Annotated in this window: 50 protein-coding genes (1 of these 50 only partly in view); 24 read left to right on the top strand and 26 right to left on the bottom strand. The window is 71.6% G+C overall.

Annotation, left to right across the window (positions count from 1 at the left end; all coding sequences use genetic code 11):
* Positions 1-1,658 carry the 3' portion of a 4Fe-4S dicluster domain-containing protein gene (locus tag NJ376_RS13800; protein ID WP_252953853.1) on the top strand. The gene continues 382 nt to the left of window position 1, outside the view, so 1,658 of the gene's 2,040 nt are visible here — the last part of the coding sequence; the start codon falls outside the window, past its left edge; the stop codon is at positions 1,656-1,658.
* On the top strand, positions 1,655-2,395 hold the full coding sequence (locus NJ376_RS13795; protein ID WP_252953852.1) for a hypothetical protein: 741 nt from the start codon (positions 1,655-1,657) through the stop codon (positions 2,393-2,395). The genes NJ376_RS13800 and NJ376_RS13795 overlap by 4 nt, the downstream gene beginning before the upstream one ends.
* 150 nt (positions 2,396-2,545) lie before the next feature.
* Here NJ376_RS13795 and NJ376_RS13790 read toward each other — a convergent pair whose 3' ends face one another.
* The 6 genes from NJ376_RS13790 to NJ376_RS13765 form a co-directional block, all read right to left on the bottom strand.
* Positions 2,546-2,974: a GFA family protein gene (locus NJ376_RS13790; RefSeq protein WP_252953851.1), complete on the bottom strand. Its 429-nt coding sequence runs from the start codon at positions 2,972-2,974 to the stop codon at positions 2,546-2,548.
* 99 nt (positions 2,975-3,073) lie between these two features.
* Positions 3,074-3,682, bottom strand: a complete 609-nt coding sequence (locus NJ376_RS13785) for a histidine phosphatase family protein (RefSeq protein ID WP_252953850.1) — start codon at positions 3,680-3,682, stop codon at positions 3,074-3,076.
* Between the two features lie 10 nt (positions 3,683-3,692).
* The gene (locus NJ376_RS13780) at positions 3,693-5,009 is read right to left on the bottom strand and encodes a dihydroorotase (protein ID WP_252953849.1); all 1,317 of its coding nucleotides are present in this window, start codon (positions 5,007-5,009) and stop codon (positions 3,693-3,695) included.
* 121 nt (positions 5,010-5,130) lie between these two features.
* A complete protein-coding gene (locus NJ376_RS13775; RefSeq protein ID WP_252953848.1) occupies positions 5,131-6,471 on the bottom strand; it encodes a sensor histidine kinase in 1,341 nt (446 codons plus the stop codon).
* Positions 6,472-6,477: 6 nt separating this feature from the next.
* Entirely contained in the window at positions 6,478-7,140 is a 663-nt protein-coding gene (locus NJ376_RS13770) for a response regulator transcription factor (protein ID WP_252953847.1), read from the bottom strand.
* On the bottom strand, positions 7,140-7,457 hold the full coding sequence (locus tag NJ376_RS13765) for a PepSY domain-containing protein (RefSeq protein ID WP_252953846.1): 318 nt from the start codon (positions 7,455-7,457) through the stop codon (positions 7,140-7,142). Before NJ376_RS13765 ends, NJ376_RS13770 begins: the two co-directional genes overlap by 1 nt.
* Positions 7,458-7,580: 123 nt before the next feature.
* Here NJ376_RS13765 and NJ376_RS13760 point away from each other — a divergent pair, with 123 nt between their 5' ends.
* Positions 7,581-7,814, top strand: coding sequence for a hypothetical protein (locus NJ376_RS13760; RefSeq protein WP_252953845.1), 234 nt, complete (start codon positions 7,581-7,583; stop codon positions 7,812-7,814).
* Positions 7,815-7,932: 118 nt separating this feature from the next.
* Here NJ376_RS13760 and NJ376_RS13755 read toward each other — a convergent pair whose 3' ends face one another.
* From NJ376_RS13755 to NJ376_RS13730, 6 genes are all read right to left on the bottom strand, one after another.
* Positions 7,933-8,895 (bottom strand): Bug family tripartite tricarboxylate transporter substrate binding protein, encoded by a 963-nt coding sequence (locus tag NJ376_RS13755; protein WP_252953844.1) that lies wholly within the window; start codon positions 8,893-8,895, stop codon positions 7,933-7,935.
* A 77-nt stretch (positions 8,896-8,972) separates the two neighbouring features.
* Positions 8,973-9,233, bottom strand: a complete 261-nt coding sequence (locus tag NJ376_RS13750; RefSeq protein ID WP_252953843.1) for a hypothetical protein — start codon at positions 9,231-9,233, stop codon at positions 8,973-8,975.
* Between the two features lie 439 nt (positions 9,234-9,672).
* On the bottom strand, positions 9,673-11,433 hold the full coding sequence (gene asnB / locus NJ376_RS13745) for an asparagine synthase (glutamine-hydrolyzing) (protein WP_252953842.1): 1,761 nt from the start codon (positions 11,431-11,433) through the stop codon (positions 9,673-9,675).
* A complete protein-coding gene (locus NJ376_RS13740; protein ID WP_252953886.1) occupies positions 11,433-12,458 on the bottom strand; it encodes a glycosyltransferase in 1,026 nt (341 codons plus the stop codon). Before NJ376_RS13740 ends, asnB begins: the two co-directional genes overlap by 1 nt.
* Before the next feature lie 65 nt (positions 12,459-12,523).
* Positions 12,524-13,348, bottom strand: a complete 825-nt coding sequence (locus NJ376_RS13735; RefSeq protein ID WP_252953841.1) for a glycosyltransferase family 2 protein — start codon at positions 13,346-13,348, stop codon at positions 12,524-12,526.
* A gap of 131 nt (positions 13,349-13,479) precedes the next feature.
* Entirely contained in the window at positions 13,480-14,400 is a 921-nt protein-coding gene (locus NJ376_RS13730) for a glycosyltransferase family 9 protein (protein ID WP_252953840.1), read from the bottom strand.
* A 97-nt stretch (positions 14,401-14,497) separates the two neighbouring features.
* On the opposite strand from NJ376_RS13730, the gene ygfZ reads away from it, so the two are divergent.
* Both ygfZ and NJ376_RS13720 read left to right on the top strand, forming a co-directional pair.
* Entirely contained in the window at positions 14,498-15,322 is an 825-nt protein-coding gene (ygfZ, locus tag NJ376_RS13725; protein WP_252953839.1) for a CAF17-like 4Fe-4S cluster assembly/insertion protein YgfZ, read from the top strand.
* Between the two features lie 230 nt (positions 15,323-15,552).
* Entirely contained in the window at positions 15,553-16,965 is a 1,413-nt protein-coding gene (locus NJ376_RS13720; RefSeq protein WP_252953838.1) for a hypothetical protein, read from the top strand.
* Positions 16,966-17,175: 210 nt separating this feature from the next.
* On the opposite strand, the gene NJ376_RS13715 is transcribed toward NJ376_RS13720, so the two are convergent.
* Positions 17,176-18,045, bottom strand: a complete 870-nt coding sequence (locus NJ376_RS13715) for an SDR family oxidoreductase (protein ID WP_252953837.1) — start codon at positions 18,043-18,045, stop codon at positions 17,176-17,178.
* Between the two features lie 235 nt (positions 18,046-18,280).
* Here NJ376_RS13715 and NJ376_RS13710 point away from each other — a divergent pair, with 235 nt between their 5' ends.
* The gene (locus NJ376_RS13710; protein ID WP_252953836.1) at positions 18,281-19,459 is read left to right on the top strand and encodes a DUF3734 domain-containing protein; all 1,179 of its coding nucleotides are present in this window, start codon (positions 18,281-18,283) and stop codon (positions 19,457-19,459) included.
* 130 nt (positions 19,460-19,589) lie between these two features.
* Here the strand turns inward: NJ376_RS13710 and NJ376_RS13705 are convergent, their stop codons facing one another.
* Positions 19,590-20,066, bottom strand: a complete 477-nt coding sequence (locus NJ376_RS13705; protein WP_252953835.1) for a Fur family transcriptional regulator — start codon at positions 20,064-20,066, stop codon at positions 19,590-19,592.
* A 40-nt stretch (positions 20,067-20,106) separates the two neighbouring features.
* On the opposite strand from NJ376_RS13705, the gene hisI reads away from it, so the two are divergent.
* Both hisI and NJ376_RS13695 read left to right on the top strand, forming a co-directional pair.
* Positions 20,107-20,547 carry a phosphoribosyl-AMP cyclohydrolase gene (gene hisI / locus NJ376_RS13700; protein ID WP_252953834.1) on the top strand — a complete coding sequence of 147 codons (441 nt, stop codon included), beginning with the start codon at positions 20,107-20,109 and terminating at the stop codon, positions 20,545-20,547.
* The gene (locus NJ376_RS13695) at positions 20,544-21,665 is read left to right on the top strand and encodes a CobW family GTP-binding protein (RefSeq protein ID WP_252953833.1); all 1,122 of its coding nucleotides are present in this window, start codon (positions 20,544-20,546) and stop codon (positions 21,663-21,665) included. Before hisI ends, NJ376_RS13695 begins: the two co-directional genes overlap by 4 nt.
* A gap of 104 nt (positions 21,666-21,769) precedes the next feature.
* Here NJ376_RS13695 and NJ376_RS13690 read toward each other — a convergent pair whose 3' ends face one another.
* Positions 21,770-23,302: a M81 family metallopeptidase gene (locus NJ376_RS13690; RefSeq protein WP_252953832.1), complete on the bottom strand. Its 1,533-nt coding sequence runs from the start codon at positions 23,300-23,302 to the stop codon at positions 21,770-21,772.
* 245 nt (positions 23,303-23,547) lie between these two features.
* On the opposite strand from NJ376_RS13690, the gene argE reads away from it, so the two are divergent.
* Both argE and NJ376_RS13680 read left to right on the top strand, forming a co-directional pair.
* On the top strand, positions 23,548-24,720 hold the full coding sequence (gene argE, locus NJ376_RS13685; protein WP_252953831.1) for an acetylornithine deacetylase: 1,173 nt from the start codon (positions 23,548-23,550) through the stop codon (positions 24,718-24,720).
* Positions 24,721-24,722: 2 nt separating this feature from the next.
* Entirely contained in the window at positions 24,723-25,739 is a 1,017-nt protein-coding gene (locus NJ376_RS13680) for a M14 family metallopeptidase (RefSeq protein ID WP_252953830.1), read from the top strand.
* A 203-nt stretch (positions 25,740-25,942) separates the two neighbouring features.
* Here the strand turns inward: NJ376_RS13680 and NJ376_RS13675 are convergent, their stop codons facing one another.
* From NJ376_RS13675 to NJ376_RS13660, 4 genes are all read right to left on the bottom strand, one after another.
* On the bottom strand, positions 25,943-26,728 hold the full coding sequence (locus NJ376_RS13675) for a competence/damage-inducible protein A (protein WP_252953829.1): 786 nt from the start codon (positions 26,726-26,728) through the stop codon (positions 25,943-25,945).
* Positions 26,729-26,947: 219 nt separating this feature from the next.
* On the bottom strand, positions 26,948-27,931 hold the full coding sequence (gene mutT / locus NJ376_RS13670) for an 8-oxo-dGTP diphosphatase MutT (RefSeq protein WP_252953828.1): 984 nt from the start codon (positions 27,929-27,931) through the stop codon (positions 26,948-26,950).
* Between the two features lie 89 nt (positions 27,932-28,020).
* Positions 28,021-28,965 carry a class I SAM-dependent methyltransferase gene (locus NJ376_RS13665; RefSeq protein ID WP_252953827.1) on the bottom strand — a complete coding sequence of 315 codons (945 nt, stop codon included), beginning with the start codon at positions 28,963-28,965 and terminating at the stop codon, positions 28,021-28,023.
* Positions 28,958-30,118, bottom strand: a complete 1,161-nt coding sequence (locus NJ376_RS13660) for a glycosyltransferase (protein WP_252953826.1) — start codon at positions 30,116-30,118, stop codon at positions 28,958-28,960. The genes NJ376_RS13665 and NJ376_RS13660 overlap by 8 nt, the downstream gene beginning before the upstream one ends.
* Before the next feature lie 192 nt (positions 30,119-30,310).
* Here NJ376_RS13660 and NJ376_RS13655 point away from each other — a divergent pair, with 192 nt between their 5' ends.
* Entirely contained in the window at positions 30,311-30,613 is a 303-nt protein-coding gene (locus NJ376_RS13655) for a hypothetical protein (protein WP_252953825.1), read from the top strand.
* Between the two features lie 46 nt (positions 30,614-30,659).
* Here NJ376_RS13655 and argJ read toward each other — a convergent pair whose 3' ends face one another.
* The 4 genes from argJ to NJ376_RS13635 form a co-directional block, all read right to left on the bottom strand.
* Positions 30,660-31,898: a bifunctional glutamate N-acetyltransferase/amino-acid acetyltransferase ArgJ gene (gene argJ, locus NJ376_RS13650; RefSeq protein ID WP_252953824.1), complete on the bottom strand. Its 1,239-nt coding sequence runs from the start codon at positions 31,896-31,898 to the stop codon at positions 30,660-30,662.
* 75 nt (positions 31,899-31,973) lie between these two features.
* A complete protein-coding gene (locus NJ376_RS13645) occupies positions 31,974-32,912 on the bottom strand; it encodes a tripartite tricarboxylate transporter substrate binding protein (RefSeq protein WP_252953823.1) in 939 nt (312 codons plus the stop codon).
* A gap of 168 nt (positions 32,913-33,080) precedes the next feature.
* Positions 33,081-33,968, bottom strand: a complete 888-nt coding sequence (locus NJ376_RS13640; RefSeq protein ID WP_252953822.1) for a peptidylprolyl isomerase — start codon at positions 33,966-33,968, stop codon at positions 33,081-33,083.
* A 154-nt stretch (positions 33,969-34,122) separates the two neighbouring features.
* The gene (locus NJ376_RS13635; RefSeq protein ID WP_252953821.1) at positions 34,123-34,779 is read right to left on the bottom strand and encodes a glutathione S-transferase family protein; all 657 of its coding nucleotides are present in this window, start codon (positions 34,777-34,779) and stop codon (positions 34,123-34,125) included.
* 196 nt (positions 34,780-34,975) lie between these two features.
* Between NJ376_RS13635 and secA the strand changes: the two genes are divergently transcribed.
* The 4 genes from secA to NJ376_RS13615 all read left to right on the top strand — a co-directional run bounded on the left by secA (position 34,976) and on the right by NJ376_RS13615 (position 38,727).
* Positions 34,976-37,711: a preprotein translocase subunit SecA gene (secA, locus tag NJ376_RS13630; RefSeq protein ID WP_252953820.1), complete on the top strand. Its 2,736-nt coding sequence runs from the start codon at positions 34,976-34,978 to the stop codon at positions 37,709-37,711.
* 317 nt (positions 37,712-38,028) lie between these two features.
* Positions 38,029-38,193: a hypothetical protein gene (locus tag NJ376_RS13625; RefSeq protein WP_252953819.1), complete on the top strand. Its 165-nt coding sequence runs from the start codon at positions 38,029-38,031 to the stop codon at positions 38,191-38,193.
* A gap of 129 nt (positions 38,194-38,322) precedes the next feature.
* Complete coding sequence (locus tag NJ376_RS13620; protein WP_252953818.1) at positions 38,323-38,514, top strand: hypothetical protein; 192 nt, start codon at positions 38,323-38,325, stop codon at positions 38,512-38,514.
* A gap of 15 nt (positions 38,515-38,529) precedes the next feature.
* On the top strand, positions 38,530-38,727 hold the full coding sequence (locus NJ376_RS13615; protein ID WP_252953817.1) for a hypothetical protein: 198 nt from the start codon (positions 38,530-38,532) through the stop codon (positions 38,725-38,727).
* A gap of 200 nt (positions 38,728-38,927) precedes the next feature.
* Here the strand turns inward: NJ376_RS13615 and NJ376_RS13610 are convergent, their stop codons facing one another.
* From NJ376_RS13610 to NJ376_RS13600, 3 genes are all read right to left on the bottom strand, one after another.
* Entirely contained in the window at positions 38,928-39,368 is a 441-nt protein-coding gene (locus NJ376_RS13610; protein WP_252953816.1) for a PaaI family thioesterase, read from the bottom strand.
* Positions 39,365-40,987: a flavin-containing monooxygenase gene (locus tag NJ376_RS13605; protein WP_252953815.1), complete on the bottom strand. Its 1,623-nt coding sequence runs from the start codon at positions 40,985-40,987 to the stop codon at positions 39,365-39,367. The genes NJ376_RS13610 and NJ376_RS13605 overlap by 4 nt, the downstream gene beginning before the upstream one ends.
* A gap of 195 nt (positions 40,988-41,182) precedes the next feature.
* The gene (locus tag NJ376_RS13600) at positions 41,183-44,350 is read right to left on the bottom strand and encodes a calcium-binding protein (protein ID WP_252953814.1); all 3,168 of its coding nucleotides are present in this window, start codon (positions 44,348-44,350) and stop codon (positions 41,183-41,185) included.
* Between the two features lie 415 nt (positions 44,351-44,765).
* Between NJ376_RS13600 and NJ376_RS13595 the strand changes: the two genes are divergently transcribed.
* The 9 genes from NJ376_RS13595 to NJ376_RS13555 all read left to right on the top strand — a co-directional run.
* On the top strand, positions 44,766-45,491 hold the full coding sequence (locus NJ376_RS13595; protein WP_252953813.1) for a calcium-binding protein: 726 nt from the start codon (positions 44,766-44,768) through the stop codon (positions 45,489-45,491).
* A 190-nt stretch (positions 45,492-45,681) separates the two neighbouring features.
* On the top strand, positions 45,682-47,847 hold the full coding sequence (locus tag NJ376_RS13590) for a glycosyltransferase (RefSeq protein WP_252953812.1): 2,166 nt from the start codon (positions 45,682-45,684) through the stop codon (positions 47,845-47,847).
* Positions 47,844-49,088, top strand: a complete 1,245-nt coding sequence (locus NJ376_RS13585; RefSeq protein WP_252953811.1) for a glycosyltransferase family 4 protein — start codon at positions 47,844-47,846, stop codon at positions 49,086-49,088. The genes NJ376_RS13590 and NJ376_RS13585 overlap by 4 nt, the downstream gene beginning before the upstream one ends.
* 229 nt (positions 49,089-49,317) lie before the next feature.
* On the top strand, positions 49,318-50,052 hold the full coding sequence (locus tag NJ376_RS13580; protein ID WP_252953810.1) for a hypothetical protein: 735 nt from the start codon (positions 49,318-49,320) through the stop codon (positions 50,050-50,052).
* A gap of 5 nt (positions 50,053-50,057) precedes the next feature.
* Complete coding sequence (locus NJ376_RS13575) at positions 50,058-51,797, top strand: ATP-binding cassette domain-containing protein (RefSeq protein ID WP_252953809.1); 1,740 nt, start codon at positions 50,058-50,060, stop codon at positions 51,795-51,797.
* A complete protein-coding gene (locus NJ376_RS13570) occupies positions 51,794-53,533 on the top strand; it encodes an ATP-binding cassette domain-containing protein (protein WP_252953808.1) in 1,740 nt (579 codons plus the stop codon). Before NJ376_RS13575 ends, NJ376_RS13570 begins: the two co-directional genes overlap by 4 nt.
* Positions 53,517-54,920 carry an HlyD family type I secretion periplasmic adaptor subunit gene (locus tag NJ376_RS13565; protein ID WP_252953807.1) on the top strand — a complete coding sequence of 468 codons (1,404 nt, stop codon included), beginning with the start codon at positions 53,517-53,519 and terminating at the stop codon, positions 54,918-54,920. Before NJ376_RS13570 ends, NJ376_RS13565 begins: the two co-directional genes overlap by 17 nt.
* 118 nt (positions 54,921-55,038) lie before the next feature.
* The gene (gene ppa / locus NJ376_RS13560; RefSeq protein WP_252953806.1) at positions 55,039-55,572 is read left to right on the top strand and encodes an inorganic diphosphatase; all 534 of its coding nucleotides are present in this window, start codon (positions 55,039-55,041) and stop codon (positions 55,570-55,572) included.
* Positions 55,573-55,957: 385 nt separating this feature from the next.
* Positions 55,958-56,442: DUF445 family protein (locus NJ376_RS13555; RefSeq protein WP_252953805.1), on the top strand; the 485-nt coding region annotated here is incomplete at its 3' end.

The following is a 56,442-nucleotide window of genomic DNA, read 5'->3' as shown; positions in this document are numbered from 1 at the left end:
CGCTGGTGCTGGGGCGTGACGCGGTGGCCATCGAGGCCGCGCGGCGCCTGGCGGATACGCTGGACCTGACGGTGCTGCTGACCGGGGCCGAGCCGGTGACGCCGCCGCGCAGCGCCGAATTCCCCGTCCTGCGCGGCCGAGCCCGCGGCGCCACGGGCTGGCTCGGCACCTTCGAGGTGCTGGTGGATGGCTATGCCGCCCCCTCCCCCGCCTCCCGCGATCGCTATGTCTGGGGCGCCGGCAAGGACGGGGCAAGGAGCCGCTGCGACCTGATCCTCGACCTCACCGGCGGGCCGCCGCTGCTGCCGGCGACCCGCATCGGCTATCTGCGCGCCGCGCCGGAGGATGCGGCCGCGGTGGAGAGGCTCATCGCCGAGGCCCGCACCCTGGTCGGCGAGTTCGACAAGCCGCGCTTTGTGCAATTCGAGGCCGGGCTCTGCGCCCATAGCCGCAACCGCCGCACCGGCTGCACCCGCTGCCTCGATCTCTGCCCGACCGGCGCGATCACCCCCGGGGTGGCGCCGCCCGGCGCCCGCGGGGCGGAGCATGTGGCGCTCAGCGCCGAGATCTGCGCCGGTTGCGGCGCCTGCGCAGCGGTCTGCCCGACCGGGGCCATCACCTATGCGCTGCCGCCGCCCGCCACGCTGCTGGCCCAGGCCCGCGCCCTGCTGCTGGGCTTCGCCGAGGCGGGCGGGCGCGACCCGGTGCTGCTGCTGCATGGCGGCGAGCAGGGGGAGGCGCTGATCGACGCCCTCGCCCGGCATGGCGAGGGGCTGCCGGCGCGGGTGCTGCCGCTGCGGCTGAACGAGCCGACGCAGCTGGATCTCGCCCTGCTCGCCGCCGCCTTCGCCTGGGGCGCGGCTTCGGTGCGGGTGCTGCTGCCCGGCCACCGGCCGCATGGCGCGGAGGGGCTGTTCCGCAACCTGGATTACCTGGGCGCCGCGCTGACCGGCCTTGGGCTGGAGGCCGCGCCGCCCCGTGCCGCGGCGATCGAGACCGACGACCCCTTCACCCTGGCGGAGGCGCTTTCGCCCGCCCTCGCGCTGCGCACCCCCCGCCCGGCCGCCAGCTTCCTCGCCCTGGGCGCGCCGCGGGAGGTGCTGCGCCAGGCGCTGGCGGCGCTGCATGGCGGCGCGGGACCGGCGGTGGTGCAGCTGCCGGAGCAGGCACCCTTCGGCCTGGCGCTTGTGGCGGCGGAGGGCTGCACCCTCTGCCTCGCCTGCACCATGGTCTGCCCGACCCAGGCCTTCACCGCCAACCCGGACCGGCCGGAGCTGAGCTTCCTCGAGACCGCCTGCGTGCAATGCGGGCTCTGCGCGGCGACCTGCCCGGAGAAGGTCATCACCCTGGAGCCGCGGCTGAACTTCGCCGAGGCAGCCGCAAGGCCGGTGGTGGTGAAGGCGGAGGCGCCGGCGCTCTGCACCCGCTGCGCCAGGCCCTTTGGCACCGCCAGCAGCCTGGCCCGGGTGAAGGCGAAGCTGCAGGCGAGCGGGCATTGGATGTTCCAGGACCTGGCCCGGCTGGCGGTGCTGGAGATGTGCGAGGATTGCCGCGCCATCGTGGCGGCGGAGGCCGCGCTGGACCCCTATGCCGGCCCGGCGCGGCCGGTGACGCGCACGACCGAGGACTGGCTGCGGGAGAGGGATCAGGAGGCATGACGCGCGAGGAGGCTCTGGCCCTTTACGACCCGATCCGCGCCGGCATCCAGCGCATCCTGCGCCTGGCCCCGCAGGCCTGCAGCAAGGCGGATCTCAGCCGGGCGGTGAAGCAGATCCTGTCCGGCGCCGAGGCGGTGCCGGATGACGACCAGGTGCTCGCCATGTTGATGGACATCGCGCTGTTCGAGCCGAACCAGCGCGGCCGGCGCGCCTATGACGGCTTCCTGGCCAAGGGCGCCGCGGCGCTGCCGCCGCCGGACCGGGCATTGGCCGAGGCGATGGCAGGGGCGCGCTTCTCCCTGTTCCGCGCCGCCGGGCGGCACGAGACGGCGGGGCTCTGGGTGGAGGACCTGCTGGCCGCCGATGCGCGGCTGTGGCTGCTGGACAAGAGCCTGGAAGCCTCGGCACCGGAGGGGCTGGCCTTCGGCCTGCGGCTGTTCGATGCCGGCCCCTTCCATGCCGGGTTCGGCATCATCGTGCCGGTGGACGAGGAGACCCTGGCCTTCGCCCGGGAGGCGGCAGCGCGGGGCGGCAGGCTGCCCTTCCGCCACTCCCTCGCCGCGACCCTCTATGGCGATGTGCTGCGGGAGCGTTTCCCCTCGCCGGCGGATGAGGCGCTGATGGAGATGCTCGGGAGCCTTCTCGAGGGCTCCGCCAAAGGAGAAGGGCGGGAGCCGGCCGGAGGCGGGACGCGCCAGCCCCCTGCCCCGTCCGCGTCGCGGCGGCGCCGCAAGTAGGCGGCTGCCTGGCGGGTTGCGCAGCGCAGCTTTCGCAGCGGCAATATTCCTCTCCGGAGAGCTGTCCACGGGCGCCGCGGGGATGCATTCGCCCGGTTTCGCGCGTGCCGTCCCGGCCAGTCGCCGGCGTGCAGCTCAGGCGATGAGGCCCTACTCCGCCACCATCTCCCCGCTGCCGCCGAACTCCTTCGGGAAGTCCTTCAGCTTCGGCAGCCCGTCCTTCATCGGCAGCACCGTCTCGGCATAGTTCACATGCACAGCCGGGTGGAAAGGCAGGTCCGGCAAGGTGGCGGAGAAGACGTCCACCATGCCGAGCGGCGGGTGCCGGGTCAGCAGATGGCCGCCGCAGAGGCGGCAATATTGCCGGTGGCTCATCTCCGTCTTGGCGAAGGTGGCGATGTGCTCCTCGCCCTGCGTCACCTTCACCGCCTCCGGCGCCCAGAGGCTGAAGGCGTTCACCGGCCCGCCGGACCAGGAGCGGCAGGAGCGGCAATGGCAATAGCCCATGGCCTCGGGCTCGCCGCTCGCCTCGATCGCCACCGCGCCACAGAAGCAGGCGCCCTTGTAGGATCCGGCCATATCGCTCCCCTCCCCTTCGGTTGGGGCGAGGATGGCTCGGAATCTGCGCCGGCGTCCGTGCCGGATGTCACGCCATCGGTGCCTTGCCCCGCGCTGGGATCAGCCGGCCGGGACGCCCTCCTCCCCCAGCGCTTCGAGGCTGCGCCAGCCGGCGAGCAGCGCGCGGGACGCGGCCTCGAAGCTGAAGGCCTGGCCACCCCCCTCGCCGGGCTGGTCCTCCGCCCGGCTGATCGGCACGCGCTTCAGGTGGCAGAGCAGCAGTGCCCCGACGGCGCCATGGGCGAGGATGGCGACCGCCCCCGTCCCCCCGGCCACCTGCGCCAGCACCGCCTCCACCGCCGCCAGGATGCGTCGCTGCGCGTCCGCGGCACGCTCCCAGCCGCGCACGCTCTGCATCGGCTGCGCGAAGAAGGCGTCCGCCACCGTCTCGAACTCCGTCCGCGGCAGATAGCCGGTGGCGGAGCGGTCATTCTCGCCCAGCCCGGGCAGGATGATGGGGGCGAGGCCGAGCGGCGCGGCCAGCAGCCCCGCCGCGTCGCGCGCCTTCCGCTCGGCACTACAGAAGATGGCGCCGAGGCCCCGCGCCCAGGGGCGGCTTGCCAGGCGCTGCATGCGGGCGATGCCGCGGGCGGAGAGCGGCCAGTCGGTCACCGGCACCGCCGGGTCGATCACCACCTCCGGATGGGTGATGAAATGGACCGGCCGCATGCCGGGTCGCTCAGCGGAAGGCGACGGGCTTGCCGCGCGGCGCGCCCAGCACCTCATCCTCGCGCATCGCCGCCTGGCCGCGGATGATGGTGGCCACCGGCCAGCCGGTGCAGCTTTGGCCCGCGAAGGGCGTCCAGCCGCAGGGGGAGACGATCCAGCTTTCCTCGATGGTGCGCCGCTTCTTCATGTCCACCAGGGTGAAGTCGGCATCGTAGCCGGCGGCCAGCCGCCCCTTGTTGAGCGCGCCATAGACGCGCGCCGGGCCGGCGCACATCAGGTCCACGAGGCGCGTCAGCGAGAGCCGGCCGGCATTCACATGGTCCAGCATCAGCGGGACGATGGTCTGCACGCCGGTCAGCCCCGCGGCGCAATCCGGCCAGGGGCGTTCCTTGGCGGCGCGGGAATGCGGCGCGTGGTCGCTACCCACCACATCGACGGTGCCATCCGCCACCGCCGCCCAGGCCGCCCGCAGGTGGCGCTCGTCGCGGATCGGCGGGTTCATCACCGCATAGCCGCCAAGGCGGTCATAGGCCTCGTCGGTCTGGGTCAGGTGGTTCAGCAGCACCTCCACCGTCGCCACGTCGCGGAACTCCTTCAGGTAGTCCAGCTCCTCGGCGGTGGAGACATGCAGGATGTGTGCGGGGCGGCCGGTCTTCCGCGCCAGGGCCATCAGCCGGCGGGTGCCGAGGAAGGCGCATTCCACGTCGCGCCAGACCATGTGGTTGCGGTGCGGCATGCCGCTGTGGAAATCGGGCTTGCGCGCCTGCAGCCGGTACTCGTCCTCGGAATGGTAGCAGATGCGGCGGCGGCCGCTGCGCATCACGGCTTCGAGGCTGGCATCGTCCTCGACCAGCAAATCGCCGGTGGAGGAGCCGGCGAAGACCTTCACCGCGCAGACATTCGGCTGACGTTCGAGCTCCGCCAGCTCCGCGATATTCTTCTTGGAGGCGCCGACATAGATGCCGACATCGCAATAGGCGTTGCCCTCCAGATAGCCCCGCTTCCAATCCAGCCTTTCGCGGTCGGTGATGGAGGGCGCGGTGTTCGGCATGTCGAACACCGCGGCGAGGCCGCCCAGCACGGCGGCCCTGGTGCCGGTGGCCAGGGTCTCGACCTTCGGGTCGCCCGGGTCGCGCAGATGCACATGCGCATCGATCAGCCCCGGCAGAACGTGCAGCCCGGCGCAGTCGATGGTCTCGGCGGCGTCGGAGGTGCGGAGGTCGCCGATGGCCACGATCCTGCCGTTGCGGACGCCGACATCGGCATTCTCTTCGCCCCAGGGCAGCACCAGCCGGCCGCCTTTGAGGATGAGGTCGAAGCTGGTCATGGCAAAGTCTCCCTAGGGCTGCTGGCGGGGTATAGCCGAGACTCGCGCTCAACTCATGGGGTCCGGCAGCCTTTCGGCCCTGCGCGGGTGGAGCTTGGGGAGGGGCGCGGCGCCCTCTCGATCACCGCAGCGGCAGCCAGAACCGCACCAGCAGCCCCCCCTCCGGCGCCCGATCCAGCGCCAGCCGCCCCCGGTACAGCTCCGCCAGGTCCCGCACGATGGCGAGGCCGAGCCCGCTGCCCGGCGCCATTTCGTCCAGCCGGATGCCGCGGGCCAGCACCGCCTCCCGCGCCGCCTCGGGCAGGCCGGGCCCGTCATCGGCGATGCGCAGCATCACCCCGCCATTCTCCCGCGCCACGCTCAGGGACACCCGGCTGCGGGCCCATTTGCAGGCATTCTCCAGCAGGTTGCCCAGCATCTCCGCCAGGTCCTGGTGGTCCACCGGCACCCGCACCGACTCATCCCCGGCCAGCGCGATCTCGATCCCCTTGCCGGCGAAGAGCCGCCGCAGCACCCGGGCGATCTCCCCGGCCACCGCCATCGGCACCGCCTCGGTCGTGGCGGAGCCGGCCAGGGCCGCGGCCCGGGCACGCACCAGATGGTGCTGCACCAGCCGCTCCATCGCCGCGTTCTGCGCCTGGGCCAGTGGCAGGTCCGGCGCCTCCGGCGCCAGGGCGGCGCGCTGCACCGCGATCGGCGTCTTCAGCGCATGCGCGAGGTTGCCGACATGCGCCCGGGCGCGGTCCACCGTCGCCCGGTTCTGCGCCACCAGCGCGTCGATCTCCTCCAGCAGCGGCGCGATCTCGGCCGGCGCGGGGCCGGCGGCGAGCCGCTCCCGGCGGCCCGCCCTGACCTCCGCCAGGGTGTGGCGGGCCCGCCGCAGCGGCGCCAGGCCGAAGACCAGCAGCGCCACCGTGCCGAGCACGAGGCCGGCGCCGAGCAGCGCGAAGGTGCCGCCCACCAGCAGGCGCAGCCGGCGGATGTCGCGGTCCAGCTCCCCCCGCGCGATGGCCACCTGCACCAGCACGGGCTGGCTGCCATCCACCGGCACCACGGCCCGCTCGGCCAGCCGCAGCCTCTCCCCCCGCGGCCCCGGCACGTCGCGGACATGCGGGCCGTTGCCGGCGGCGAGGTCATAGGGCGGCAGCCGCGCATCCCAGAGCGAACGGGAGGTGGCGCTGCGCGCCCCGGGCGCGGCGAGCTGCCAGTAATAGCCCGATAGCGGCTGGGCGAAATTGGTGGCGGAGAGCGCCCGGACGGTGCCGACCGAAAGCTGCCCCTCGGGCCCTACCGCGGCGACGCCGGCGACCGCGTCCAGCAGGTTCACCAGCCGGCCGTCGAAGCTGCGCAGCATCTGGCTGGAGGTGAGGGAGAGGATCAGCCAGCCGGCGACGCCGAGGCCGAGCGCGACCCAGGCGGCCGAGAGCAGCGCCAGGCGGAGCGTCAGGGAACGGGGGCGCATGGAGGCTCAGCCCGGCGCCACCAGCCGGTAGCCCTGGCCACGCAGCGTCTCGATCAGCGCCGGGTCCAGCTTCCTGCGCAGCCGGCCGATCACCACCTCCAGCGTGTTGGAGTCCCGGTCGAAATCCTGGGCGTAGAGATGCTCCGTCAGCTCGGTCTTGGAGACCACCTGGCCGGGGCGGTGGGCGAGATAGGAGAGCAGCCGGAATTCGAGGCCGGTGAGCCGCACCGGCCGCCCCTCCAGGGCGACGGCGCTGGTCGCGGTATCGATGCTCAGCGCGCCGACCTGCAGCTCCGCCTGGGCGCGGCCATGGGCGCGGCGGACCAGGGCGCGCAGCCGGGCCAGCAGCTCCCCCATCACGAAGGGTTTGGCCAGGTAGTCATCCGCCCCGGCATCAAGGCCAGCGACCTTCTCCGTCCAGGCATCGCGCGCCGTCAGGATCAGCACCGGCATGGCGCGGCCGGCGGCGCGCCAGCGGCGCAGCACCGAAAGTCCGTCCAGCCGCGGCAGGCCGAGATCGAGCACCACCGCGTCATAGGGCTCGGTCTCCCCGAGGAAGAGTGCCTCCTCCCCATCCGCCGCATGGTCCACGGCGAAATGCGCCGCCGCCAGCGCCTCGCGGAGCTGGGCCGCGAGCGCCTCGCTGTCCTCCACCACCAGCACCCGCATCAGCGCCGCTCCTGCACCGGGCCGCGCGTGGAGAGGACGGCGCCCGTCGTGGCATCGAGGATCACCCGATACATCCGGCCGGAGGGCGGGAGCAGCTTGAATTCGTAGGTCCAGCGGTTGTCGTCGTCGTCCAGCTCGGTCTCCACCACCTGGCCGACGAAGCGCCGTTCCACCGCCGCGAGCAATTCCGCGAGCGGACGGATGCGCCCGGCCTCCACCGCGGCGCGGGCGCGTTCGTGATCGTCATCATCGGCGCGGGCGGCCTGGGGCGCGACCAAAGCGAGGCCGGCCAGGAGGCAGAGCAGGGGGCGACGCATGGGGCTGTTTGCACCGTCTTGGCTGAACCCAGGCTGAACGGGTCGCTCAGCGCCGGTTCAGGCGGGGGTGGTCATGGTGGGGTCCAAGAGCGAGGGGCAGCATGCCCCGCAATGGAGCGCAGGATGACCTATCTCGATGCCGATCTGCTGGCCCTGGCGGCGACCCTGCTGCTGCTGGGCGGCGTGCCGGCGCTGATGGCCTGGCGGCGCAGCCCCTGGCCGGCGCCGGAACCGAAGGCGGGGCCCTGGGGGCTGAGCGGGAGCCCGGCGCCGGTGTTCCGGGAAATGCCGCGGGGCGTGACGATGCGGGACGTGCCGCTGGGCCGCGATGCGGTGTGCAGCGAAGGGCCATGCTGACCGGAGCGGCTTCCTTCTTCTCATGGCAGGAAGGTGCCGGGGCTTGAGGTGCGCTCCACGGGGTCGAGCGCGCATTGGCAGGCCCGGCCGGAACGGCCAGAAGAGGAGGCCGGCGGAGTCAGTTGTCCATCCGGATGTTGTTCGTGCGGATGATGGCGCTCAGCGCCGCCGTATCGGCCTGCAGCCGCGCCCTGAAGGCTGCCGCGCCATCCGCCTGCACCACCCCGCCGAGTTCCGCGATGCGGCTGCGCACCGCGGGCATGGCCAGCACCTCCGCCACCGCCGCCTCCAGCCGCGCCACGATGGCGGGCGGCGTCTGGCCCTGCACCAGCAGCCCCTGCCAGGTCCCCGATTCCGGCAGGGGCCAGCCCAGCTCGGCGAAGGTCGGCAGGTCCGGCACCGCCGTCAGGCGCTGCCGGCCGGAGACGGCCACGCCCCGCATCTGCCCGCCCGTGACATAGGGCTGGGATTGCGTCGCCCCGGCCATGGTCAGGTCGGATTCGCCCGAGGCCACCGCCAGCAGCGCCGGCGCGCCGCCGCGATAGGGCACATGGATCATCTCCCCGCCCCAATGGCTGGCGAGCGACAGGGCGACGATATGGGTCAGCGTCCCCGCCCCGGAATTGGCCGCGCTGACCCTGCCCGTATTGGCCTTCACATGTGCCGCCAGCGCCCTCGCATCCTGCACCGGCAGGCGGTTGGCGACGGCGAGGATGTAGGGCGCGTAGATCAGCATCTGCACCGGCGCCAGGTCCCGCTCCACGTCATAGGGCATGCGGGCGAGCAGGCTCGGGAAGGTCTCCAGCACGCTGACATCCAGCAGCAGCATGGTGGTGCCGTCCGGCGTGCTCTTCGCCACCAGGTCGGCGCCGATATTGCCGCCGGCGCCGGCCCGGTTCTCGACGATCACCGTCCCGCCCAGCGCCCGGCCCAGCGGTTCGGCGATCAGCCGCGCCAGGATGTCGCTGGTGCCGCCCGGGGCGTTGGGAACGACGAGGCGCATGGCGCCGGACTGGGCGCGGGCCAGCACCGGCAGGGCGAGCAGCGGGGCGGCGGCAAGCAGGCGGCGACGCAGGGGCATGCGGTATCCTCCCGGTGTTGCCGCCAAGCATAGCGCCTTTCGCTAGGAGTGTGGCGAGATCCCCGGGCCCAGCGCGGTCACTGTTGGATCACGTCATCCCCCGGCAGCGGATGCTCCGGGACGAAGCCCAGCTGACTCCGCACCATGACCAGGGTGCCGAGGATGCAACCGGAAAGTGCGGCGAAATCGCCGAATACTCCGGCACTTCGACCCAGCTTCCCGTAAACGAACCCGGCAATCACCGTAGCAGCAGCAGACACACCGACCCACTTCCAGATATTACGTCCGACATGTACGCCGACATGGCCGACCGTCGCTCGATAAGCGCGCATTGGCATGGGACTGCTCCAGCCGAAGCACTGTTCGGCGTTACAACCTAGCAGGCCTGTTCGCCTGCTGCTTCAATTACCTCTCGCCCGCGCGGCTTCGCGCCGTCCCGAATGCGTGACAGGGATTTCCCGCAAGGACGCCTCATGTCGGCCGCGCGGAACACCGGCCGATCTCGGCCCACAGGCGCGGCCGGTATGTCCTTCAATCTGGCGCGCAGCCGCCGCGCCAACCCTGCACGCGATACCCGGCCCGGAACGCGAGGAGTGTCCGAGCCGGGATCGGCGGCCATCGGCTGCGGATCGGGCCGATCGCGCCCTGCCGCCATGAAGGCGGGCCGGCCTTTCGCACTGCGACATTCCGGCCGCCAGGCGGCCTTGCGGCTCCAAGCCAGGGCGCCGGCGCCTGTTTCCGGCTTCGCCGGAGGCACCGTAAGTCCGGCGGAAGGCGCTACCGGGCCGAAAGCGCCGCGAACACATCCCCCTCCGCCCGTACCCCCTCCACATGCCGGCGGTGCCAGAGCGCGTAGAACAGCAGGTGCCAGGCGGCGAAGCCCTTGTGCTTGTCGCCCCCCGCGGCGCGGAACAGCGCCGCCACCCGGTCCGGTCGGGCGATTTCGGCAATACCTGGCTGCGCTGCCACCAGGGGCCCGAGCTTCTCCCCCACCCCCGCGATCCAGGCGCCGACCGGCACGGTGAAGCCCTGCTTCGGCTTGTAGGGCTCGGCGGCGGGCAGGCGCCGGGCCAGCCATTCACGCAGCAGCCACTTGCCGGTATGGCCCTGCACCTTCAGCGCGTCCGGCAGGCGGAAGGCCGCTTCGGCGATGCCGGTGTCCAGCAGCGGCGTGCGGCCCTCCACGCCATGCGCCATCAGGCAGCGGTCGAGCTTCACCAGCAGGTCGTTCGGCAGCCAGTCCGTCACATCCAGCGCCTGCGCCGCCTGCAAACGGGTGCGGCCGGGCGAGGCCGCCGCCGCCTCCGCCGCGCCGATGCCGTCCCGCCAGCCGGTCAGCGGCGCCCGCAGCACCTCGAGACGGTCGAAGCTGCCGCGGCTGCGCGGCGCCTTGCCGCCCAGCCACCAGGGCCGCATGGCGGAGCGGTAGCGGCCATAGCCGCCGAAGATCTCATCGCCACCCTCGCCGGACAGCACCACCTTCACTTCCTGCCGCGCGCGCCGCGCCAGGAACCAGGTGGGGATGATGGCGTAGTCCGCCGCCGGGTCGTCCATGGCGGCGACGATCTCCGGCAGGTGCCGCCAGACCATCGCCTCATCCACCGCAACGGTGACGTGCTTCGCGCCCACCGAGGCGGCCATCGCCCGCGCCGCCTCCCGCTCATCCGCCGCGCCGGGCACGTCGAAGCCGGCGGTGAAGGCGAGCACCGGACGCTCGTTGAGCCGCGCCATCATCGCCAGCACCGTCGCGCTGTCGATGCCGCCGGAGAGAAACATGCCATAGGGCACGTCGCTGCGCTGGTGCAGCGCGACGCTCTCCTCCAGCGCCACATCCAGCCGGGCGAGCGCCGCTTCCGCCGAGATGCACTCCGGCCCGCCCTCCGGCAGGGCGGCGCGGCGATGGCGCTCGGTGACGGCGCCGTCGGCGATGACGATGGTCTCGCCCGGCAGCACGCGGGTGATGCCCTGGAAGATCGTCTCGGCGCCGGTGGTGAATTGCAGCTGCAGCAGCTCCGCCAGCGCCTCCGGCCGGATGCGCGGCGCGACCAGCCCCGCGGCGAGCAGCGCCTGCGGCTCCGAGGCGAAGGCGATGCCGCCCGGGATCTCCGCCAGGTAGAGCGGCTTGATGCCGAAGGGATCGCGCGCCAGCACCACCTGCCGCGCCGCGCGGTCATGCAGCGCGATGGCGTACATGCCGCGCAGCCGGTCAGCGAAGCCGATGCCGTCGCGGCGGAAGAGATGCAGCGGCGGCTCGCAATCGCTGTTGGTGGCGCAGTGGAGCTGGTTCTCGGTCCGCAGCTCCCGGTAATTGTACACCTCCCCATTCGCCACCAGCGCCGCCGGGCCGGCAAACAGCGGCTGGTCGCCGGTGACGAGGTCGATGATGGCGAGCCGGGTATGGGAGAGGGCGACATTGCCGACCACGTGATGGCCATGGCCATCCGGGCCGCGATGCGCCAGCGCCCGCGTCATCGCCTCCAGCACCGTGGCGGAGGGCGCCTGGCCAGCGGCCAGGGCAAGCCCGGCGAGGCCGCACATCAGCCACCCTCCCGCAGCGCCACCGCCGCCAGGAATTCCCGCCAGCGCGCCAGCACGGCCGGCGCGGCGTGGGCGCGCTCGAATTCCGCCCGGCCGGCGGCGGCCAGCGCCGCGGCGCGCGCCGGCTGCTCCAGCAGCCCGGCGATGGCGGCGGCGAGCGGCGCCGGCGCCTCCCGCGGCACCAGCAGCCCGGTCCGGCCATCCTCGATCAGCGCCGCCGGCCCGGCGGCATCCGCCGCGACCACCGGCCGCCCGGCCGACCAGGCCTCCAGCACCACATTGCCCAGCGGCTCATGCCGGGAGGGGCAGAGGAAGATGTCGCTGCCCGCCAGCAGCGCGCCGATATCCTGCCGCCAGCCAAGGAAGGCGACACGCTCCGCCACCCCCAGCTCGGCCGCCAGGGATTGCAGCGCCGCCCGCTCCGGCCCCTCCCCGCCGATCGAGAGATGCACGCCGGGCAGCATGGGCAGCGTCCGCAGGAGCACGTCGAAGCCCTTGTTGCGGTGCAGCCGGCCGAGCGCCAGCAGCTTCGGCGCGCCCGGCGGCGCCGGCAGCGCGGCAGGCGCGGCCCCGGCCAGGTCGGCGGCGAAATTCGGCAGGTAGTGGGCACGGTCCGCCGCCACCCCGCCCCGCATGATCCAGCGCCGCAGATCCTCGGTGTTGCCGACCACATGGTCGCATCCACGGTAGTACTTCAGGTCGTAATAGCCGCCCATGCGGCCGATCAGCGTCCAGGGCGCGCCCCGCCGCTTCACCGCCCCGGCGAAGCGGCTGGCCCGGTTGGCCCAGGAGACGACGAGTTGCGGCCGGAACGCCTCCAGCGCCGTCCGCAGCCGCGGCGCGGTCCGCAGGTCGAGCGGCCCGCCGAAGCCGAGCTCCACCGGATCGAGCCCGGCTGCCCGCAGCCGGGCTGCCCGTCCGGGCTCGGCGCGGATGATGGCCAGCACCTGCTCGCCGGCGGCGTGCTGCGCCGCGACCAGCCGCTCATAGAAGGCCTCGGCGCCGCCCATGGCCGCGCCGGCCATGACATGGGCGATGCGCAAGGGCGCGGTCGGCGCCGCCAGGGGCGCCGGCAGGTCCAGGGTTGCGCTCACGGCGGCGGGTCGGCGTCCGGCATGCCGGCAGAGGTGGCGGCGCCGGGCAGGGTTTGCAACGGCCGGTGCCGCTCCGGCTCCAGCCGCGCCTTCAGGTAGGAAAGCAGGGGAAAGGCGGCGGTGCAGAGCGCCAGCAACACGCCCCAGGCACCCTCCCGGTAGCCGCGGCGACTGACATAGGATTTCCAGCCACGGGTGACGCCGCGCCGCAGATTGGCCGGCAGCGAGCCGATCTTGCCGGAGGCGAGCAGATCCGCCGCCTTGGCCGAGGAGTAGCGGTCCAGCCGCCGCAGCATGTCGGAGATGTCGCGGTCCACGTAATGCGCCAGCGCGCCGCGGGCGAGGCGCGGCCCCTCGCTCCCCTGCCGCTCCAGCCCCGGATGCACCCGCTGGTCCCGCCAGCGCTTCGCGCCGCGGCGGAACAGCACCGGCTTGGCGGAGGTGCCGAAGCTGCCGGCCCAGCCATGCCGGACCAGCCTGGTGCCGATGTAATTGTCCAGCCGCACCGTGTGCCAGCCATGGCGGGAGGTGGCGATCACCTGGCGGATCTCCTCGGCGAGGGCCGGCTCCACATGCTCATCGGCATCGACTTCGAGGATCCAATCGCCGGTGCAGGCTTCGATCCCGGCATTGCGCCGCGCCCCCTCCAGCTCCCAGGCGCCTTCCAGCACCCGGGCCCCGGCGGCGCGGGCGATGGCGGCGGAGCCATCCGTGGTGCGGTCCAGCACCACCACGATCTCATCGGCGAAGCCGAGGGTGGCGAGGCAGGAGGGCAACCGCGCCTCCTCGTTCCGTGCCACGACCAGGGCCGAGAGCGTCACGCAGCCTCCCCCGCTGGCAGCGGAGGGCCCGGGCGGGGGTGATGTCCGTCCCATCGGGGACGCCCCTGGCGGCCTGGGCGTCTCGGCCAGCGGGGGCGCCGTGTTCCCTGCCGATGCCGCCGCCGCCCGGCTCATGCCGCCACCTTCGCCGCCAGCAGCCCCTGCGCCGCCGCCAGCGCCGTCTCCAGCGTCAGCCCCGCCATGCTGCCCAGCGCCGGCGAGTCCGGCGCCACCGCCGCCGCCGCGCGCGGCCCGGAAGGCCCGTACTCCTCGACGCGGGAGGGGCCGAACAGGCCGAGCGTCGGCGTCCCCGCCGCGGCCGAGAGATGCATCAGCCCGCTATCGTTCCCGACGAAGAGTGCGCAACGCGCCAGCACCGCCGCCGCCTCCGGCAAGGCTAGCCGCCCGACCAGATCCACCGCCCGGCCGCCGAGCGCGGCCAGCACCGGCGCGGCCATGTCCCGCTCCATCGCCCCCGGCCCGCCCAGGACCGCGGCCCGCGCCCCCGGCAGCGGCCCCGCCGGCCCCGTCAGCGCCTCGAACAGCGCGACGAAGCGCTCCGGTGGCCAGACCTTGCCGGCCCAATTGGCGGTGGGGCCGAGGCCGATCCAGGCGCCACCCCCCGGCAGCAGCGCCGCCGCCCGCGCCCGGTCCTCCGGCGCCGTCCAGGCCACCGGCAGGGGCGGCGGGGCAAGGCCCAGCAGCGCCCCGAGCTGCGCCAGCCGGTGCCCCGGATGCCGCCCGCCCCGCATCACCACTCGGCGCCCGGCCCACACCGTGAAGGCGAAGGCGGAGGCGCGGAGATCGACCACCAGGTCCCAGCGCGTGCCGGCCACCTGCCGCCAGAGCCGCAGCCAATGCAGCTTCCAGCGATGCTTCCGCAGCAGGATGGTGCGAACCCGGTTCGGCATGCGGGCGAAGACGCCCTCCGCCGCCGGGCCGCAGGCCACCACCACCTCCGCCCCCGGATGGCGGTGGATCAGGTGGTCCAGCAGCCCGGTGGACAGCACCGCATCGCCGATCCGGGTGGAGGAGATGAAGAGAATTCGCACCCGGCGGCCTCTAGCACGCCGCGGGCCCGGGACCGAGAGGGACATCAGGCAACGCCCGCCCGTTGCGCCGGCGCCCCACACCGCCCACCTTCCTGCCATGCCGATCGCGCCGCTTCCCGAACGGGGTGTCATCGAGGTCTCCGGCGAGGACCGGGTGGCCTTCCTCCAGGGCCTCGTCTCCAACGACGTGGCCGCCGCCGCCCCTGGCCGGGCGGTCTTCGCCGCCCTGCTGACGCCGCAGGGCAAGTGGCTGGCGGATTTCTTCATCCTGGCCGAGGGCGAGCGCCTGCTGCTCGACGCCGAGGCGGCGCAGATCCCGCTGCTGCTGCCGCGCCTGTCCCGCTTCCGGCTCCGCGCCAAGGTGGCGCTGCGGGATGCCTCGGCGGAGCTGGCAGTCTTCGCCGGCTGGGGCGGGGCGCCGCTGCCGGCGGGCGCCATCGCCGCCCCCGACCCGCGCCTGCCCGAGGCCGGCTGGCGCGCCCTCTCCCCCGCCCCGCTGCCGGCCGATGCCACGGCCGAGCATTACGACCGTCACCGCCTCGCCCTTGGCCTGCCCGCCGGCAGCCGCGATCTGACGCCGGAGCAGACCGTGCTGCTCGAGGCCGGCTTCGACGAGCTGCACGGCATCTCCTGGACCAAGGGCTGCTACATGGGCCAGGAGCTGACGGCGCGGACCAAGTATCGCGGGCTGCTGAAGCGCCGGCTGGTGAAGGTGGCGATCGAGGGGCCGGTCCCGGCGCATGGCACGAAGGTGCTGGCGGCGGGGGCGGAGGTTGGGGAGATGCGCTCCGGCCGCGAGGGCGAAGGCATTGCCCTGCTGCGGCTGGAGGCGCTGGACGGCCGGCCCCTGGTCTGCGGCGAGGCGGCGCTGACGCCGCGGCCGCCGGGCTGGATGGCGCTGGCCACCCCCGCCGAGGCCTGATGCCCCGCCCGGAAACGCCGCGCCTTCGGGCCCAGCTATCGCGCGCAGGCTTGGTCTGGCGGCTGCGCCAGGCTGAATGAAGGACATACCGGCCGTGCGCCCGTGGCCGATACCGGTCAGCATTTCGCGGACAGTATGAGCGGACGGGCGGCAGGCCGGCCCCTGCCCTTGTTGCCGGCGGGGATCAGCGATAGGGGAGCCGCCCGACAGCCAGCGGACCCAGCATGCGGATGGCCTTGCGCAGTACCGGCGGCAGCCTCGCCGCCGCCGGCGGTGGTGCGTTGCTCCTCAGCCTTCTCTTTGCCCTGCTCTCCCTGCTCGCCGCCCTGCGGGACCCCGAACCGGCGCGGGAACGCCTCCGCGCCAGCCTGGACGCGGGCAGATTCTCCGCCAGCCTCGGCAGCTTCACCCTGCCGCTCGGCAGCCGCGACATCCCGGCCTGGGACAGCAATGACTGCCTGATCTTCATGATGCTGGCCCTGCCCCGCCAGGACCTCGCCCGGGATGCCTTCTCTCCCCGCATCCCGACGCGGCTGGAGCCCGAGGTCGCCGGCGATCCGGTCCAGGCGCGCTGCGAGCGGCTGGCGGAGCTGCTGACCACCGATCCGGACCCGCCTGCCCAGCGCTATGACCGCTACCTGCACGGCCAGCGCGTGCTGGCCGCCCTGCTGCTGCCATCGACCGGGCCGGAGGGGTTGCGGCGCCTGGTCACCACCGCCGTGGCCCTCGCCCTGGCGGGCCTCGCCGCCTGGGCCGGCTGGCGCAGCCGGCAGCGTCGCGGCACCCCGGCAGCCCTGCGGGACGCGGCCTTCGCCGGCTATGCGCTCTGCCTGCTGGCCTTCCATGCGCTGCCGATGTTCGGCCGCTACTGGAGCCACGCGCTGTCCGACCTGCCGCTGGCGGTGCTGCTCTGGGCGCTCTATTTCGCCCCGCCGCGGCCGGCCATACGCGGGCTGCTGCTGGGCACGCTGGGCGCTGCCGTCACCATCCTGGAATTCCTCACCGGCCAGTGGCCGCTGGCGGTGGCGCTGATCCTGCTCGCCGCCGCGGCCCAGCCTGACCCGCCGGGCTGGCGGGCGGTGGGGCGCGACCTCGCCTGCTTCGGCCTCGGCGTTCTCCTGCCCATTGCCGCCAAGCTGGCGGTCGGCACGCTGCTCTTCGCCGATGTGGCGCCGGCAGCGGAGGGCGGTGGGCTGCTGCACCGCGTCTACGGCCCGGTGGTTCCGGAAATGTCGCCACGGGAGGCGGAGCGCCTGGCCGCCCTCGGCTTCGACGTCGCGCGGCTGGATGCCGAGCCCTGGTGGCGGCTGCCCTATGTCGCGGTGCGGCTCGGCTATTTCGCCTTCGTGCTCGGGGCCGGCGCCTGGCGGCTTGGCCTCGGCGGCACCGTCGCCTGGGGTGCCGGCCTCGTGCTGCTGGCGGGCAGTGTGGGCCTGCTCGCCTGGCGGCTCGGCGCCGGGCTGCGGCGGGGCGTGTCTCCCCGCCTGTGGTGGGCCGTGGCGGCCTGCCTCGCCGTGCTGGGCTGGTATGTGCTCTTCCTGAACCACACCCTGCTGCACACCGCCTGGATGGCGCGGACCATGGTGGTCTTCCCCATGGCGGCCTGGGCAGCCTGGCTGGCCCGGCCCGCCGCCAGGGCGTGAGGCCCCCGCCTCCGAACACCGCGCCCCTGGCCGGCGGCCTGCGCGGGACCGTCCGGCGAAGCTCTCCTGCGCGCGATCCGCGGCCCTGAAGCAGCCTGCGACCCCAGGGATCGCGGCGGGATCCATCGGGTTGAGGGACAAGCTGCTCCAGGACTCGGATTTTTCAGGCAAGACATCCGACCAGGCGGGTCGGCCTGATCGGATGTCGCTCTACCCGTTCACCACCGTGCCGCCATTCGGGTGCAGCACCTGGCCGTTGATGTAGCTGCTGTCGCTCTCGGCAGCGAGGAAGATGTAGCTCGGCGCGCATTCATCCGGCTGGCCGGCACGGCCCATGCCGCTGCTCTCGCCGTGCTTCGCCGTCTTCTCCTCGTCGAAGCTGGCCGGGATCAGCGGCGTCCAGATCGGCCCCGGCGCCACCGCATTCACCCGGATCTTCCGCTGCTGGTACAGCGCCTGGGACAGGCTGCGGGTGAAGGCAAGGATGGCCCCCTTGGTGCTGGCATAGTCGACCAGCATCGGGCTGCCCTTGTAGGCGGTGATGGAGGTGGTGTTGATGATCGCCCCGCCCTCCGGCATGTGCTGCAGCACCGCCTTGGTCAGCCAGAACATGCCGAGGATGTTGGTGCGGAAGGTGCGCTCCACCTGCGTCTCCGGGATCTCGGCGAAATCCTCGCAGACATGCTGCTCCGCGGCGTTGTTCACCAGGATGTCGATGCGGCCGCCGAGGAAGCGCTGCGCCTCCTCGACCGCCTGGCGGCAGAATTCGGGGTCGCCGATATCGCCGGGGATGGTCCGGCAGCGCCGCCCCGTGGCCTCCACCAGGCGGCGCGTTTCCTCGGCATCCTTCGTCTCGTCCTTGTAGAGGATGACGACATCGGCGCCTTCCTTGGCGAAGCCGATCGCCACGGCGCGGCCGATGCCGCTGTCGCCGCCGCTGATGAGGGCCGCCTTGCCGCTAAGCTTGCCGCTGCCGTGCCAGGCTTCCATGCGGTCCCGGGGCTGCGGGTCCATCTCCGCCTCGCGGCCCGGCTGGCGCTCCTGGCGCTGCTTCGGCTGTGGGGTCTTCTCGTCCGGCATGGCGTGCTCTCCCGTCCCGCGGCGGAACGGGGCCGTGGCCGGGCAGGTTGCGCGGCGTTCCGCCTGCGTGCCGGTGCAGGCCGCGCTGGCCTTGCGGGGCGGCCGGGGGCAGGATGCGCCGCCGCGGCGACGCCCTGCCGGACCTCGCCACGGACGACACTCCCCCGGGGAGCAGCGCGTGCCGGGCCGGCGGGTCCGCCGGGCCGGGCGCCGCTCCCGCTGCGAAGGATGCCGCATGCTGGATGAGACCGGATCCCGGCGAGGCTCGCCGGAAGCCGCCTGCGCCGCCGCTTGGCAGCGCGCCAGGGCGCAGTATGACGAGGTGGTGCTGCTGCTCCAGGGCGGCGGTGCCCTCGGCTCCTACCAGGGCGGCGTCTATGAGGTGCTGGCGGAGACGCCCTTCCTGCCGGACTGGGTGGCAGGAATCTCCATCGGCGCCGTCAACGCCGCGCTGATCGCCGGCAACCGGCCGGAGGACCGGGTGGCGCGGATCCGGGAATTCTGGCGCCGCGTCACCTCCCGCGTGCATTTCCCCTGGCTGCCGCCGCTGGAAGCGGCGCGGAACCTTGCCAACCTCACCGCCGCCGCCACGGCGCTGCTGGCCGGGCAGCCGGGCTTCTTCCGGCCGCGCCGCGCCCCGCCCTATTTCCTTCCTGCCAGCACACCCACCGCCGTCAGCTTCTATGACACGGAGCCGCTGCGCCAAACCCTGCTGGAGCTGGTGGATTTCGACCTGCTGAACCACGGCCCGGTGCGGCTTTCCGTCGGCGCGGTGAATATCCGCACCGGCAACACCATCTATTTCGACAACCGAGAGCGGCGGATCGGGCCGGAGCACATCATGGCAAGCGGCGCCCTGCCGCCCGGCTTCCCCCCGGTGATGATCGAGGGCGAGCTCTACTGGGATGGCGGCCTCGTCTCCAACACGCCGCTGCAATACGTGCTGGATGTCGGCCCGCCGGCGACCAGCCTGATGTTCCAGCTCGACCTGTTCAGCAGCCGCGGCGTCATGCCCCGGACCCTGCCCGAGGCCGATGAGCGGGCGAAGGATATCCGCTATTCCAGCCGGACCCGGCTGGTGACGGACATCTACCGCCGGATGCAGGCCATGCGCTGCGACATGAACAAGCTGCTGGCCATGCTGCCGGAGGCGGCGCGGCATTCGGAGGAGGCGCGGCGCATCGCCGGGCAGCTGACGCCGGCGCGGGTGAACCTCATCCAGCTCGTCTATCGCCGGGCGCAGTACGACCGGGACTTCAAGGATTACGAATTCTCGGCAAATACCATGCTGGACCATTGGCAGGCGGGGCGCGACGACCTGACGCGGACGCTGCGCCAGACGGAGTGGCTGGAGCCGCCGGATACGGCGACGGGCCTCGTCACCCACGACGTGCATTTCGACGCGCCGGGTTAGAGCAGCCTCCGGCCGGCTGGATCGCCGCGTGACCCAGCCGGCCGGAGAGAAGCTGCTCCACAGATTGTATTTCCAGGGCAAGAGATCCGATCGGGTGAGTCCACCTGATCGGATCTCTTGCTTTAGCGGGCTACCCGGCGCACTCCGCGCAAAGCCCCTCCAGCTCCACCGTCGCCCGGCCCGGGGTGAAGCCGGCGGCGCGGGCGGCGCGGCTCAGCGCCAGGGCCACGCCGGGGTCGCTGATCTCGGTGGTCCGGCCGCAGCGCCGGCAGATCAGGAATTGATGCGGGTGGTCATGCGTCTCGGCGCAATCGCAATCCTCCGGATGGTCCAGCGCGTCGATGCAGCCGATGAAGGCGTTCAGCCGCTCCACCTTGTGGATCAGCCCCTGTTCCACCAGGAAATCCAGCGCCCGGTAGACGGTGGGCGGGGCGGCGCCGGCCCGGCTCTGCTTCAACTGGTCCAGCAGCGCATAGGCGCCGACCGGCTGGGAGGCGGAGATGACCAGCCGCAGCACCTGGCGGCGCAGCGCGGTCAGCTGCGCGCCGCGGCGGGCGCAGAGCGCTTCCGCCCGGTCGAGGCTGGCTTCCGTCGCCGCTGCGTCCATCGACTCCTCCTGGCCCCCTGCCGGTGCCATATATAGGATCATGACCGCCACGCCCGAGACCCAGCCGCCGCCCCAGATCGTCGCCAGCCCCGAGGCCCGGGCCAGGCTGCTGGACATGATCCGCTTCGACCTCCGCGGCCTCGTGCCCTGCCTCGCGCAGCAGCACGATAGCGGGGAGGTGCTGATGATGGCCTGGATGAACCGGGACGCGGTCGAGGAGACCCTGAGGACCGGGCGGATGGTCTATTATTCCCGCTCCCGCAAGGAATTATGGCGGAAGGGGGACACCTCCGGCCAGGTGCAGGCGCTGGTGGATCTGCGGCTGGATTGCGACGGCGACACGCTGCTGGCGCTGGTGGACCAGACCGGCGTCGCCTGCCACACCGGGCGGCGCAACTGCTTCTTCTTCGCGCTCCGTGACGACCGCGTGGTGAAGTTGACCCGGCCGGAGGTGGAGCCGGAGGAGCTCTACGGCGCATGAGCACCCGGCCCCCCGTTCCGCTGACGGTGCTGACCGGCTTCCTCGGCGCCGGCAAGACCACGCTGCTGAACAAGCTGCTGCGCCACCCGGAGCTGTCAGAGACCGCGGTGCTGATCAATGAATTCGGCGAGATCGGCCTGGACCACCTGCTGGTGGAGCGGCTGGACGGCGACACCGTGCTGCTGAATGCCGGCTGCCTCTGCTGCACCGTGCGGGGCGACCTGGTGCGGGCGCTGCGGGAGCTGGCGCAGCGGATGGAGCAGGGGCAGGAGATCCGCCGGGTGGTGGTGGAGACCACGGGGCTGGCCGACCCCGCCCCCATCCTGCAGACCCTGATGAGCGACCCGCTGGTGCTCTACCGCTACCGGCTGGACGGGGTGGTGACGCTGGTGGATGCGGTGACCGGCACGGCAACGCTGGACGCGCAGGCGGAGGCGGTGAAGCAGGCCGCCGTTGCCGACCGGCTGGTGCTGACCAAGACCGACCTGGCGGCGCCCGAGGCGCTGGCGGCGTTGCGCGAGCGGCTGCGGGCGCTGAATCCCGGGGCGCCGCTGCTGCAGGCGGCGCATGGCGAGATCGCGCCGGCGGCGCTGCTGGATTGCGGGTTGTACGACGCCACGCGCAAGCATCCGGACGTGAAGCGCTGGCTGGATGCGGAGGCCTATGCGGCGCATGAGCATGACCACGCCCAGGGGCATGATCACGGGCATGGAGACGGCCATGGGCACCACCATCACGCGCATGGCCATGGCCACCACGATCATGCCCACCAGCACGCGCACGACCCCAGCCGGCACGACGCCCGGATCCACAGCTTCTGCCTGACCTTCGACGATCCCCTGCCCTGGGACGGCCTCGCCACCTGGCTGGAGGTGCTGACCATGACGCGCGGCGAGAGCGTGCTGCGCATCAAGGGCATCCTGAACCTGGAGGGGCAGGACAGCCCGGTCGCCATCCATGGCGTGCAGCACCTGTTCCATCCGCCGGTGAAGCTGGCCGCCTGGCCCGAGGGCGACGACCGGACGTCGCGCCTCGTCTTCATCCTCCGCGACCTCGACCGGGCGACGGTGGAGAAGGGGTTGCGGGCCTTTGCCGAGAGCGCGCGGCAGCAGGCTTAAATCGCGCGGGCTGACGCGGCGGCCAGAGCACAGGCCCGCGCGGCGGGACGCGCGGATCGGCGCCTGGCCATCCTCCAGCCGCCGCATGATGCCAGCGTCGCGCGCTACCGCCCGGCCCAGGCCGCGTCGGCGTCGATCGGAAAGACCGGCCGCGGCAGGCGCTTCCAGGCGAAATTCGCCAGTACCGGGCTGGTGAGCCCCGGCGCGTCCACTTCCAGGATGCGGGCGTCCGGGAAGAACTCATCGAAGCCGGCGCGGAAATGGCCGCGGCTCTTCACCACCACGCAGCGCGCCCGGGCGATGTCGATACCGTGCATCTCCAGCATCGCCGGCTCATGCAGCTGCCGGCGCAGGGAGCCGACGACGACGCGCAGCCCGCTGCCTTCCAGTTCCAGCAATGCCGAGGGGCCGAGCTCGAAGCGCCGCCCGGCCATGGTGCCGCGGCGGCCGATGCCGCGCCCGTCGCGCAGCGCGAGCACCCGCGCCGGCGCCTCGAAGCGCTTCGAGAATTCGCTCTCCTCGGCGTTGAACAGCGCGTCGATCGCGGCGCCCTCCCCCGCCGCATGCGCCGCCGCGGCCAGGGCCGGATCGACGAAGACGCCGAGGACGACGCCCTGCGCCTTCGCCTGGTGCAGCGCCTGCAGCAGGAAGGTGGTGTTGCCGCGGCCGCCGCCGCCGGGATTGTCGGCGACATCGGCCAGCAGCACGGGCGGCGCCTTCCCCTGCCCCGCCGCCACCGCCTCCGCCACGGCCGCCTCCAGCGGCGTCAGCCTCGCGGTGAAGCGCGGCTTCTCCGCCCAGAGGCGGTGGGCCAGCCGGTCCGCCACCGCTTCGGCGGTCGGCGCGTCCTTCGCCGTGACCGTCACCGTCATCCCGCATTTCGGCAGATCGCTGAAGACGAAACCGCCGGCGACGGAGGCGTTCAGCACGGCGGGATCGGCTGCCATCTCTGCCTCCGCCGCGCGGATCGCCTCGGCATAGGGGCCGGCGGCGGTGAGCAGGGTGACGCTGGGCGGGGTGATGGGCAGGCGGCGAAAGGCTCGCGCAGGGCGCAACCCCGCCAGCATGGCGCGCAGCAGATCGGCCGATTCGGCGGCGCGCTCGCGCATGTCCACATGCGGGTTGGTGCGGTACACCACCAGCGCATCCACCGCGGCGACCAGCCGCTCGCTGACGTTGCAGTGCAGATCGTGGCTGGCGACGATGGGCACCGCCGGCCCCACCAGCCGTCGCACCATGGCGGCCAGCGTCCCGTCGCTGTCCTCGTCGCCCGTGGCGCTGCTGGCGCCATGGCTGGCGATATAGACACCGTCCAGCGGCAGGGCGGCGGCGAGGCCACGCTGCATGGCATCGAGGAAATCCAGGAGCACCGATTGCACGATCGGCCCGCCTGGCGGCGCGGCGGCGACCAGCACCGGCGCCGGCTGCCAGGGGCCGGCTTCGTCCATGCGGGCATAGAAGCCGGGGATCTCGCCCGGCAGATGGCTGGGGCCACCGCGCGCCAGGGCAGTGATCGCCTCGCCCTGCTCCAGGCACTGCCGGGCAAAATCCTCCCGCAGCGTGGGCGGAGCGAAGGCATTGGCCTCCAGATGCAGGCCGAGGATGGCAATGCGGGGCGGGCGGGGGCTGGGCGGCACTGCGGTGGCTCCCTCGGCGGTGGCGGCCAGGATGATAGGGCATTCGGCATCGGGGGGCAGCGCAGGCCGTGCCGATCAAGACCTCGAGCCCCCCTCGCAGCGGCAATCGCCCGCCCGATGCAACCAAGGTCGACACCGCACCCGCTGCCACGGTGGTCCCCGGACCCGCGCCGCCGAACGGGCCGTAGCCCCCCGGATTGCCGCCCAGCGCACCCTGTATAGACTGTACCCCAGGGAGACCTGGGATGACGCGGGAAGAGGAGATGCTGGCCGAGGCGCTCGGGCTGCTCGAACGCCTGGTGGCGTTCGATACGACCAGCCGCAACAGCAACCTGCCCCTGCTCGACATGGTGCGGGGCTGGCTGGAGGCGCGCGGCATCTCCTGCCGCATCCTGCCGGCGGCCGAGCCCGGCAAGGCCAATCTCTACGCCATGGTCGGCCCGGCCATCCCCGGCGGCACGGCGCTTTCCGCCCATGTGGATTGCGTGCCGGTGGAGGGCCAGGCCTGGCTGGCCGACCCCTTCCGCCTGCGCCGGCAGGAGGGGAAGCTGATCGGCCGCGGCACCTCGGACATGAAGGGCTTCGCCGCCTGCGCCATCACGATGATGCCGCGCTACGCCGCCCTAGACCTCGACCGGCCGGTGCACCTGCTGCTGACCCATGACGAGGAGACCACCGGCAACGGTGCCCGTGCCCTTGCCGGGATGCTGGCGGAGCTCGGCCCGCTGCCCGCCGCCTGCATCGTCGGCGAGCCGACCGGCATGGCGCCCGTCATCGCCCATAAGGGCTATGCGAGCTGGGATGTCACCGTCACCGGCCTCTCCGGCCATTCCTCCCGCGCCGGGGAGACGGCGAATGCGCTGCACGCCGCGGCGGAGGGCGTCGTCTGGTTGGCCCGGGAGGGCCGCCGCTTCGCCCGGGAGGGCCGCCGGGCGGAGGGCTTCGACCCACCCTTCACCACCGTGCACGCCGGCACGCTGCAGGCCGGCAGCATCCTGAACATCGTCCCCGATCGTGCGGATTTCACCTTCGAGGTCCGCACCGTGCCGGGCGACGACGACCGCACCGTGCTGGCCGGGTTCGAACGCCACATGGAGGAGGTGGCCCTGGCCCCGCTGCTGCCGGGCGGGCCGCGCTGCGCCATGCGCATCTCGCCGCGCTCCGTGCTGCCCGCCTGCAATTTGCCGGAGGACGCGCCGCTGACCCTGCTGGTGCAGCGCCTGACCGGCCGCAACGGCGCCGCCCGCGTCAGCTACGGCACGGAGGCCGGCCTCTATGAGGGCGCCGGCGTGCCGAGCATCGTCTGCGGCCCGGGCCATATCGCCCAGGCGCATCAGCCGGAGGAATGGATCGCCGAGAACGAGCTCGCCGCCTGCCTCGGCTTTCTCGATCGGCTGGGCGGGACGCTCTGCGCCTGACCATGCCGTCCGAGCCCCTCTCCCCCGCCCTTGCTGCCATCGCCGCCGGCCAGACGCCGGGGGTGGCGGCGCGGCTGGATGTGCGCATCGCGGCGCCGGACATCCGGCCGCATCTCGGCGGCAACCTCCTGCCGGGGGTGTGGAGCTTCACCGCCTCGGCACCGGGGCCGCATCTGGTCATCGTCGCCGTGATGCACGGCAACGAGATCGGCGGGGCGGTGGTGCTGGATCGCTGGCTGCGCGCCGGCTTCCGCCCCTCCCGCGGGCGGTTGACCCTGGTCTTCGGCAATCTCGACGCCTATGCCCGATTCGACCCGAACGATCCGACGGCGAGCCGCTTCGTCGATGAGGATCTCAACCGGGTCTGGGATGTGGAGACGCTGGAGGGCGGCCGCCGCTCCTCCGAGCTGCGGCGGGCGCGGCTGCTGCGGCCGGTCTTCGAATCGGCGGATGTGCTGCTCGACCTGCACTCCATGCTCTGGCCCTCGGATCCGCTGATCCTCGTCGGACGGTCGCCGCGCGCGGCGGCGCTCGGCCTCGCCCTCGGGCAGCCGGGGCTGGTGGTGGCGGATGACGGGCATCTCGGCGGCCGCCGGCTGATCGACTTCGCCGCCTTCACCGCACCGGAATCGCGGCGCAGCGCCATCCTGCTGGAAGCCGGCTCGCACTGGGAGGCAGGGACGGTCGCCACCATGGAGCGCACGGCGGCGCGGCTGCTGCGGCATTGCGGCATGGTCTGCCCGGGCGACACGGTGCTGGTGCCGGAAGGGCCGAAGCCGGGGCCGGGGCGGCTGGTGGAAGTGACGCGGACGGTGACGGCACGGACCGCCGGCTTCGCCTTCATCCGCCCTTTTCGCGGCGGGCATGTGGTGCCGGAGCGGAACACGCTGCTGGCGCTGGACGGCGAGGAGGAGGTGCGCACGCCGCATGATGACTGCGTACTGGTGATGCCGAGCCTGCGCACCAGCCCGGGGCATACGGCGGTGCGGCTGGCGAGGTTCGTGGGCGCCAAGCCCTAGAGCAAACTCCGATCAGATGGAAGCGTCTGATCGGAGGTATTTGCTCGCTATACCAACAACCTAGAGCGGGCTCCGTGCGCCAGTGCGAACGGAAACCGCTCTAGGTCGAGAGGGGCTTTGCCCCTCTTGAGCTCACCCCACCAAAGGCTGAAGGGCCTTTGGAAACCTCAAGTTTTATACCCGACGGTGCGGGCTGCGAGCTGTTACTCGGGGGCCGGCTCGCCCTCCCGGGCCTCGCCGAAGCGGGCCAGCAGGGCGAAGGCCGCCTGGGCCGCGGCGGCCACGGCACCGGAATCGGTGCCCTTGGCCACCAGCGCCACGCCGCCCCCCATGCCGCCATCCGGCCGCCGCCGGTAATAGGGGTAGCTGCCGAGATCGAGGGTGGGGAATTCCTTCTGGATGGCCGTCAGCCCCTCGGCGATCTGGCCCTCATAGACGAAATCCGCATGGACGGTGCGCGAGGTGATGGGCTGCCCGCCCTTGAGGGTCGGCGCCAGCGCCTCGAACATGCTCCGCATGATGCGCGGCACGCCGGCCATCACATGCACATTCTCCATGGAGAAGCCGGGCGCCGTCGTCTCCGTGCAGCGGATGGGCACGGCGCCGCGCGGCAGGGTGGCCATGCGCAGGCGGGCGGCGTTGAACTCCACCGGCGGGTCGCGGCGAGCATAGTCGGCCGCCATGATGGCGCGGGTCTCCTCATGCACCTCCCAGGGCACGCCGAAGGCGCGGGCGACGCATTCGCTGGTGATGTCGTCATGCGTCGGGCCGATGCCGCCCGTGGTGAAGACATGGGTGAACTTCACCCGGCACTCATTCACCGTGTCGATGATCGTCTCCGGCACATCGGGGATGACGCGTGCCTCGCGCAGCGGGATGCCGATCTCGCCGAGCCGCGTCGCCAGGAATTGCAGGTTGGCGTCGCGCGTGCGGCCGGAGAGGACCTCATTGCCGATGATGAGAAGGCAGGCGGTGGGGTTCGCGGTCATGGGGCCTCGGGAGGACGGGAGGAAAAATGGCGAGGGCGCCGGCAGGCGCCGCCAAGCACCGGTCGCGTGCGGTGAGCATCGCCCCGCTCCGCCGGCAGTGGCAAGCATCCCAACATTCCTCACGGGATGGCAACGGTCCGGCTTGCGGCGGTGGAGGCCCAGGCCGCCCTGCCGGTCGCATGCCCTTGCTGCCGCCCCGCGCCTGCATGCGGGCGTCGGCTACAGGAAATCCCGGAGCATCGCCACCAGCGGCACATCTGCTGGTGGCATCGGGTAGTCCGCCAGCTTCTGCACCCGCACCCAGGCCAGCTTCTGCCCCTCCGCCCCCCGCACCGTGCCGTTCCAGCGGCGGCACAGGTAGAGCGGCATCAGCAGGTGGAACTTCTCGTAGGAGTGGGAGGCGAAGGTGAAGGGGCCGAGGCAGGCCTCCGTCACGTCGATATCCAGCTCCTCCTTCAGCTCACGGATCAGGGCACGCTCCGGCGTCTCCCCCGCATCCACCTTGCCGCCGGGGAATTCCCAGAGGCCCGCCATGCTCTTTCCCTCCGGCCGCTGGGCCAGCAGCACCCGGCCATCGCTGTCCACCAGCGCCACGGCGGCGACCAGCACGATGGGCTTCGGCGGCGGCGCCGGCCGGGCGGCCGCCAGCGCCGCGCGGTCGCCACGGAACAGCAGCACCGGCATCTTGGCGCCGCGGGAGAGGAAGGGCTGCACCCCCTCCCCCGCCGGGCGCAGCCCGATCCGCCGCAGCACCGCCTGGGAGCGGAGATTGTCCCGCAGCGCACTGGCATGGATCTCGGCGAGGCCCAGCGACTCGAAGGCCCAGGCGCACAGCGCGCCGGCGGCCTCCGGCGCCAGCCCCTGGCCCCAGGCGCGGCGGCCGATCCAGTAGCCCAGCTCGGCCCGGCGCTGCTCCGCGCGCTCTTCCCTGGGGCGGTCGCGGTCCAGGGTCAGGCCGATGCAGCCCACCAGCGCGCCGCCCTGCTCGATGGCCAGGTGCCAGGCCTCGCCGGCCGCCATCTGCGCCCAGGTCGCGGCGATCCACTCATCCGCCAGTTCGCGCGGATAGGGGAAGGGCACGCGGGCCAGGGTCTTCGCCACCTCCCAATCATTCACCAGGCGGTGGAGGGGGGCGGCGTCCTCGGGCGAAAGCGGGCGCAGCGTCAGCCGCGCGGTGCGGATCGGTGTGAAATCGAGTGGCACGGGAACCTCAGGGGGTGGAACCCTATAGCCCCGGCCGGGCCAGGGCCATACCGGGCCGGCATGTCACGGCCATGTCGTACGCTCCACGGTCAGCGCAGGGGCTTCCGGGCCACCAGCAGGATGTCGAGCGGCCGCGCCCCCTGGGGCAGCCCGAACCACCGTGCCGCCCTGGTGCCGAGCCAGAGCGCCGCCGCCCCCGCCAGATGCCAGCGCCAATAGGGCTTCACCCAGGCCCCCGGGGCGGTGCGGAAGGGCGTGAAGCGCAGCGCCCAGTGCAGCGGCGCCTGGGAAGGGTAGGTGGCCAGCGGCCCCACTTGCTCCACCGTCAGCCCCAGCGCCGCCGCCAGGGCGCGGCAGGCGCCTGCGTCCCACCAGCTCAGATGATGCGGCGGCAGGTTCACCAGATTGTTGGGGAAGTCGGTGTGCGGGGAGGGCCAGATGGGCATGGCCAGCACCAGCCGCCCCCCCGGCTTCAGGCAGCGCGCCATGGCCGCGGCCATCCCCAGCGGGTCCGCCACATGCTCCAGCACCTGAAAGGCGCAGGCGAGGTCATAGGCCTCCGGGCAGCGCGCCGCATGGGCCTCCACCGTCTCCCGGCTGATGGGGGGGCTGCCGGGGGGCGGGGTGCCATGCGGCTCCAGCCCCTGGTAGCGCACGCCCGCGGGCAGCAGGCCGGCCAGGGCGCCATGGCCGCAGCCGACATCCAGCACCGCATCCCCCGGCCGCGCCAGGGCGGCACCGGCGCGGAAATCGCCACGCGTCGCCGCCTCCTCCGCCATCGTCTCATGCGCCCGCACCCGGCCGTAGAGCGCGGCGTAGAAGCCCGGGCTGCCCGGCAGGGGCGGGTCGAAGAAGGCCAGGCCGCAGGGGGAGCGCCAGAGATTGATCCGCCCCTGGTCCCGCCGCAGCGGCGCCGGCTCCACCCGCGCGCCCTTGCGCCAGAGGTCGTAGAGCAGCTTGGCCGGAATGGATTGCAGCAGCGCCGCCGCCGGCGCGCCGGTGATGGGACAGGGCGGCGGCGGGAACTCAGCCAAGCGGGGGGAACCGGGCGACCACCCGCACCGCCTCCGGTCCGTCCACCCGGTATTCCACATGCCGCCAGCGGACCAGCCGGGGGCGCAGCATGCTCCAGCCCAGCAGGGCGATCAGCCCATCCGCCAGCAGCGGCACGGCGCCGGCCAGCATCTGCATCGCCATGGCGCGCCCGCTGTCCCGCGCGCCGATCCGGGCGCCGAGGCCGGAATGCGCCACCGCCCGGGTAACGCCGCAGAGCGAGAGGGCGCCGAGCAGCAGCAGCGCCCAGGGCGCCGGCACCTGGCTGAGCGCATAGAGCCAGCCGAAGACGGAGAGGTGGGAGATGCCCATCAGCACCGCCCAGAAGCCGGGTTGACAGATCCGCACCACCTGGAGCTGCCGCCGCATGAAGCGGAGCTGGGCCGCGGTGTCGCCATCCTTCGGCGTCGGCACCGTGATGGCGCCGCGGGGCAGCACCCGGAGGCCGCGTCGCCGCGCCGCCTGGCCGATGGTGAGGTCGTCCACCAGCGCCCGGTCCAGCAGGCGCGGCAGGTCCAGCGCCGCGATGGCGCGGCGGGAGAGCCCGACCGTGCCGCCCCAGACCAGGCCGAAGCGCGGCGGCAGGATCAGCACCGCCCCCATGCGGTCGATCCAGGCCACCAGATGGCCGATCAGGCCGCGCCCCTCCAGCGACTGCCAGCGGAAGCCGGTGACGATGTCATGCGTCCCGAGGATGGCGGGCGAGGCGGCGGCGGAAAGCCACCAGGGCTGCGGCCGGATATCGGCATCCAGCAGCACCGCCGCGTCATCCTCCTCATCCACCAGCGCGATCGCCTTGATGAGGTTGGTGTTCTTCTGACCGCGCCAGGGGACATGGCCGGCCAGCACCACCTGCACCGGGAAGGGGCAGCGCGGGGCCAGGGCCGTGATGCGGGCATGGGCGGGGTCGAGCTCCGACTCGACGGCCACCACCAGGCGCCGGGGTTGCAGGCTCTGCGCCGCGAGGCAGTCCAGCAGTTCCTCCAGCCCGGGCTGGGGCCCGGTCACCGGGAGGATCAGCGTCACCCGCCCCTCTGCCCTTACCGCCGGCAGCCGCAGCCGCCGCCAGCGCCACAGGGCCTGGCCGACAAAGAGCAGGGCCGGCAGCAGCGCGGGCAGGACGATTCCCATCATCCCCCGCTGTCTAGTGCAGGACCCGCCTGGCTCGCACCGGCAGATGAGAGTAATTATGCTTACATAACAAATAGTCAGGAGAATTTCATCACAGCGGGACTGCCCATCGCAATGCGGCGCGCGACCAGCTTGCGGCGAAACCGGGCGCCCCGGGTGACGTTCGGGCAACGATCCATCCGAAGGAGCCGGTCCATGCGGCGCCTGCTGCTGCCCAGCCTGACCCTGTGTGCCACCCTGTTCGCCGTGCCCGCCCTGTCGCAGACCCCGCCGCCTGCTGCGGGACATGCCGGCGGCGCCCGGCCCGCGCCGCCATCCCCGGGCGCGGACCGCTCGGGCGCCAATGCCGCCTCGCCCGGCGCACCGACCGATCTGGGGCCACGGAGCCCGGAGGCCAATCAGGCGCATCGGGGCGGCGGCGTGGTGCTGGAAGGCGCGCCGGGCGCCCCCGCACCTGCCCCGCGGCCGACCCCGCCGGCGGTCCCCCCCGCCCGCTGAGGCGCCGCCGCGAGCGGCGCCCGCCACCGGGCGCCGCGGCAGGCCGTCAGGACCGGTAGGACCCGTTGATGTCGATATAGCCATGGGTCAGGTCGCAGGTCCAAACCCGCGCCTTCCCCTTGCCCAGGCCGAGATCGATGGTGATCTCCACCTCCCGCCCCTTCATGTGCTGGACCACCGGCGTCTCGTCATAGCCCGGCACCACGCCGCCATCCCTGGCCATCCAGGTGCCGCCGACGGCGATGGAGATCAGGTCGCGATCCGCCGGCTCCCCGGCCTTGCCCACCGCCATGACGATGCGGCCCCAATTGGCGTCCTCGCCGGCGATCGCGGTCTTCACCAGCGGGGAATTGGCTACCGCCATGGCGATCTTGTGGGCCGAGCGCGCGGTCTTCGCGCCGGTCACGTTGATCTCGATGAGCTTCTGCGCCCCCTCCCCGTCCTTCGCCACCTGCAGGGCGAGGTCGAGCAGCAGCTCCTCCAGCGCCCGGGCGAAGTCGCGCAGGATCGGGCCGCCCTCGGCCGGGACGCGGGGATGCTTCGCCTGGCCGGTGGCGAAGAGCATCAGCGTGTCGCTGGTGGAGGTGTCGCTGTCCACCGTGATGCAGTTGAAGCTCTTGGCCACGCCCTTGTTCAGCAGCGCCTGCAGCGCGGCCGCCGGGATCTTCGCATCGGTGGCGACGAAGCTCAGCATGGTCGCCATGTCCGGCGCGATCATGCCGCTGCCCTTGGCGATGCCGGCGATGGTCACGGTGGTGCCGCCGATCTGCGCCTGCCGCACCGCCGCCTTCGGGAAGGTGTCGGTGGTCATGATGCCGCGGGCGGCCTCCGCCCAGCGCTCCGGCGTCAGCGCCGCATGCAGCGCCGGCAGGGCGGCGGTCAGCTTCTCATGCGGCAGGGTCTCGCCGATCACGCCGGTGGAGGCGAGGAACACCTCGCGCGGCTTGCAGCCGACGAGCTGCGCCGCGGCCTCGGCCGAGGCGGCCACCGCCTCCCGCCCCGCCTTACCGGTGAAGACATTGGCGTTGCCGGCATTCACCACCAGGGCACGGGCCTTGCCCCCCTTCAGCGCGGCGCGGCACCAATCCACCGGCGCGCCGGGGCAAAGGCTTTTCGTGAACACGCCGGCCGCGGTGGTGCCGGGGGCGAAGACCATCATGGTGAGGTCGGCGCGGCCCTTGTATCGGATGCCCGCCTCGATGACGCCGAGGCTGACGCCGGCGATGGCCGGCATCTCGGGCATCGGTACCGCGAGCGGCGATACCGGCAGATCCTTACCCGCCATATGGCATTCCCCCTGAAGCCGAGCGGAGGCGACGCCCCCCGCAATGATGCAGGACGCCTTATGCCGCCGCGGCGGCTACTGCAAAAGCCCGATCCGGCGCAGCAGCGCCGCCTTGCCCGCCGCATCCTCGCGCATCCGCGCAGCGAAGGCCGCGGCGCCGAGATAGGGCTGGCTGGGCTGCAGGGTGCGGCGGGCCATGGCGAGATAGGCCTCGTCCGTCACCGCCCCGGCGCAGGCCGCCTCCAGCCGGGCCTTGATCGCGGCCGGCAGGCCGGCTGGCGCCAGCACCCCGCCATAGCTGGCGGCGGAGACCTCGTAGCCCAGCTCCTTCACCGTCGGCACGCCAGGAAAGGCCGGGGAGCGTTCGGCGGCGAAGAGGGCGATGGTGCGCACCGGCTGGCTGACCGCGAAGGCGGCGACGGTGATGCCGAAATCGACCCGCCCGGCCTGGACATCCACCACCACCGCGCCGTCGCCGCGATAGGTCACCGGCTCCAGCTCCACCCCCGCCGCCTGGGCCAGGGAGACCCCGGCCAGGTGCTGGATGGAGCCGATGCCGAGATGGCCGAATTGCAGATTGCCCTTGTCCCTGGCCGCTTCCAGCAGGCCGGGCAGGTCGCGCAGCGGGGAGTCGGGGCGGACGATGAGGGCGAAGGCGTGGTCGTAGGTCTGGCAGATGCCCTCCAGCGAGTCCCGGCTGTAGCCGAGATCGCCGCGGAGCATCGGGTTGACGATGAGCGGCGTAGTGGCGGTGAAGGTGAGGGTGTAGCCATCCGGCACCGCCCGGGCGACGGCGGCGACGCCCACGCTGCCCGCGGCACCGTCCCGGTTCACCACCACCACGGGCTGGCCGAGGCGGGCGGAAAGCCCGGGGGCCAGGGCCCGGGCGAGGAGATCCGTGGTGCTGCCGGCGGGATAGGGGTTGATGAGCTGGATCGGGTGGCTGGGCCAGCCCTGCGCCGCGGCGGGCAGGGCGAGCAGGGCCAGGATGGCGGCGTACAGGGCCTTGAGCATCTTCGTTTCCTCCGTGGAGGAGGCATCAGAGCAAGGCGGAAACGTGGGGTCGAGAGGGGCGCTGCCCCTCTCGCCCCCACCCCGCCAAAGGCCGAAGGGCCTGTGGAAACCATGGGTTCGGGCGCGACGGCCGAACCGCACAGCTCAAAGGGTCGGAGGCGGCTGTCTTCAGCGCCGCGCCGGGGGCGGCGCCGCTCCGTCCAGCAGCGAGGGCGCTGGCGCCGCCGGCTCCACTCGCTCGATCTGCACCGCCCCGCGCAGCCGGGCGACCACGGCCTGTACCTGCTCCTGCATCAGCGCCTGGCGCAGCTCGGCCCGGCTGTCCTCGAAGCTCGGCGGCGCGGCGCGGCGGCGGCCTTCCACCTTGATGACATGCCAGCCGAAGGGGCTGCGCACCGGCGCCGAGGTGATCTGCCCCGGCTGCAGGGCGAAGGCGGCGTCCGCGAATTCCGGCACCATGTCGGCCTTCTTGAAGAAGCCCAGATCGCCGCCATCGCGCGCCCCGGGGTCGCGGGAGCGGCGGCGCGCCACCTCGGCGAAATCGGCGCCGGGGCGGTTCACCTCGGCCAGCGCGGCGCGGGCATCGGCTTCCGAGGCCAGCAGGATGTGCCGCGCATGCACCTCCTCCTCCCCCTGCCGGGAGGCGGCGTCGCGGTCATAGCGGGCGCGGAGGGCCTCCTCCGTCACCGCGGCGGTCACTTCCCGGCTCAGGATCGCCTGCTGCAGCTCCTGTTCCTCCGCCCGGCGGATGCGGCGGCGCACCTCCTCATCCTTGTCGAGGCCGGCGGCGCGGGCGGCAATGACCAGGGCGCGCTCGGTGATGGTGCGGTCGAGCAGCTGGCGGCGGATATCGGGCGGCAGCACCTGGGCCAGCATGGCCGGCGGCAGGTTGCGCATGTCCTGCGGCAGGACCTCGGAGGCGGTGGCCAGCATGTCGGATTGCCGGATCGGCTCGCCATTCACCCGGGCGAGGATGGGATCCTCCTCCGGCGCCTGGGCTTGGGCGGCGAGCGGCACGGCCAGGCAGGCGGCGAGCAGGGCAAGGCGGGGGGACATGCGGGCTGGCTCCGGGAGGGCGCGGGACAATGGCGGAAGGGCCAGGGCGGAGCAAGGATCGGGGCTACCTCCCTCCTCCCCCGCCCCAGGAGGCGGCGCGAGGGGCCGCCCCCGCCGCCTCCCCTCGCCGGGCCAGGGGCTGCGCCGGGGCGGCTCAGGCCGGCTCCTGCTCCCGGGCCGCCATCATGGCGCGGAAGGCAGGACGGGCCTGGCAGGCGGCCAGCCAGGCCCTCACCCGCGGCGCCGCCTCGAACAGCTGGGGCGCCGGCTGGGCGTAGCGGATCACCTCGGCCAGGTTGAGATCTGCCACGGTGAAGCGGCCGCCCACCAGATGGCCGCTCGCGGCCAGGGCCTGGTCCAGCACGGCGAAGGGCGCGGCCAGCGCCGCCACCGCCGCCGCGGCCCTGGCCGGGTCCCGCTCCGCCACCGGCTTCGCCGCCAAATGATAGAGCACCTCGATGGTGTGCGGCTCCGCCTCGGTGACCGCCCAGATCGACCACTGGGTCATCTGCGCCTCCTCCGCCGGGTCCCGCGGGCCCAGCGCCCCGCCATAGGTCCGGGCGAGGTACAGGTTGATCGCCAGCGACTCGAACAGCACCAGCCCGTCATCCTCCAGCACCGGAATCCGCCCATTCGGGTTGAGACGCAGGAATTCCGGGGAGCGGGTGTTGAGCGGCGCCCCCGGCGCCAGCGGATCCGCCAGGCGGTAGCCCTGGATCACCGGCACATGGCGGAATTCCAGCCCGATCTCCCCCGCCAGCCAGAGATTGCGCGAGGCGCGCGAGCGATAGCAGCCATGGATCGTGAGCATGCGGTCCCTCCTCTGCCGGGACCTTCCCCGCCGCCGCAACAATCGGTCAACCCCGACAGCGTTGACCTGGGCGCGGCTGCTGCCTATCTCTCGCCCCGCGCCGGGGCCGCGTCATGTCCGCCCGACCGGAGAGGCCGCTCTCCTGCCCGGCTGCCAGCGGCGCTGCCACCGCCCGCCCCGGAGTCCGAAGACCCGCATGTTCGCCCGCCTCGCCCGCGCCCTGTTCGGCACCAGCAACGACCGTGCGCTCAAACACCTCCAGGGCCGGGTGCCCGAGATCAATGCGCTGGAGCCCGCCACCGCCGCCCTGAGCGATGCGGCGCTGCAGGCCCGCACCGCCGAATTCCGCCAGAAGCTGGCCAATGGCGCCAGCCTGGACGACCTTCTGCCCGAGGCCTTCGCCACGGTGCGGGAGGCGGCGAAGCGCGTCCTCGGCCTCCGGCATTTCGACGTGCAGATGATCGGCGGCATGGTCCTGCACGAGGGCAAGATCGCCGAGATGAAGACCGGCGAGGGCAAGACCCTGGTGGCGACGCTGCCGGTCTATCTCAACGCCCTGACCGGCAAGGGCGTCCATGTCGTCACGGTGAACGACTACCTGGCGAAGCGCGACGCGGAATGGATGGGGCGGCTCTACCGCTTCCTCGGCCTGACCACCGGCGTCATCGTCCATGGGCTGAATGACGAGCAGCGGCGGGAGGCCTATGCCGCCGACGTCACCTACGGCACCAACAACGAATTCGGCTTCGACTACCTGCGCGACAACATGAAGTACCGGCTGGAGGACATGGTCCAGCGGGACTTCAACTTCGCGATCGTGGACGAGGTGGACAGCATCCTGATCGACGAGGCGCGGACGCCCCTCATCATCAGCGGGCCGAGCGAGGACAGCTCCGACCTCTACCGCCGGGTGGACGAGGTGGTGAGGGCGCTGGTCGCCGACAAGGAGAGTTACGACAAGGACGAGAAGCAGCGCACCGCGAACCTCACCGAGGCCGGCTCCGAGCGGGTCGAGGAGATGCTGCGCGAAGCGGGGCTGCTGGAGGAGGGCAACCTCTACGACTTCCACAACGTGACGCTGGTCCACCATGTGAACCAGTCGCTGCGGGCACATGTGCTGTTCTCGCGCGACGTGGACTACATCGTCCGCGAGGACAAGGTCGTCATCATCGACGAGTTCACCGGCCGCATGATGGAAGGAAGGCGCTACTCGGACGGGCTGCACCAGGCGCTGGAAGCCAAGGAGCACGTGACTGTCCAGCCGGAGAACCAGACCCTCGCCTCCATCACCTTCCAGAACTACTTCCGGCTCTACCCGAAGCTCGCCGGCATGACCGGCACGGCGGCGACCGAGGCGGACGAGTTCGCCGAGATCTACAAGCTGGAAGTGGTGGAGATCCCGACCAATGTCCCGGTCGCCCGCAAGGACATGGACGACGAGGTCTACCGCTCCGCCCGCGAGAAATACGAGGCGGTGATCAAGCTGATCGACGAGGCCCGCACCCGCGGCCAGCCCGTCCTGGTCGGCACCACCAGCATCGAGAAGTCGGAGCTGATCTCCGACCTGCTCAAGCAGCGCAAGGTTCCGCACAACGTGCTGAACGCCCGCTACCACGAGCAGGAGGCGGAGATCATCGCCCAGGCCGGCCGGCCCGGCGCCGTCACCATCGCCACCAACATGGCCGGCCGCGGCACCGACATCCAGCTCGGCGGCAATGTGGAGATGCTGGCGCGGCAGGAGACCGGGGCGAGCGAAGGGCCGGAGTACGAGGCGGCGCTGGCCCGCCACAAGGCGGAGGTGGAGGAAGGCAAGGCCCGCGCCAAGGCCGCCGGCGGCCTCTTCGTCATCGGCACCGAGCGGCATGAGAGCCGGCGCATCGACAACCAGCTCCGCGGCCGCTCCGGCCGCCAGGGCGACCCGGGGGCGAGCCACTTCTTCCTCTCCCTCGAGGACGACCTGATGCGCATCTTCGGCAGCGACCGCATGGGCGGGATGCTGCAGAAGCTGGGGCTGAAGGAGGGGGAGGCGATCATCCACCCCTGGATCAACAAGGCGCTGGAGAAGGCGCAGAAGAAGGTCGAGGCGCGGAACTTCGACACGCGCAAGAACCTGCTGAAATACGACGACGTCATGAACGACCAGCGGCGCGAGGTCTATGCCCAGCGCAAGGCGTTCATGCAGGCGGCCGACGTCGCCGAGACGGTCGCCGAGATGCGGCACGAATGCATCGCCGCCATGGTCGACGCCGCGATCCCCGAGAATGCCTATCCCGAGCAATGGGACCTAACGGGGCTGGAAGCCAAGGTGCGGGACCAGCTCGGCCTGGACCTGCCGGTTGCCGACTGGGCGAAGGAAGAGGGGATCGACGAGACCCAGGTGCGCGAGCGCATCGAGGCCGAGGCGGAGCGGCACTACGCCGCGAAATCCGCCAATCTCGGCCCCGAGCTGATGCGCATGGTGGAGAAGTCCCTGCTGCTGCAGGTCTTCGACCAGTGCTGGAAGGAGCACCTGCTGAGCCTCGACCATCTGCGCCAGGGCATCGGCTTGCGCGCCTATGGCCAGCGGGACCCGCTGAACGAGTACAAGCAGGAAGCCTTCAACCTGTTCAACGCCATGCTGGGCGAGCTGCGGGAGCGGGTGACCAGCGTGCTGATGCGGATCGAACTGCGGCCGGAGGCGCCGCCGCCGATGCCCGAGCCGGTGACGGTGATGGATCTGCGTCGGCCTGAGCCGGCCATGGCGGGCGAGGGCCTGGCCATGGCCGAGGCGCCGCCCGCCGCCCTTTCCCACCCCATGGCCCAGCCCCTGTCCCAACCCCTGCCCCCTGGCATGACGGAGGCCGAGGCCGCCGCCTGGGCCCGCACCCCGCGCAACGCCCCCTGCCCCTGCGGCAGCGGCAAGAAGTTCAAGCACTGCCACGGGCGGGTCTGACCGCCGCCGGCCGACACCTTCCCGACGCAGCCTTCGTCCGATGGCTTTCGCCGTAATGCGTCGGGACGGCGCAGGGCCCTGGATCTTCGACCAGCCGGGGCAATATTCGATCCGGGTGGTCTCACCCGGCGGATATCGCCATGGTGGAGCAAAGGCTCCGGGAGGATCCCATGCGGGCGGTTCTGGCGTATTGTCTCCTTGCCTTCTGGCTGCAACCAGGGCTGGCTGGGCGGGCCGCGGCCCAGGGTGCCTCGGCGCCTGAGGCCATGACGCCGCAGCGCCAGTCTCCCCCGGGGCCGATCCGGGATGGCCGCCGCGTGCCCGCACCGCGCGGCGAGGTGGAAGAACGCCAGCGTGCCGTGGGCATCGCCCCGCCGGAAGCGCGGGAGCGACGGGAGCTGGAGGAGCTGAACGCCCTCTCGCGCCAGCTTGCCCCGCCCGGCACGCCGCTGCCGGCGCCGGATCTGCCGTCGCGCCGCTGACCGGCGCGCCCTGGCGGCGGCGCCGCGGGGACGGGCTGTTGTTGTAATATGTTAACGTCCCGCATGGCGCCTGCATGCGATAGGAGGGCGCTGCCGCCCTGTCGCCGGAGTGGCCCCGGGATCCCTCTGATGCTGCAATGCATCGCCCCACCGGAAGCGCGCCACACCCCTGGCTGCGGCTGTACCCTGCCCCGCCGGGGGCTGCTCGGCCTCGGTGCCGGGCTGCTGCTGGCGGGTAGTGCCCACGCCGCCGGCGAAAGCTACGAGGCGATGCTGCCGAACTGCATCGACCCCCGCTTCACCACCGCCTCCCTCGCCTGAATGGCGGAGCAGCAGATGCGCGACCGGCACAGCCAGTTCGTCATCGCCGGCGGGCCGATCGGTGCGGTGCATCCACGCTTCGCCACCTGGCACCAGGCCTTCCGGGACAATCTGGACATCACCGTGCAGCTCTCCACGGCATCAGGCAGCTGGTGGGGCTGCCGCATCGCGATTGCGGCGCGGCGAAGCTGGCGCTGGGCGAGGTGGAGGTAGCGACGCCGGCCGCCGAGACCGCGGCGCATGCCGCGGCGCTGCAGGCCTTCCGGGCGGAGGTCGCGCACGGAAGCCGGGGCTGGGCGTGGTGGCCGGCCTCATGGCGCTGGATGGCAGCGTGCAGCTGGCGGGCTGAGGGCCGCCCAAACGCCTTTCAGCCCTGGCGGAGCGGGAGGCAGGGGGGGCCCAATGCCCCTCCCCTATCTCGGCTTCAGCAGCTTCCAGGTGGAAGTGGCGAAGGCCACCAGCCCGCCATCCGCTCCGCGCGCCTCCGCCCGCAGGAACCAGGTGCCGCCGCGGCGCATTGCCTCGCCTCGGCACACCACCCGCCCGGCGCGAATCGGCGCCAGGTACTGGATCTTCATCTCCAGCGTCGTCCCCGGCCCGCCGGCATGGCGGTTCAGCAAATGCCCCATGGCGATGTCGAGCGCGGTGGCCAGCATGCCGCCATGCAGCGTGCCTTGCGGGTTGAACATGAAGTCCCGGACCTCGAAAGCCACCTCGCAGGCCTCGCCCGGATAGGTGATCTCGAGGCCCATCAGCCGGGCGAGGAAGAAGTCCCCGAAGACCTCCTGCTCGCCGGCGACCGCCCTCTCGAAGGCGGCGTGCGCCGCCGCCGCATCCACCCGCCGCTGGCTCAAGCCAGCACCATGCCGGCATAGCCGGAGGAGGCCACTTCCTCGCACTTCGCCCGGTACTGCGGCGCCCCGCCCTGATACTGCAGGATGCGGCGCACATCCTTGCCCTCGACATTGCGGTTCACGCCCGTCGCCCAGGAATCCACCTGGGTGTAGAGCATGCCGGAGGCCAGCTCCTCGATATGGCGGGACCATTCCGCCTCGGCCTCCGGCGTCGCCTCGAAGCGGGTGATGCCGCGGTCCCGCGCATTGCGCAGCAGGTCGGTGATCCATTCCACATTCTGCTCGATGCAGCGCGGGATGTTGCAGCGGGTGGAAGCGTTGTGCGGCCCGACGATGGTCAGCATGTTGGGGAAGCCTGCCGACATCAGGCCGAGATAGGTCTTCGGCCCCTCCGCCCATTTCTCCTTCAGGGACAGGCCACCCACGCCGCGGATGTCGATCCGGTCGAAGCTGCCGGTGATGGCGTCGAAGCCGGTGGCGTAGATGATCATGTCGAAGGGGTAGTCCGCCGCGCTGGTGCGGATGCCGGATTCGGTGACGCGCTCGATCGGCTCCTCCTGCAGGTCCACCAGGCGGACATGCGGCAGGTTGAAGGCCTCGTAGTAGAAGGTCTCCTGCGGCACGCGGCGGGTGCCGAAGCCGTGGTTCTTCGGGATCAGCTTCTCCGCCGTCACGGGATCCTTCACCCGCTGGCGGATCTTGCGCGCGACGAAGTCGCTGAACAGTGCATTCGCCTTGGGGTCGGTCAGCACGTCGCGGAAATTCGCCATCCAGATGCCGAATCCGGGCTCGCCGTACAATTTCTCCCAAAAGGCCTCGCGCTCCTCCGGCGTGACATCGAAGGTGCTGCGCGGGTCGGTGTCATGGATGTAGCAGCCGGGCGTGCGGCGCAGCAGCTCGAACATCGCCGGGTAATTGGCCTTGATCCGGGCCTGCTCTTCCTCGGTGATCTTCCGGTTGTGCAGCGGCGTGCACCAATTGGGCGTGCGCTGGAAGACGGTGAGCTGACCGACCAGCGGCGCGATGGTCTGGATGACCTGCACCCCGGTGGCACCGGTGCCGATGACGGCGACACGCTTGCCGGCGAACTCCACCGGCTCCCGCGGCCAGCGGGAGGTGTGGAAGGATTCGCCGCGGAAATCCCGGATGCCGGGCACGCGCGGCAGGGTATCCGCGGAAAGCGGGCCGATGGCGGTGACGAGGAAGCGCGCGCGGAAGCGCTCACCGGAATCGATCATCACCTCCCAGCGGCGGCTCGCCTCATCGTAGCGGGCGGCGGTCACGCGGCTGTCGAAGCGGATATGCGGGCGCAGCTCGAAGCGGTCCGCGACGTGGTTGAGGTAGCGCAGCGTCTCCGGCTGGGCAGCGAAATGCTCCGACCAATTCCATTCCTGCAGCAATTCCTGGGAGAAGGAATAGCCGTAGGTGTAGCTCTCGGAATCGAAGCGGGCACCGGGGTAGCGGTTCCAGTACCAGGTGCCGCCGACGTCGCTGCCGGCCTCGAAGACCTGGACCGAAAGGCCGAGCTCCCGCAGGCGGTAGAGCTGGTACATGCCGGCAATGCCGGCACCGATGATGATGGCGTCGAAGCTGGGGAGGCTGTCGGTCGGCTCGGACATATCCTGCATTCCTGTTGGCCCTGAAGGGCGGCCCTCCATCTTCGCCAAGGCGGGCCCGGCCCGCAATGCCCGCAGGGCAGGCTTGTCCGCGCCATCCGGACCCCGACACGAAAAAGCCGCGCCGGACAGGCCGGCGCGGCTCCCTGCCGTTCTGGCAGCAGCCGGCCCGGGCAGCCCCGGGCCGGCCGAAAGGCGTCAAACCATGACGATGTCGTTCGGGTCGATGCTCGACACGTTCTGCAGCACGATCACGTTGCTGCCGATCGAGATGACGAGGTCGTTGCCGAGGGTCGAGATGACCGCACTCTCGTCGCCGAAGCTGGCGCTGTCGAGCTCGATCCTGTCGATGCCGGACTGGAAGTCGGTGACGTAGTCGGTCCCCTCGTTGGCGCTGAAGAGGAAGTGATCCGCGCCAGCGCCGCCGGTCAGCGCGTCGTCGCCGGTGCCGCCTTCGAGCGTATCGTCGCCCTCGCCGCCGGACAGCGTGTCGCCGCCGCCGCCGCCGGCGAGGTAGTCGTTGCCGTCGAAGCCGAACATGAAGTTGCCGAGATCGTTGCCGGTCATCTCGTCGCCGAACAGCGTGCCGACCAGATGCTCGATGGAGGTCAGCGTATCGGTCTCGCTGTCGGTGTAGGCGAAGCCGTTGCCGTCATTGTCCAGGGTGATGCCGACGCCTTCGGAGAGGTCGCGGAAATCCGCAAGATCCTCGCCCTCGCCGCCGTTCAGCGTATCGTCGCCTGCCCCACCCAGCAGCGTGTCATCGCCCTCGAGGCCGAAGATCGCGTCATCCCCGGCGCCGCCGTAGAGGTAGTTGCCATGCGCATCGCCGCCGAGGGTATCGGCGAAGCTGGTGCCGAACAGCGCCTCGAAGCCCGAGATGCTGGTCCCGGTCACCGTCTCGGTGCCGAGATCCAGCGAGGCGTTCACGCCGAAGCCCAGGCCCTCGAAGCTTGCCACGTCGAAGCCGTCGCCACCCACCAGCGTGTCGGCGCCGCCGCCGGAGACGAGGGTATCGTCTCCCAGGCCGCCGACCAGGCTGTTGGCCCCGGCACCGCCCATGATGAAGTCGTTGTGGTCGCTGCCGATGACGTTCTCGATGCTGATCAGCCCGTCGGAGCCCTCGCCCTCCGCCGAGCCGTTCTGCAGGTTGACGATCACCCCGACAGTGGACTGCGCATAGGTAACGGTGTCGATGCCGTCGCCGCCATCCAGCGTGTCGTTCCCGAGGCCGCCGGCGAGCAGGTCGCTGCCGCCGAAGCCGTAGACGAAGTTGTCGCCGTCATCGCCCTGGATGGTGTCGTCGAACTGCGAGGCGACGATGTGCTCGACATTGATCAGGGTGTCGGTGCCCTCGCCGACCGCGCTGTTCGTGGCGAGGTCGATGGTGAGCGGCCCGGCCGCGTCCCGGTAGTCGACGAGGTCGCTGCCCTCGCCGCCATCGAGCACGTCGTCGCCGGCGCCGCCGAGCAGCGTGTCACTGCCGGCGCCGCCGGTGAGGTTGTCGTCGCCGGCGAGGCCGACCAGGTAGTTGTCGCCGCCATCGCCCGTCAGCGCATCGCCGAAGGCGGTGCCGACCACGCCCTCGATGCCGATCAGCGTGCTGCCGCTGATGCCCTCGCTGCCGGTCCCATTCCCGATGTCGAGGCTGACCGTGACGCCCCCGCTGAGCGTGCGGAAATCGACCATGTCATAGCCGGCGCCGCCGACCAGCGTGTCCTGGCCGCCGAAGCCGACCAGCACATCGTCGCCCTCGCCGCCCTCCAGCGAATTGTTGCCGGTGGTGCCGACGATGTAGTCGCCGAAGGCGGAACCGATGGCGTTCTCGATGCCGCTCAGCGCATCGAGAATGCCGGTCCCGGCAAGGGAACCCGCCAGGTTCGAAGCGAGGCTGATGACCACGGCCTCGTCGGAGGCGGTGTAGGAGACGGTGTCGCTGCCGTCGCCGCCCACCAGAGTGTCGCCGCTGAGATCGCCCAGCAACAGGTCGTCGCCAGCACCGCCGAACAGGTAGTTCGCGCCGCTGTCGCCATGCAGCGTGTCATTGCCCGCGGTGGCGATGACGGTGTCGATGTTCAGCAGCGTGTCGGTGCCGTCGCCGGTGGCGCTGAAGGTGGCCAAGTCCACACTGATGGGCCCTGCCGCGGTGGCGTAGTTCGCCACGTCGTTGCCAGCCGCGCCGCCATCCAGCACGTCGTCGCCGGCCCCGCCGATCAGCGTGTCGTCGCCCATGCCGCCCTGCAGGAAGTCGTCGCCGACGCGGCCGTCGAGCCAGGCGCCGATCGCGGCATTCGCCGTCAGGTTGTCGCCGCCGCTGCCGCCGACGACGCCCTCGATACCGGAGACGATGCCGCCATCACTGACCAGGCCGGTGTTGAGATCGACCGAGATGCTGCTGGTGCGATCCGCGAAGTCGGCGATGTCGTAGCCATCGCCGCCGATCAGCGTATCCGCCCCGCCGGTGCCCGAGGCCAGGGTGTCACTGCCGGCGCCGCCCTCCAGCCGGTTGGCCCCGCTGTCACCGCCGAGGAAATCGTCACCGCTGGTGCCGATGGCGTTCTCGACATTGATCAGCGTGTCGATGTCGCTGCCATGCTGGGCGTAGCCCAGATCGAGCGCGACCACCACCGGCCCGGCGAGGCCGCTGTAGTCTGCCGTGTCGCTGCCGCTGCCGCCGTCCAGCCGGTTGGCCGCGTCGTCGCCCGTCAGGTTGTCGCCGAAGGCCGAGCCGGTGGCGTTCTCGATGCCGACCAGGCTGTGGCCCAGGCTGTCCACCACCCCGAGGGTGACCGAGACGCCCGCGCCGGCATTCTCGTAGGTCACCGTGTCGGTCGGCGCCACGGTCGCCACCACCCGCTCGCTGTCGAGCAGGGTGTCGCTGTCGCTGCCATGCACCACCGTGCCCAGCACCGCGTCGTAGGTGATCGGGCCGGCGAGGCCGCTGTAGTCTGCCGTCTCGCTGCCGCTGCCGCCGTCCAGCGGGTTGCTGCCGGCGGCGCCGATCAGCGTGTCGCTGCCGCCGCCGCCCGTGAGGTTGTCGTCGCCCGCGCCGCCGTCCAGCCGGTTCGCCGCGTCGTCGCCCGTCAGGTTGTCGTCGAAGGCCGAGCCAACGACATTCTCGATGCCGCTCAACTCATCACCGAGGCTGTCGATGCCGTTGGCGAGATCAACGCTGACCCCCACGCCGAGGTCCGAGTAGTCGACGGTGTCGATGCCGTCATCCGCCCCGACGGTGCCACCGAAGAACTGGTCCAAGCCGCCGCTGCCGGCGATCAGGGTGTCGTCGCCGCCAAACCCTTGGAATGTGTCAGCATCCGGCGTGCCAAGCAGGGTGTTGTTGGCACTCGTGCCATTGATGAAAGGCATCTTCCCGGCCTCCGAATCGCGAACTCGGGCCCGGGGCGAAACTGGCCCTGGCCGTTGAGTGGTTGAATTGGTTTATACGGTGTTCATATTCGCCGGTGAAGAAGACCAGCCGTCTCATTTTGTTGCAATGGTTGTCCCGGCGTTAAGGACACGTATTGCGGGTGGTCCCGCGACATCCCGGGGCCACAGCGGATGCCGCGCCTGAGGCGAATTCTCGCGATGTGGCGATGCAACGTAATCCTCGCCGCTTACGGAACGTCCCGTCACTGGCCGCGGCCAGAACCGGGGCTGCAACGAGCGGTGTAATGAGTTGTCAAGGCTTCCGCTTCTTCGTTGACCCTACCTCAACCCCTGGTTAAAGAAGCGGCAGGTCCTACGGCGCCGTTGCGCGTCAAATCACGCTGGGGTGCGGGCAATGGGCGATTACGCTTCAATCATTGGCGGTGACGGTAGCGAGACGGGTCTGGGCGGGATTGGTCCCCACCAGGACGCCTACTACCACATTGATTCTTCTGACGTTATTCTGAACCGCGGCGGCACCGACGGTGTTGTGGCGGTTGACGCGACCGACGGCACGGACGTCTACGTCCAGGGCGGTGCGGCGAACGACATCGTGCTCGGCGGCGACGGCACCGACACCTTCAAGGGTGGCGAGGGTGGCGACTCCCTCGATGGCGGCGCCGGTTCCGACTCCCTGGAAGGCAATGACGGCAGCGATACCATCGATGGTGGTATCGGTGACGACAAGGTCAGCGGTGGCGACGGGAGCGATTATCTGGTCGGCGGCGAGGGCGACGACACCCTTTCCGGCGGTGCGGGCGACGATGCGCTGATCGGCGGCCTGGGCGATGACCTGCTCATCGGCGGCACCGGCAACGACACCTTCGTCTTTGATGTCAGCGGCTTCGGCAGCGACACCATCTCCGGCTTCCAGCCGGGTGACTCCGTGCAGATCCTGCCGGGCGTCAACGGCATCAGCAGCCTGGACGACCTCGCCGGCAAGGTCAGCGTCACCGGGAACACGGTGAAGATCGACCTCGGCGGCGGCTCCACCATTACCGTCAGCGGCATCAGCGGCACCACCGCCGAGGATCTGGTGAACGACCTGTCCAGCTGGGTGAAGATCCAGGGTCTGTCGTAACGGTAAGCCTCTGGCAACCGATGCCTGCTACCAAAGCTTGGTGACGGCGGGGGTTGCCCTGAATACGATCGAAAAGGACACGGCGGCATCGCAGGATGCCGCCGTCCATGTTTCTAAGGAGGCATCGCAGGGTGCCGCGGCCCATGGCCCGGACAGGGTCCCCGAGGATGCCGCCGCCCATGCCTCTGCCGTGCTGGTCCTGCTCTCGCCCGGCATCGCCGTGGTCGGCATCCGCACCGATACCGGGCTGCCCGAAGCCGCTCTCGACCTGCAGGAGCCGAGCTTCGAACTGGCGGGGCAACCGCTCCGCAGCAGCATCTCCTGGCAGCAATTCGCGCTGGGGGACGGCGCCGCGCTGCGGCTGCTGCTGCTGCGGACCCAGCCCGGCCTGCAAACCGGCGCCGTCCTTCGTCTGCAGGGGCGGAACGGCAGTGCCGCGCTGCATCTCCAGCGCCTGCAGGACCTCGGAGAGCTGATCGGCGGCGCTCCCTCCCCTGCCCTCGCCCTGTCGATCCTCCGCTTCCTCGCCGCCCGAGCCCTCGGCCTGCTGCGAGTCGCCGAAGATGCGGCCTTTGCCGCCGCCTGCCATGCCTTCGCCGAGCTGACCCTGGCGCCGGATCGGGTGGCGCTGCCGCTGGCCCGCTGCGGGCATGACGCCATTCTCTGGGCCGCTCCCGCCGGCATCGCCACCGAGGCCGGGGTGCATTACGTCATCGGTCGCCGGCGGATTCGCCGCCTCGCCCTGGCGGCGGATCGCTTCATCCTGCCGGACAGGCAGCTCGCGGATGGCTTCCTGCTGCCGCCCGAGGCGCCCGGCCCGATCCATCTGGCGCCCGCCGGCGGCCCCTTGCCCCGTCTTGCCGAGCTCGGCCGCCGCAAGGACGCGGAATCGCGCAACCTCTTCCGTGGCGCCCAGGCGGAGATCCGTCGCCGCGCCCTGGCCGAGCCGGCCTTCCGGCAGATGCTCCGGGACCAGGCGCTGCTTGCCCCCACTAAGCCCTTTCGCCAATTGGCCGAGCCCGACCAGCCCTTCGGCGGCTCGCTCGACATGGCGGTCACGGACCCTTCGGGCGGTCTCTTCTTGCGCGGCTGGCTGCGGGACCCGCTCGGGCTGGTCACCGGCCTTGCCCTGCTGGGCGACCAGGAGCAGCGCTTAGACCTTGGCGAGGCGCACCGCTTCCCGCGGGCGGATCTGCTCAAGAGTTATGCCGAGTCGCCGCATGGTGGGGCCCAGGGCAAGCCGGGTCTCGTCGCCTACCTGCCTGCCGCCGCCCGCCGGCCGGTGGCGCAATGGTCCCTGCGGCTGGAGCTGAGCACCGGCGATTCGGCGCTGCTGACCGCGCCACCCGGGCTGCTGCACCCCCAGGCGGCGCGGGAGAAGGTGCTGGGCTCCATCGCCCCGGCGCATGTGACGCGGGAGATCCTGTCGGACTGCATCGCGCCCCCCGTGGCCCGGCTGCATGCCGAAATCATGGGCAGCCGCGGCGCACCGGATGTGGTGCGGATCGGCCGGGCGCAGGCGGCGCCGGTCGCCTCCCTCATCGTTCCGCTCTATCGCAACCTCCGCTTCCTCCGGCACCAATTCGGCGCCTTCGCGCGGGATCCCTCGCTGGCCGAGGCGGAGCTGATCTATGTGCTGGATTCGCCGGAGCAGCGGGACGAGGTGGAGCACATGCTGCGCGGGCTGCACGGCCTCTACGCGCGGCCCGTCACCCTGCTGATCCAGCCGGTCAATTACGGCTATGCCGCCGCCTGCAATGCGGGCGCGGACCACGCCACGGCGCCGGTGCTGCTGCTGTTCAACTCCGATGTCGTACCGGCGGCCAGGTCCTGGCTGCCGCCCCTGCTGGCGGCGCTGGAGGCCGATCCGAAGCTCGGCGCGGTCGGGCCAAAGCTGCTCTTCGAGGATGGCTCGCTGCAGCATGCCGGGCTGTTCTTCGAACGGGGCCCCGGCGGCGAGTGGTTCAACAACCACTACTTCAAGGGCTATCCGCGATACTGGCCGGCGGCGCAGAAGATGCGGGAGGTGCCGGGCGTCACCGGCGCCGCCTTCTGCGCCCGGGCCGAGGCCTACCGCGCCGTCGGCGGCCTCACCCTGGACTACGTGATCGGCGATTACGAGGACAGCGATCTCTGCCTGAAGCTCCGCGCCGCGGGCTTCCGCATCGCCTATGTGCCGCAGAGCGAGCTCTTCCACTTCGAGCGGCAGTCGATCCGCGACCATGCCGGCTACGCCCGGACCCTGGCCGGCAATTACAACCGCCTGCTGCACCATGGCCGCTGGGACTCGGCGATCGAGGCCCTCATGGCGCGCATGCCGCGCCCGGCCTCCGCCTTCGGGGGGGATGCGCGATGAAGCTGCTATTCCTCTGCCACAACCACCCGAGCCTGCAACCCGGCGGCACGGAGGTACTGGCGCGCAACCTGTTCCGCGAGTTGCGGGACCGGCACCAGGTGGAGGGGGTCTTCCTCGCCGCCGTGACCGGCAGCCACCGGGAGCGCCGGCCGGGCACCATGCTGCAGGGCATCGGCGACGCGGCGGATGAGATGCTGGTCTGGCTCGGCCATTTCGACCGCTTCTTCCTGGCCCAGCCGGACACCTACGGCCTGGCCAGCCTGCTGCCGCTGGTGGCCGAGCTGGCACCGGACGTCATCCACCTGCACCATGCGCTGCTCTGGGGCGTGGAGAGCATCGACCTGCTGCGGCGGGCCGCGCCGCGCGCCCGGTTCATCTTCACCGCGCATGACTTCTTCCCGCTCTGCCCGCAGGAAGGCCAGATGCTGACGACCGCGGGGCGGCTCTGCGGCGGGCCGTCGCTGGATGCCTGCCAGGGCTGCTTCCCCGGCCGGCCCGGGGCGGATTTCGTCATGCGCGAACTGCAGATGCGCGACGTCTTCCGGGATTTCGACCGCATCCTCACCCCCTCCGCCTTCGCCCGGAACCGCTACATCGCCGCCGGCTGGCCGGCGGAGCGGATCGAGGTGATGCCGAACGGGCTGCTGCCGGTGCCCCCGGCCCCGCACCGCCCCGCCCCGGATGGCAGGCGCGACCGCATCGGCTTCTTCGGCCATCTGAACCGCTTCAAGGGCAGCCTCGTGCTGCTCGCCGCCTCCCGCCAGCTTGAGGCGGCCGGCGTCGCGCACCGCGTCACCCTGCATGGCGGCGCCGCCTACCAGTCCGAAGCCTTCATGGAGACGCTGAAGGCCGACCTCGCCGCGACGCCCTCGGCCAATTGGGTCGGCCCCTACACTGCGGCGGAGTTGCCGGGGCTGATAGCCAAGGTGGATTGGGTGGTCGTCCCCTCGATCTGGTGGGAGAACGCCCCCCTGGTCATCCAGGAGGCTTTCCTGCACCGCCGGCCGGTCATCTGCGGCGGCATCGGTGGCATGGCGGAGATGGTGCGGGACGGGGTGGATGGGCTGCATGCACCGGTGAACGACCCGGTGGGCCTCGCCCAATGTATTCGCAATGCCGTCGAGTCGGATGGATTGTGGGAAAGGCTGGTGGCTCGTATCGAAGCGCCGCCCACTATCGCTGAAGTAGCGAAGCGCCATCTTACTCTCTATCAAGATGCGCTGGAGGCGGTTTCGGCGTAGTCTTGCCCCGCGGCGAGCGGCCGGAGCCGGGCCGGCCGCGCGGTATCGCCGGGGGAAACAGCCACTTGGCGGGCAATAGCCCCTGGAAAATTAGCGCGGCTGGCCCAGGCGCCGGCCAGAGGTCCTCTATGCCGGAACGACATCCGTGCCGGAACGGCGATTGGGGCGACGACGAATGCTGCAAGCCGGTCGCTTAACTTTCCAAGACCGGTTTCGGGAGACTGTCTGAATGACCATGGTGGATGCGCGCAAACCGGGACCGGAGGCGGGCCAGATGCCGGAGGGTGGTGTGGCGGGACAGACTGCGCAGGTTGCGTCGGATGTGCGCGGGATGGTGGACAATGCGACCGCCGACCGGATCTATGGCTGGGCCTGGGATGCCGCCTACCCCGGCTACCGCGTGCCGGTGGAGCTGCGCCTGGCCGGGGAGGTGGTGGCGAGCACCGTCGCCGATTTCGCCCGGCCGGACCTTGCCGCCAACGGCATCGGCGATGGCTGCCACGCCTTCGAATTCCCGCTGACCGCCGAATGGTTCGAGCGCCGGGGCGAACTCAGCCTCACCGGCCTCGGCGCCGATGGCCGGAGCTACCCGGTGACGATCCGGCTGCGCCGCCCGGACGATACCCAGGTGGCCACCCAGCTCCAGCGTGCTGTGGAAGCCATGGCTGCCGAGCAGAAGGAGATCCGGGCCGAACATGCCGCGCTGCGGGCTCGGGCCGAGACCTTGCCGGAGGTCGAGGCGGTGGCCGCCATCGCCCGCGACAACACCGCGCTGCACAAGCGCCTGGACGAGTTGGAATTGTGGATCGCCCGGCTGGATTCGCGGCTGGCCGACGCTGCCGCGCCCGAGAAGGCGGCGGCGGCGGGCGGGCATCTTGATCCCTGGCAGGCGGCGCTGATCGCGCTGCTGGCCAGCGCGGTAAGTGCCGCCCTGGCCGCCGCCGCCGCCGGCTACTGGAGCTGAGCCCGATGTCCGGCAGCAACCGGCCCCAGACGCCGGAAGCCATGCTGCAGCGCGCGATCGAGCAGGTGCTGCGGGCCGCGAGCGGCTGGCTGATCCTGGTCATCATCCTCAGCCTGCTAGCGCTGCTGCTGAGCTTCGCAATCCTGATGAACAAGCTGCAGCTCATCAGCAAGGTCCCGCAGACCCTGAGCGCCGAGACGGCGGAGTCGGTCGCCGTCTTCTGGCTGATCGGCCTGGCGACGATGGCAGCGCTGCGGGCCCTGCAGCATTATTCCATTGGCAGCATGGCACGCTACGCGGCGCAGCGCCTCGCGGTCCCGGCGGCGCTGGCGGCCGCCCAGCGTGCCGGGCGGCCGGAAACGCTCTCGGCCGAGGTCGTCAACGATATCGAGCAGTTGCGCACCGCACTTGCCAGCTCGGCGACCAGCTCGGCGCTGAACTTCATCATCACCCCCGTGCTGCTTGCCCTGGTGGCCTATATGCAGATCGCCCTCGGCATCATGGCCCTGGCCTACTGCATCCTCGCCACCATCCTCAGCCTGCTGCTCGCCCGGGCGAGCGAACAGGCGGCCGTCCTCTCCGGCCAGGCCAATGCCCGCGCCTATGGCCATGCCGCAGATGCGATGCGCAGCGGCGAGGCGGTGCTCTCCATGGGCATGCTGCCGGCCCTCGCCCGGGAATGGGTGGCGCTGAGCACTGCCGGCGGCGGCGAGGCCTGGCTGGCGGAACGCCGGGCGGAACGGCTGCGCACGGCGCTTGAATTCCTGATGGGCACCTTCCGTGGCGCTTCCATGGGCATGATGGCCTTCTTCACCATCTCCGGCATCAGCGTGCATGCGGCAATCGCCGGCGGCGTGATGCTGGTCGGGATGGTGGTCATGCCCTATGTCGGCATCGGCGCCCATGCCAAGACCATTGCGGAGGCGGCGGCCGCCTGGAAGCGCCTGCGCAAGCTGGTGGACGAGGGCGGCGCCCAGGCCGAGGGCCTCGCCTACCCCTGCCCGGAAGGCCGGCTGGTGGTGGAGCGCATGTCCTTTGCCTTCCGCGGCCCCAACCCGCCCATCCTGCGCAACATCGACCTGGTGGTGGAGCCGGGCGAGATCGTCGCCATCGTCGGCGCCTCGGGCAGCGGCAAATCCACCCTGCTGCGGCTGCTGATGGGGGTGATGCGGCCAAGCATCGGCGGCATCTACCTGGACGGCCACGCCACCCATCAATGGGACCGCCGCGACCTGGCCCGGCATGTCGGCTACCTGCCGCAGGACAGCCTGCTCTCCCGCGGCACGGTGGAAGAGGTGATCGCCCGGCTGGAAATGCCGCAGCCCGGCCTGGTCCTGGATGCCGCCAAGCGCGCCCAGGCGCATGAGGCGATCATCGCCCTGCCGCATGGCTACGCCACCCCGTTGCTGCAGAGCCATCAGCTCTCCATGGGCCAGCGCCAGCGCATCGCCCTCGCCCGCGCCCTCTACGGCCGGCCAAAGCTGCTGATCCTCGACGAGCTGGCCGGCTCCCTCGACGCCGAGGGCGAGGCCGGCGTCGCCACCCTGCTCCAGGTGCTGCGGGAGGAACGGACCTCCGTGATCTTCACCACCCACCGGCCGAACCTGCTGGCCGTCGCTGACCGGGTGCTGGCGCTGCGCAACGGCACGCTGGTGCCGGCCGGGGAAGACCAGGCGCGGCTGCCCGGCCGTGGCCGCGCCGTGTCGCGGCCACGTAGCAAGCCGGCGCGGGAGGCCGCGGCATGAGCGCGACCGCACTCCCCCAGGGCGCCGCGGCGCGCCCCGCCCCGGCGATGGCGCGGCCGGCGCCGCTGCGGCTCGGCCAGTTCGGCTTGACCCCCTTCACGCTGTGCGCGCTGCTGGCCCTTACCATCGCCCAGCAGTTCGGCTTCCTCGGCATCGTCCTCTACATGAAGCACCTGTCGGACGGGGTGATCGAAAGCCGCAACCTGGATACGCTGGCGGCGCTCAGCCTCGTCTTCGTCGGCATGCTCGCGGTCAGCACCCTGGCAGGCCATTTCCGCTCCGCCATGCTGGCCGCCGCCGCGGAGCGCTTCGGCCTCCGCCTCAAGCTCGAGGCGATGCAGGCGGCAGTGCGCAACGCCGTCCGTACCGATGCCGGCTCCGCCCTGCCCATCCTGCGCGACATCGCAACGGTGCAGCGCTTCTTCTCCAGCCGCACCCCAGCGGCGATCCTCGACCTGCTCGGCGCCGTCATCGCCATCCTGCTGCTGTTCTACCTGGATTTCTGGCTGGGCATGATCGGGCTCGGCGGCATGGCGCTTTCGGCGCTGATCGGCGCGGTGGTGCTGTTGACGACGCGGCAGCTGATGCTGAAGAGTCGCAGCCAGCTCGATGCCGCCCAGGCGGAGCTCGGCAGCCAGTTCCTGCATCCGGACGTGGTGCGCGGCCTCGGCCTGCTGCCGGCGACGCTGCTGCGCTGGCATGCCAAGTACAATGCGGCGCTGGATGCCGAGGACGCCAGTCAGCACCGCTTCGGCACCATGCACGAGCTGGATCACTTCATCTCCCACCTGGTGCTGATCGGCGCCTTCATGTACGGTGCCTATCTGGTGATCCAGCATGAGGCAACGGTCGGGCTGCTGCTTGCCATCACCCTCGCCCTGAGCGCCGCCACCCAGCCCTTTTCCCACCTCTTCCACAATTGGGCGATCCTGGCCCAGGCGGCGCAGGCCTGGCAGCGGCTGCGCAGCACCATGCGGCAGGATGGCGAGCCCCCGGTGCATCCGCCGGAGGTGGAGGCGGCGACCGGCCTCGTCATCGAAGATCTCGGCTTCTGGCCGGAAGGCCGCCCGCAACCGATCCTCAAGGGCATCGGGCTGCGCGTCGCGCCGGGCACGATGATGACCGTGCAGGGGCCGAACGGCGTCGGCAAGTCCACCCTGCTCCGCCTCGTCCTCGGGCTGATGCCGCCGACCTCCGGCCGGGTGCTGCTGGACGGGCAGGATAGCTGGCATTGCGACCGCGCGGCCTTCGGCGCCCGCATCGGCTATCTGCCGCAGGACGTGCAGCTGCTGGAAGGCGACATCTTCCGCAATATCGGCCGCGGGCCGGGCGCAGCGGCCAGCGACGTGGTCGCCGCCGCCCGCGCCGCCGGGGCGCACGACATGATCGGCCGGCTGCCGCTCGGCTACCAGACGCCGGCCGGCACGGCAGCCGGGCTCTCGGCCGGCCAGCGCCGGCTGATCGGCCTGGCCCGCGCCCTCTACCGGGACCCCCGGCTGCTGGTGCTGGACGAGCCCGAGGTGGGAATGGACGGCCAGTCCCGCGCCGTGATGCGTCGGGCGGTCGAGGAGGCGAAGGCGCGCGGCGCCGTGGTGCTGCTGGTGACGCACGAGCCGCGCACCTGGAACGATCTGACGGATCTCCGCCTGCTGCTGGGGAAGAACGGCCAGTGGCAGGTGCGCCCTGCGGAGCAGGACGCCGACATCATGGGGGGCAGCCTTGCACGAGTTGATTGACCAGCGGCCGGACCAGAGCCGCGCCCTGATTTCGGCCGAGGGCGGCAGCCCGACCACACTGCCGCCGCCGGTCCCGGTGGAGCAATTGCTGGAGGCCCAGGTGCAGGCGCCACCGGTCGGACGCATCGCCCGCATGGCGATGCTGACCCTTGGCCTGACGCTGGTGCCCTTCTTCGGCTGGGCCACCATGACGAGGATGGAGCAGTCCGTCATCGCCACCGGCCAGCTCATTCCCGAAGGCCGGCGCAAGACGGTGAACCTGCTGGAGCCCGGCATCCTGCGCCACCTGCTGGTGCAGGAGGGCTCCGTCGTGGCGGAAGGCCAGCCGCTGCTGCAGCTCGACGTCACCCAGGCGGAGGCGACCGCCGACCAGGCGCGCACCCAATACTGGGGCGGCCGGGCCCGGATGGCCCGGTTGCGGGCGGAGCAGGCAGAGCAGCGCAGCTTCACCTTCCCCGAGGATGTCCAGCGCGCCGCCGTGGACTACCCCGCGGTGCTCAACCTGCTGGAGGCGGAGAAGTCGCTCTTCGCCGCCCGCTGGAACACCTATGACGGTCAGGTGGCGGTGCAGGAACGCGCCATCAGCCAGGTGCAGGAGCAGATCGCCGGCGTGCGCGGTCAGCGCCAAGCGGCGGAAATTCAGGTGCGCTCGACGCGGGAGCAGATCGCGGGCCTGTCCCGCCTGCTGCAGCAGGGCTTCGCCTCCCGCTTCACCGTGCTGGAGCTGCAGCGGACCGAGGCGAGTTTCTCCTCCGCCATCCAGACTGCCCTGGCGCAGGAGGGCCAGCTGCGCGAGCAGGTGGCGCAGGCCGAGCGGCAACTCGCCACGATCCGCCTCACCCGACTGTCCGACATCGCCACGGACCTGCAGACGACGGAGGCCTCCACCGCCTCCGCCCTCGCCTCGCTGCGCGCGGCACAGGATATCCTCAACCGGCGCGAGGTGCTGGCCCCGGAGGCCGGAAAGATCACCAACATCCAGACCTTCACCCCGGGCGCCAGCATCGCCGCCGGCCAGCCCATCCTCGACATCGTTCCGTTGCGGGACCGCTTCGTCGTCGAGGCCCAGGTGCTGCCGACGGATATCGAACAGGTGGTGGTCGGGCAACGGGTGAATGTCCGCCTGACCTCCTACCGCATGCGCGAGATGCCGGTCATTCCGGGCCACGTCATCCATGTCGCCGCGGATGCGCAGCAGAACCCGCAGGGGGTAAGCTACTTCGTCCTGCGGGCGGAAATGGATCAGGCGATGCTCGACCGGCTTCCCGAGCTCCGGATGAATGCCGGCATGCCGACCGAGGTCTATGTGCTGGGCGAGCGGCGGACGCCGCTATCCTATCTCTGGTCGCCGCTCCGGAATTCCGCCCGTCGTGCCTTCCGCGACTGAGGCCGGGGGGCCGGGGCCAGCGGCCGCCGGCCCCGTCCGATCTGCGGTCCCCATTGCCTTGCCCTCGGCGCTGCGGCACATGCTGCGGTGCGAACGCCTTCCATGGAGCACGAGCCGCATGCGCATCGACGCCATTCCGATCGGCAAGAACCCTCCCGACGACGTCAATGTGATCGTCGAGGTCGCGATCGGCGGCGAACCCATCAAATACGAGATGGACAAGGCGGCCGGCACGCTTTTCGTCGACCGCTTCCTCTACACGCCGATGCGTTATCCCGGGAATTACGGCTTCGTCCCGCATACGCTGAGCGATGACGGCGACCCGATCGACGTGCTGGTTGCCAACACGCGGCCGATCGTGCCGGGCGCGGTCATCAATGTCCGCCCGATCGGCGTGCTGCGGATGGAAGATGATGGCGGCGGAGACGAGAAGATCATCGCCGTGCCGACGCCAAAGCTGACCAAGCGGTACGAGAAGGTCCACAACTACGACGACCTGCCGCAGATCACCCTCGATCAGATCCAGCACTTCTTCGAGCACTACAAGGATCTGGAACCTGGCAAATGGGTGAAGGTCCTGGGCTGGGGCGATGCGGCGGAAGCGCGGAAGCTGATCCTCGAGGCGATCGAGCGGGCCAAGGCCGCGGAGTGACCGTGGCGACGGCTAGAGCATGCTGCGTTCGCTTGCGCTCACGGAGCATGCTCTAGGCCGTTGTTTTGCGAGCATCTTCACGCGTTCAGATGATTCCATCTGAACGCGATCTGCTCTAGCACTACCTGGGCGGAAACGACCGAAAATTCAGCAAATTCAGAGTGGTGCGAAATTGGGCCCTGGCCGGCAAGCCACTGATTTCTCTGCGGAATTTTCGTTTCTGCCCAGGTAGTACTAGGGGCTTGGGGGGGGGGGTTGCGTCCCCGGACCTTGCCCGTGTCGGCGGGGTGAACAGCTAGGCGGAAGGCCCTGCCGGGGGCGGGACTTCCTCCGCGTCCTTCCCCCCCCTCCCCAGCCGCCGCCCGTTCACCTAGCTATGGCGCGGATGTCTGCCGCCGACCCCGATGCCGCGCTGCGCGTGGCCCTTGCCCGCCACCGCGCCATCGCCACCCTGCTGCTGGCGCTGATGGCGGCCCTGCTGCTGGCCGGCTATGCCCTGCCGCCCGGCTATGCCACAGAACTGCTCCAGGCCGCGGCCAAGGCCGGGCTGGTGGGCGGCATCGCTGACTGGTTCGCGGTGACGGCGCTGTTCCGCCGGCCGCTCGGCCTGCCCATCCCGCACACCGCCATCATTCCGCGGCAGAAGGAGAGGCTCGGCCAGGGGCTCGGCCGCTTCGTCGCCAACCATGTCTTCACCGAGGCGGAGGTGGCGCGGGTCATCGCGCGGCTGGACCTCGCCGGCATCCTCCGCAGCTTCATGGCCGACCCCGCCGCCGCCCGCCCGGCGGCGGAGGCCATGGCCGCCACCCTGCCCCGGCTGCTGGCCAGCCTGGAGGATGGCCGCGCCCGCCGGCTGCTCGGCCGGCTGCT

Source organism: Siccirubricoccus soli, from assembly GCF_024178315.1.
GTDB classification, from domain to species: Bacteria; Pseudomonadota; Alphaproteobacteria; order Acetobacterales; family Acetobacteraceae; genus Siccirubricoccus; species Siccirubricoccus soli.
This window is presented reverse-complemented; position numbering and strand designations above follow the sequence as displayed.

Excerpts from the sequence above, each read along its gene's own strand:
- secA (WP_252953820.1), top strand. The coding sequence starts at position 34,976 with ATGTTCGCCCGCCTCGCCCGCGCCCTGTTCGGCACCAGCAACGACCGT.
- NJ376_RS13705 (WP_252953835.1), bottom strand. The coding sequence starts at position 20,066 with ATGGACGCAGCGGCGACGGAAGCCAGCCTCGACCGGGCGGAAGCGCTC.
- NJ376_RS13640 (WP_252953822.1), bottom strand. The coding sequence starts at position 33,968 with ATGTCCCCCCGCCTTGCCCTGCTCGCCGCCTGCCTGGCCGTGCCGCTC.
- NJ376_RS13645 (WP_252953823.1), bottom strand. The coding sequence starts at position 32,912 with ATGCTCAAGGCCCTGTACGCCGCCATCCTGGCCCTGCTCGCCCTGCCC.
- hisI (WP_252953834.1), top strand. The coding sequence starts at position 20,107 with ATGACCGCCACGCCCGAGACCCAGCCGCCGCCCCAGATCGTCGCCAGC.
- NJ376_RS13580 (WP_252953810.1), top strand. The coding sequence starts at position 49,318 with ATGACCATGGTGGATGCGCGCAAACCGGGACCGGAGGCGGGCCAGATG.
- NJ376_RS13795 (WP_252953852.1), top strand. The coding sequence starts at position 1,655 with ATGACGCGCGAGGAGGCTCTGGCCCTTTACGACCCGATCCGCGCCGGC.
- NJ376_RS13635 (WP_252953821.1), bottom strand. The coding sequence starts at position 34,779 with ATGCTCACGATCCATGGCTGCTATCGCTCGCGCGCCTCGCGCAATCTC.
- NJ376_RS13620 (WP_252953818.1), top strand. The coding sequence starts at position 38,323 with ATGCTGCAATGCATCGCCCCACCGGAAGCGCGCCACACCCCTGGCTGC.
- argE (WP_252953831.1), top strand. The coding sequence starts at position 23,548 with ATGACGCGGGAAGAGGAGATGCTGGCCGAGGCGCTCGGGCTGCTCGAA.
- NJ376_RS13600 (WP_252953814.1), bottom strand. The coding sequence starts at position 44,350 with ATGCCTTTCATCAATGGCACGAGTGCCAACAACACCCTGCTTGGCACG.
- NJ376_RS13710 (WP_252953836.1), top strand. The coding sequence starts at position 18,281 with ATGCTGGATGAGACCGGATCCCGGCGAGGCTCGCCGGAAGCCGCCTGC.
- asnB (WP_252953842.1), bottom strand. The coding sequence starts at position 11,433 with ATGTGCGGCCTCGCCGGGCTTGCCCTGGCCGCTGGCCAGGCGCCCTCC.
- NJ376_RS13775 (WP_252953848.1), bottom strand. The coding sequence starts at position 6,471 with ATGCGCCCCCGTTCCCTGACGCTCCGCCTGGCGCTGCTCTCGGCCGCC.
- NJ376_RS13575 (WP_252953809.1), top strand. The coding sequence starts at position 50,058 with ATGTCCGGCAGCAACCGGCCCCAGACGCCGGAAGCCATGCTGCAGCGC.
- NJ376_RS13760 (WP_252953845.1), top strand. The coding sequence starts at position 7,581 with ATGACCTATCTCGATGCCGATCTGCTGGCCCTGGCGGCGACCCTGCTG.
- argJ (WP_252953824.1), bottom strand. The coding sequence starts at position 31,898 with ATGGCGGGTAAGGATCTGCCGGTATCGCCGCTCGCGGTACCGATGCCC.
- NJ376_RS13585 (WP_252953811.1), top strand. The coding sequence starts at position 47,844 with ATGAAGCTGCTATTCCTCTGCCACAACCACCCGAGCCTGCAACCCGGC.
- NJ376_RS13695 (WP_252953833.1), top strand. The coding sequence starts at position 20,544 with ATGAGCACCCGGCCCCCCGTTCCGCTGACGGTGCTGACCGGCTTCCTC.
- NJ376_RS13675 (WP_252953829.1), bottom strand. The coding sequence starts at position 26,728 with ATGACCGCGAACCCCACCGCCTGCCTTCTCATCATCGGCAATGAGGTC.
- NJ376_RS13570 (WP_252953808.1), top strand. The coding sequence starts at position 51,794 with ATGAGCGCGACCGCACTCCCCCAGGGCGCCGCGGCGCGCCCCGCCCCG.
- NJ376_RS13660 (WP_252953826.1), bottom strand. The coding sequence starts at position 30,118 with ATGATGGGAATCGTCCTGCCCGCGCTGCTGCCGGCCCTGCTCTTTGTC.
- NJ376_RS13655 (WP_252953825.1), top strand. The coding sequence starts at position 30,311 with ATGCGGCGCCTGCTGCTGCCCAGCCTGACCCTGTGTGCCACCCTGTTC.
- NJ376_RS13680 (WP_252953830.1), top strand. The coding sequence starts at position 24,723 with ATGCCGTCCGAGCCCCTCTCCCCCGCCCTTGCTGCCATCGCCGCCGGC.
- ppa (WP_252953806.1), top strand. The coding sequence starts at position 55,039 with ATGCGCATCGACGCCATTCCGATCGGCAAGAACCCTCCCGACGACGTC.
- NJ376_RS13715 (WP_252953837.1), bottom strand. The coding sequence starts at position 18,045 with ATGCCGGACGAGAAGACCCCACAGCCGAAGCAGCGCCAGGAGCGCCAG.
- NJ376_RS13755 (WP_252953844.1), bottom strand. The coding sequence starts at position 8,895 with ATGCCCCTGCGTCGCCGCCTGCTTGCCGCCGCCCCGCTGCTCGCCCTG.
- NJ376_RS13765 (WP_252953846.1), bottom strand. The coding sequence starts at position 7,457 with ATGCGTCGCCCCCTGCTCTGCCTCCTGGCCGGCCTCGCTTTGGTCGCG.
- NJ376_RS13595 (WP_252953813.1), top strand. The coding sequence starts at position 44,766 with ATGGGCGATTACGCTTCAATCATTGGCGGTGACGGTAGCGAGACGGGT.
- NJ376_RS13790 (WP_252953851.1), bottom strand. The coding sequence starts at position 2,974 with ATGGCCGGATCCTACAAGGGCGCCTGCTTCTGTGGCGCGGTGGCGATC.
- NJ376_RS13780 (WP_252953849.1), bottom strand. The coding sequence starts at position 5,009 with ATGACCAGCTTCGACCTCATCCTCAAAGGCGGCCGGCTGGTGCTGCCC.
- NJ376_RS13740 (WP_252953886.1), bottom strand. The coding sequence starts at position 12,458 with ATGGCCGGCGCGGCCATGGGCGGCGCCGAGGCCTTCTATGAGCGGCTG.
- NJ376_RS13605 (WP_252953815.1), bottom strand. The coding sequence starts at position 40,987 with ATGTCCGAGCCGACCGACAGCCTCCCCAGCTTCGACGCCATCATCATC.
- NJ376_RS13770 (WP_252953847.1), bottom strand. The coding sequence starts at position 7,140 with ATGCGGGTGCTGGTGGTGGAGGACAGCGAGGCGCTCGCGGCCCAGCTC.
- NJ376_RS13615 (WP_252953817.1), top strand. The coding sequence starts at position 38,530 with ATGCGCGACCGGCACAGCCAGTTCGTCATCGCCGGCGGGCCGATCGGT.
- NJ376_RS13785 (WP_252953850.1), bottom strand. The coding sequence starts at position 3,682 with ATGCGGCCGGTCCATTTCATCACCCATCCGGAGGTGGTGATCGACCCG.
- NJ376_RS13720 (WP_252953838.1), top strand. The coding sequence starts at position 15,553 with ATGGCCTTGCGCAGTACCGGCGGCAGCCTCGCCGCCGCCGGCGGTGGT.
- NJ376_RS13750 (WP_252953843.1), bottom strand. The coding sequence starts at position 9,233 with ATGCCAATGCGCGCTTATCGAGCGACGGTCGGCCATGTCGGCGTACAT.
- ygfZ (WP_252953839.1), top strand. The coding sequence starts at position 14,498 with ATGCCGATCGCGCCGCTTCCCGAACGGGGTGTCATCGAGGTCTCCGGC.